This is a genomic window from Myroides sp. ZB35, assembly GCF_001865835.1.
In the GTDB taxonomy this organism is placed as follows: domain Bacteria; phylum Bacteroidota; class Bacteroidia; order Flavobacteriales; family Flavobacteriaceae; genus Flavobacterium; species Flavobacterium odoratimimum.
In genome coordinates this window covers 346,030-403,700 of sequence record NZ_CP017769.1, presented here as the reverse complement: position 1 = coordinate 403,700, position 57,671 = coordinate 346,030, and the positions used below count along the sequence as shown (strand labels likewise).

Annotated in this window: 56 protein-coding genes (2 of these 56 only partly in view); 36 read left to right on the top strand and 20 right to left on the bottom strand. The window is 34.1% G+C overall.

Translation table 11 applies throughout. From position 1 onward, the window contains the following. Both BK054_RS01790 and BK054_RS01785 read left to right on the top strand, forming a co-directional pair. Positions 1 to 1,181: the 3' portion of a hemolysin family protein gene (locus tag BK054_RS01790; protein ID WP_006260272.1), read on the top strand. The gene continues 217 nt to the left of window position 1, outside the view; only the last 1,181 of its 1,398 coding nucleotides appear in the window; the start codon falls outside the window, past its left edge; the stop codon is at positions 1,179 to 1,181. Between the two features lie 160 nt (positions 1,182 to 1,341). Further along, positions 1,342 to 1,761, top strand: a complete 420-nt coding sequence (locus BK054_RS01785) for a GNAT family N-acetyltransferase (RefSeq protein ID WP_006267033.1) — start codon at positions 1,342 to 1,344, stop codon at positions 1,759 to 1,761. A 28-nt stretch (positions 1,762 to 1,789) separates the two neighbouring features. Here the strand turns inward: BK054_RS01785 and BK054_RS01780 are convergent, their stop codons facing one another. Beyond that, complete coding sequence (locus BK054_RS01780; protein WP_006267034.1) at positions 1,790 to 2,935, bottom strand: multidrug effflux MFS transporter; 1,146 nt, start codon at positions 2,933 to 2,935, stop codon at positions 1,790 to 1,792. A gap of 84 nt (positions 2,936 to 3,019) precedes the next feature. On the opposite strand from BK054_RS01780, the gene BK054_RS01775 reads away from it, so the two are divergent. Both BK054_RS01775 and BK054_RS01770 read left to right on the top strand, forming a co-directional pair. After that, a complete protein-coding gene (locus tag BK054_RS01775; RefSeq protein ID WP_006267036.1) occupies positions 3,020 to 3,796 on the top strand; it encodes an AraC family transcriptional regulator in 777 nt (258 codons plus the stop codon). Between the two features lie 12 nt (positions 3,797 to 3,808). Next, positions 3,809 to 4,387: a uracil-DNA glycosylase family protein gene (locus BK054_RS01770; RefSeq protein WP_006267037.1), complete on the top strand. Its 579-nt coding sequence runs from the start codon at positions 3,809 to 3,811 to the stop codon at positions 4,385 to 4,387. A 7-nt stretch (positions 4,388 to 4,394) separates the two neighbouring features. On the opposite strand, the gene BK054_RS01765 is transcribed toward BK054_RS01770, so the two are convergent. Then, complete coding sequence (locus tag BK054_RS01765; protein WP_006267038.1) at positions 4,395 to 5,576, bottom strand: MFS transporter; 1,182 nt, start codon at positions 5,574 to 5,576, stop codon at positions 4,395 to 4,397. A gap of 316 nt (positions 5,577 to 5,892) precedes the next feature. Next, complete coding sequence (gene putP / locus BK054_RS01760) at positions 5,893 to 7,395, bottom strand: sodium/proline symporter PutP (protein ID WP_006267039.1); 1,503 nt, start codon at positions 7,393 to 7,395, stop codon at positions 5,893 to 5,895. A 460-nt stretch (positions 7,396 to 7,855) separates the two neighbouring features. Between putP and BK054_RS01755 the strand changes: the two genes are divergently transcribed. Then, positions 7,856 to 8,245 carry a hypothetical protein gene (locus BK054_RS01755; RefSeq protein WP_006260265.1) on the top strand — a complete coding sequence of 130 codons (390 nt, stop codon included), beginning with the start codon at positions 7,856 to 7,858 and terminating at the stop codon, positions 8,243 to 8,245. A 317-nt stretch (positions 8,246 to 8,562) separates the two neighbouring features. Here the strand turns inward: BK054_RS01755 and BK054_RS01750 are convergent, their stop codons facing one another. Continuing rightward, entirely contained in the window at positions 8,563 to 9,303 is a 741-nt protein-coding gene (locus BK054_RS01750) for a CDP-alcohol phosphatidyltransferase family protein (RefSeq protein ID WP_006260264.1), read from the bottom strand. A gap of 579 nt (positions 9,304 to 9,882) precedes the next feature. On the opposite strand from BK054_RS01750, the gene BK054_RS01745 reads away from it, so the two are divergent. Then, a complete protein-coding gene (locus tag BK054_RS01745; protein WP_006267041.1) occupies positions 9,883 to 11,004 on the top strand; it encodes a DUF4105 domain-containing protein in 1,122 nt (373 codons plus the stop codon). 28 nt (positions 11,005 to 11,032) lie between these two features. After that, complete coding sequence (locus BK054_RS01740; protein ID WP_006267042.1) at positions 11,033 to 11,770, top strand: tyrosine-protein phosphatase; 738 nt, start codon at positions 11,033 to 11,035, stop codon at positions 11,768 to 11,770. Positions 11,771 to 11,843: 73 nt separating this feature from the next. On the opposite strand, the gene BK054_RS01735 is transcribed toward BK054_RS01740, so the two are convergent. Then, positions 11,844 to 12,233: a DUF1573 domain-containing protein gene (locus BK054_RS01735; protein ID WP_006260260.1), complete on the bottom strand. Its 390-nt coding sequence runs from the start codon at positions 12,231 to 12,233 to the stop codon at positions 11,844 to 11,846. Positions 12,234 to 12,463: 230 nt separating this feature from the next. Here BK054_RS01735 and BK054_RS01730 point away from each other — a divergent pair, with 230 nt between their 5' ends. The 3 genes from BK054_RS01730 (at position 12,464) to BK054_RS01720 (ending at position 16,555) form a co-directional block, all read left to right on the top strand. Beyond that, positions 12,464 to 15,097 (top strand): valine--tRNA ligase, encoded by a 2,634-nt coding sequence (locus BK054_RS01730; RefSeq protein WP_006260259.1) that lies wholly within the window; start codon positions 12,464 to 12,466, stop codon positions 15,095 to 15,097. A 71-nt stretch (positions 15,098 to 15,168) separates the two neighbouring features. Beyond that, positions 15,169 to 15,804: a TatD family hydrolase gene (locus tag BK054_RS01725; RefSeq protein ID WP_006267043.1), complete on the top strand. Its 636-nt coding sequence runs from the start codon at positions 15,169 to 15,171 to the stop codon at positions 15,802 to 15,804. Positions 15,805 to 15,838: 34 nt separating this feature from the next. Then, a complete protein-coding gene (locus BK054_RS01720; protein ID WP_006260257.1) occupies positions 15,839 to 16,555 on the top strand; it encodes a ThiF family adenylyltransferase in 717 nt (238 codons plus the stop codon). A 113-nt stretch (positions 16,556 to 16,668) separates the two neighbouring features. Here BK054_RS01720 and BK054_RS01715 read toward each other — a convergent pair whose 3' ends face one another. From BK054_RS01715 to BK054_RS01705, 3 genes are all read right to left on the bottom strand, one after another. After that, positions 16,669 to 17,325, bottom strand: coding sequence for an NAD(P)-dependent oxidoreductase (locus tag BK054_RS01715; RefSeq protein WP_006267044.1), 657 nt, complete (start codon positions 17,323 to 17,325; stop codon positions 16,669 to 16,671). A gap of 126 nt (positions 17,326 to 17,451) precedes the next feature. Then, a complete protein-coding gene (locus BK054_RS01710) occupies positions 17,452 to 18,651 on the bottom strand; it encodes an aromatic amino acid transport family protein (RefSeq protein ID WP_006267045.1) in 1,200 nt (399 codons plus the stop codon). Between the two features lie 49 nt (positions 18,652 to 18,700). Then, positions 18,701 to 19,906 (bottom strand): aromatic amino acid transport family protein, encoded by a 1,206-nt coding sequence (locus BK054_RS01705; RefSeq protein ID WP_006267046.1) that lies wholly within the window; start codon positions 19,904 to 19,906, stop codon positions 18,701 to 18,703. A gap of 205 nt (positions 19,907 to 20,111) precedes the next feature. Here BK054_RS01705 and BK054_RS01700 point away from each other — a divergent pair, with 205 nt between their 5' ends. Continuing rightward, complete coding sequence (locus BK054_RS01700) at positions 20,112 to 20,528, top strand: Fur family transcriptional regulator (protein ID WP_006260252.1); 417 nt, start codon at positions 20,112 to 20,114, stop codon at positions 20,526 to 20,528. Here the strand turns inward: BK054_RS01700 and BK054_RS01695 are convergent. The 4 genes from BK054_RS01695 to BK054_RS01680 form a co-directional block, all read right to left on the bottom strand. Beyond that, positions 20,525 to 21,508: a YpdA family putative bacillithiol disulfide reductase gene (locus BK054_RS01695; RefSeq protein WP_006261978.1), complete on the bottom strand. Its 984-nt coding sequence runs from the start codon at positions 21,506 to 21,508 to the stop codon at positions 20,525 to 20,527. The genes BK054_RS01700 and BK054_RS01695 overlap by 4 nt on opposite strands. A gap of 126 nt (positions 21,509 to 21,634) precedes the next feature. Next, complete coding sequence (locus BK054_RS01690; RefSeq protein ID WP_006260250.1) at positions 21,635 to 22,336, bottom strand: YceI family protein; 702 nt, start codon at positions 22,334 to 22,336, stop codon at positions 21,635 to 21,637. Positions 22,337 to 22,606: 270 nt separating this feature from the next. Beyond that, complete coding sequence (azu, locus tag BK054_RS01685; RefSeq protein ID WP_006261976.1) at positions 22,607 to 23,119, bottom strand: azurin; 513 nt, start codon at positions 23,117 to 23,119, stop codon at positions 22,607 to 22,609. Positions 23,120 to 23,240: 121 nt separating this feature from the next. Further along, positions 23,241 to 23,741 carry a hypothetical protein gene (locus BK054_RS01680; protein WP_006260247.1) on the bottom strand — a complete coding sequence of 167 codons (501 nt, stop codon included), beginning with the start codon at positions 23,739 to 23,741 and terminating at the stop codon, positions 23,241 to 23,243. 148 nt (positions 23,742 to 23,889) lie between these two features. On the opposite strand from BK054_RS01680, the gene BK054_RS01675 reads away from it, so the two are divergent. The 23 genes from BK054_RS01675 to recN all read left to right on the top strand — a co-directional run bounded on the left by BK054_RS01675 (position 23,890) and on the right by recN (position 44,871). Continuing rightward, on the top strand, positions 23,890 to 24,465 hold the full coding sequence (locus BK054_RS01675; RefSeq protein WP_006267048.1) for a DJ-1/PfpI family protein: 576 nt from the start codon (positions 23,890 to 23,892) through the stop codon (positions 24,463 to 24,465). Positions 24,466 to 24,554: 89 nt separating this feature from the next. Next, on the top strand, positions 24,555 to 25,415 hold the full coding sequence (nadC, locus tag BK054_RS01670; protein WP_006261974.1) for a carboxylating nicotinate-nucleotide diphosphorylase: 861 nt from the start codon (positions 24,555 to 24,557) through the stop codon (positions 25,413 to 25,415). 12 nt (positions 25,416 to 25,427) lie between these two features. Beyond that, entirely contained in the window at positions 25,428 to 26,807 is a 1,380-nt protein-coding gene (locus tag BK054_RS01665) for a TFIIB-type zinc finger domain-containing protein (RefSeq protein WP_006267049.1), read from the top strand. Positions 26,808 to 26,809: 2 nt separating this feature from the next. Beyond that, a complete protein-coding gene (locus BK054_RS01660) occupies positions 26,810 to 27,811 on the top strand; it encodes an SPFH domain-containing protein (RefSeq protein ID WP_006267050.1) in 1,002 nt (333 codons plus the stop codon). A 3-nt stretch (positions 27,812 to 27,814) separates the two neighbouring features. Beyond that, positions 27,815 to 28,054, top strand: coding sequence for a hypothetical protein (locus BK054_RS01655; protein ID WP_006267051.1), 240 nt, complete (start codon positions 27,815 to 27,817; stop codon positions 28,052 to 28,054). A gap of 24 nt (positions 28,055 to 28,078) precedes the next feature. Further along, the gene (locus tag BK054_RS01650; RefSeq protein WP_006260239.1) at positions 28,079 to 28,978 is read left to right on the top strand and encodes a YihY/virulence factor BrkB family protein; all 900 of its coding nucleotides are present in this window, start codon (positions 28,079 to 28,081) and stop codon (positions 28,976 to 28,978) included. A 39-nt stretch (positions 28,979 to 29,017) separates the two neighbouring features. Continuing rightward, on the top strand, positions 29,018 to 29,446 hold the full coding sequence (locus tag BK054_RS01645; protein ID WP_006267052.1) for a DUF2147 domain-containing protein: 429 nt from the start codon (positions 29,018 to 29,020) through the stop codon (positions 29,444 to 29,446). Between the two features lie 666 nt (positions 29,447 to 30,112). Continuing rightward, positions 30,113 to 32,563, top strand: coding sequence for a primosomal protein N' (priA, locus tag BK054_RS01640; protein WP_006260237.1), 2,451 nt, complete (start codon positions 30,113 to 30,115; stop codon positions 32,561 to 32,563). 48 nt (positions 32,564 to 32,611) lie between these two features. Beyond that, entirely contained in the window at positions 32,612 to 33,148 is a 537-nt protein-coding gene (locus tag BK054_RS01635) for a DUF4375 domain-containing protein (RefSeq protein WP_006260236.1), read from the top strand. A 108-nt stretch (positions 33,149 to 33,256) separates the two neighbouring features. Then, complete coding sequence (gene rpsF / locus BK054_RS01630) at positions 33,257 to 33,598, top strand: 30S ribosomal protein S6 (RefSeq protein WP_006260234.1); 342 nt, start codon at positions 33,257 to 33,259, stop codon at positions 33,596 to 33,598. Positions 33,599 to 33,603: 5 nt separating this feature from the next. Then, the gene (gene rpsR, locus BK054_RS01625) at positions 33,604 to 33,900 is read left to right on the top strand and encodes a 30S ribosomal protein S18 (protein WP_006260233.1); all 297 of its coding nucleotides are present in this window, start codon (positions 33,604 to 33,606) and stop codon (positions 33,898 to 33,900) included. A 66-nt stretch (positions 33,901 to 33,966) separates the two neighbouring features. Then, positions 33,967 to 34,410, top strand: a complete 444-nt coding sequence (rplI, locus tag BK054_RS01620) for a 50S ribosomal protein L9 (protein WP_006260232.1) — start codon at positions 33,967 to 33,969, stop codon at positions 34,408 to 34,410. 213 nt (positions 34,411 to 34,623) lie between these two features. Further along, on the top strand, positions 34,624 to 35,253 hold the full coding sequence (locus tag BK054_RS01615) for a hypothetical protein (protein ID WP_006260231.1): 630 nt from the start codon (positions 34,624 to 34,626) through the stop codon (positions 35,251 to 35,253). A gap of 61 nt (positions 35,254 to 35,314) precedes the next feature. Further along, positions 35,315 to 35,788: a DUF6495 family protein gene (locus BK054_RS01610; protein WP_006260230.1), complete on the top strand. Its 474-nt coding sequence runs from the start codon at positions 35,315 to 35,317 to the stop codon at positions 35,786 to 35,788. Positions 35,789 to 35,800: 12 nt separating this feature from the next. Next, on the top strand, positions 35,801 to 37,798 hold the full coding sequence (ligA, locus tag BK054_RS01605) for an NAD-dependent DNA ligase LigA (RefSeq protein WP_006267053.1): 1,998 nt from the start codon (positions 35,801 to 35,803) through the stop codon (positions 37,796 to 37,798). Positions 37,799 to 37,863: 65 nt separating this feature from the next. Further along, positions 37,864 to 38,373: a DUF6913 domain-containing protein gene (locus BK054_RS01600; RefSeq protein ID WP_006260228.1), complete on the top strand. Its 510-nt coding sequence runs from the start codon at positions 37,864 to 37,866 to the stop codon at positions 38,371 to 38,373. A gap of 14 nt (positions 38,374 to 38,387) precedes the next feature. Then, entirely contained in the window at positions 38,388 to 39,269 is an 882-nt protein-coding gene (gene dapA / locus BK054_RS01595; RefSeq protein ID WP_006260226.1) for a 4-hydroxy-tetrahydrodipicolinate synthase, read from the top strand. 12 nt (positions 39,270 to 39,281) lie between these two features. Continuing rightward, entirely contained in the window at positions 39,282 to 39,797 is a 516-nt protein-coding gene (locus BK054_RS01590) for a ferritin (RefSeq protein WP_006260225.1), read from the top strand. 162 nt (positions 39,798 to 39,959) lie between these two features. Then, complete coding sequence (locus BK054_RS01585) at positions 39,960 to 40,766, top strand: outer membrane protein assembly factor BamD (RefSeq protein WP_006260224.1); 807 nt, start codon at positions 39,960 to 39,962, stop codon at positions 40,764 to 40,766. Between the two features lie 14 nt (positions 40,767 to 40,780). Further along, on the top strand, positions 40,781 to 41,092 hold the full coding sequence (locus tag BK054_RS01580; RefSeq protein ID WP_006260223.1) for a DNA-directed RNA polymerase subunit omega: 312 nt from the start codon (positions 40,781 to 40,783) through the stop codon (positions 41,090 to 41,092). Between the two features lie 20 nt (positions 41,093 to 41,112). Next, positions 41,113 to 42,321, top strand: coding sequence for a bifunctional phosphopantothenoylcysteine decarboxylase/phosphopantothenate--cysteine ligase CoaBC (gene coaBC, locus BK054_RS01575; protein WP_006260222.1), 1,209 nt, complete (start codon positions 41,113 to 41,115; stop codon positions 42,319 to 42,321). After that, positions 42,314 to 43,198: a DUF4835 family protein gene (locus BK054_RS01570; protein WP_006264416.1), complete on the top strand. Its 885-nt coding sequence runs from the start codon at positions 42,314 to 42,316 to the stop codon at positions 43,196 to 43,198. Before coaBC ends, BK054_RS01570 begins: the two co-directional genes overlap by 8 nt. 17 nt (positions 43,199 to 43,215) lie before the next feature. After that, positions 43,216 to 44,871 (top strand): DNA repair protein RecN, encoded by a 1,656-nt coding sequence (recN, locus tag BK054_RS01565; RefSeq protein WP_006267054.1) that lies wholly within the window; start codon positions 43,216 to 43,218, stop codon positions 44,869 to 44,871. 29 nt (positions 44,872 to 44,900) lie between these two features. Here the strand turns inward: recN and BK054_RS01560 are convergent, their stop codons facing one another. Beyond that, a complete protein-coding gene (locus tag BK054_RS01560) occupies positions 44,901 to 45,743 on the bottom strand; it encodes a DUF4249 domain-containing protein (RefSeq protein ID WP_006264414.1) in 843 nt (280 codons plus the stop codon). Positions 45,744 to 45,747: 4 nt separating this feature from the next. Further along, on the bottom strand, positions 45,748 to 48,162 hold the full coding sequence (locus tag BK054_RS01555; protein WP_006264413.1) for a TonB-dependent receptor: 2,415 nt from the start codon (positions 48,160 to 48,162) through the stop codon (positions 45,748 to 45,750). Between the two features lie 156 nt (positions 48,163 to 48,318). On the opposite strand from BK054_RS01555, the gene BK054_RS01550 reads away from it, so the two are divergent. Next, entirely contained in the window at positions 48,319 to 49,320 is a 1,002-nt protein-coding gene (locus BK054_RS01550; protein ID WP_006261959.1) for a sensor histidine kinase, read from the top strand. Beyond that, positions 49,296 to 49,994 (top strand): LytR/AlgR family response regulator transcription factor, encoded by a 699-nt coding sequence (locus BK054_RS01545; protein ID WP_006264412.1) that lies wholly within the window; start codon positions 49,296 to 49,298, stop codon positions 49,992 to 49,994. The genes BK054_RS01550 and BK054_RS01545 overlap by 25 nt, the downstream gene beginning before the upstream one ends. A gap of 62 nt (positions 49,995 to 50,056) precedes the next feature. Here the strand turns inward: BK054_RS01545 and BK054_RS01540 are convergent, their stop codons facing one another. The 6 genes from BK054_RS01540 to BK054_RS01515 form a co-directional block, all read right to left on the bottom strand. Then, a complete protein-coding gene (locus BK054_RS01540) occupies positions 50,057 to 52,276 on the bottom strand; it encodes an NADP-dependent isocitrate dehydrogenase (RefSeq protein WP_006267055.1) in 2,220 nt (739 codons plus the stop codon). Between the two features lie 238 nt (positions 52,277 to 52,514). Continuing rightward, positions 52,515 to 54,914: a GumC family protein gene (locus tag BK054_RS01535; RefSeq protein ID WP_006267056.1), complete on the bottom strand. Its 2,400-nt coding sequence runs from the start codon at positions 54,912 to 54,914 to the stop codon at positions 52,515 to 52,517. Between the two features lie 4 nt (positions 54,915 to 54,918). After that, positions 54,919 to 55,704 (bottom strand): polysaccharide biosynthesis/export family protein, encoded by a 786-nt coding sequence (locus tag BK054_RS01530; RefSeq protein WP_006260213.1) that lies wholly within the window; start codon positions 55,702 to 55,704, stop codon positions 54,919 to 54,921. Positions 55,705 to 55,938: 234 nt separating this feature from the next. Further along, the gene (gene lptB / locus BK054_RS01525) at positions 55,939 to 56,679 is read right to left on the bottom strand and encodes an LPS export ABC transporter ATP-binding protein (RefSeq protein ID WP_006260212.1); all 741 of its coding nucleotides are present in this window, start codon (positions 56,677 to 56,679) and stop codon (positions 55,939 to 55,941) included. A gap of 17 nt (positions 56,680 to 56,696) precedes the next feature. After that, complete coding sequence (gene tatC, locus BK054_RS01520) at positions 56,697 to 57,509, bottom strand: twin-arginine translocase subunit TatC (RefSeq protein ID WP_006260211.1); 813 nt, start codon at positions 57,507 to 57,509, stop codon at positions 56,697 to 56,699. Positions 57,510 to 57,541: 32 nt separating this feature from the next. Further along, positions 57,542 to 57,671, bottom strand: partial view of an SIS domain-containing protein gene (locus BK054_RS01515; RefSeq protein ID WP_006260210.1) — the final stretch only. The gene runs 836 nt beyond the window's last position; 130 of the gene's 966 nt are visible here — the last part of the coding sequence; its start codon lies off the right edge, out of view; the stop codon is at positions 57,542 to 57,544.

The following is a 57,671-nucleotide window of genomic DNA, read 5'->3' as shown; positions in this document are numbered from 1 at the left end:
CTAATCTTGATGCATATTTAGCAGCTACACAATTAGGTATTACCCTTGCTTCACTAGGGTTAGGATGGGTTGGAGAAAGCTCATTAACACCTGTTATTATGTATTTGTTTGAAATCTTTGGTTTCACTGGACCTGAATGGTATGGTGTAGCTAAGAGTGTTTCATTTCCAGTAGCCTTTGCTATTATCACAATATTACATATTGTTTTTGGTGAATTAGCACCTAAATCACTAGCTATTCACTTCCCAACGAAGACGACATTTACTATAGCACTTCCATTGCGTATATTCTATTTCGTATTTAGACCTATTATTTGGTTGATGAACGGTTTAGCTAATGGTATATTGCGTATTGTAGGTATTAGTCCAATTCACGGAGCTGATATTCATACAGAAGAAGAGCTTAAGATGATTATTACTGAGAGTCAAGAAGGAGGAGCTATTGAAGAAACAGAGCGTGTTCTGATTCAGAATGTATTCGACTTTGATGACAGACGTGTAAATAATATTCAAAGCCTACGTAAAAATGTCTCAGCTATCGAGATTAATACAAGTGTAATAGAGGCTATCGATTATGCAATCAATGAAGGATATTCTCGTTTTCCAGTATATGAAGATAACTTAGATAATATTAAAGGTGTTATTTATACAAAAGACTTGATGAAAGCAATGATTCAAGATAAGAGTAACACTGATCTAGCTTCATTACTACGTGAACCTATTTATATCTCTGAGAATGCACTTATTAAAAATGTATTAAAACAATTCCAAGCAAAACACTTACAGATGGCTATTGCTACCAATGAAGTAGGAGAGTTTACAGGTATTGTGACTATGGAAGATATTCTAGAGGAATTGGTAGGAGAGATCCAAGATGAATATGACAATGAAGAACCTGTAGTACAGAGTATGGGAGAAGGTAGATATGTAGTTAGTGCACATTATAATTTATCTGATATTAATAGACTAGTACCTGTTAAGTTTGAAGAAAGTGAGCACTATGATACACTTGCAGGTTTAATCAGTGAAGAGTGTCCTGATGACGAGTTTAAAGTAGGAGATATTATAAGACTTGATGACTACGAAGGAAAAATACTTAAGATGTATCGCAATTCAGTAGAGCAAGTGGAGTTAAGCCTTTTAACTAAAGAACAGAAGGAAGAACAATCAGAAGATAAATAATTATAAAGGACAGTATTCGTACTGTCCTTTTTTTGTAGGTTATCATTTGAGTAATTCATTTAGTCATTGTATTGCTACAATTTATCACATTCTAATCAAACGATTAGGAAGAGAATAACAGCAATTATATATTTGTTTATCTAAAAAGATTAAAGAAGATATGAGATATAAGATTTGTTATGATATAATAGAACCAGAAGACTATATCAATATGCGTATAACCTGCGGTCTATCTGAAAAGAGAATTATGGCAGCTGTGATTGGTCTTGCTAATTCTCTATGCTGTGTGTCGATACTAGATACAGAGAATAATGATAAGTTCGTAGGAATGGGAAGATTAGTAGGTGATGGTGGATGTCATTGTCAGGTTGTAGATATTTGTGTATTACCAGAGTACCAAGGACAAGGATTAGGTAAGTTAGTAATGACTACATTGACAGAATTTATTAATGATAATCTACCAGAGTCATGCTATGTAAACTTAATAGCAGATGGTGAAGCTTATAAGTTATATGAGCATTATGGTTTTAAAGAAGTATGGCCTCTCTCTAGAGGAATGGGGTATGTCAAGAAGAATTAAGAAAATGAAAGACGACTTTATAGCAAGGCTATAAAGTCGTCTTTTTGCTTTTAATAAGTAGTGAAACTAAGATCGCTATAGTAGCAAAACTAATCATTACGACAGTGATATTAGGCATAGTACTACTAATGTATAAACCTGTACCAATCAAGATATAATACAATAATCCGAATAAAGCACTAGCTGTACCTATGGACGATTTGTATTGTAGTAAGGCTTGACTAAGGATATTAGGAATCGCTATCCCGAATGCAGTTACAATAAATACCATCGGGATTAGAAAGTAAAGCGTATTTCCTATTAGAATTAACACTAAAGCATTCACAATAGCTATAGTTGCTGCAATCTTCATTAAGGTAATGGGTAAATATCCTCTCTCTAGTAATTTCTTGTTTAGAGAGCTTCCTATAAAAGAACCTGCCGCTAGTACAATACCACTATATCCATATACTGTTGGGCTTAATCCTTCTTGTTCAAATATAAAAGGAGCAAATGAGTAATAACTAAAAAGAAGAACATTGTAAGCCATGACTAACAAAGCATATTTCCACAATAGAGAGTCAGTGTACATCGTCTTAGCTAAGGCTATTATTTTATCTAAGGTAATATTGTCAGTATGTTGTTTAGTTTCTTTTAAGGAGAAGAAGGATGTGCTGAATAGTAGTATTGCCAACGTTGCTAGTACTGTGAATACTCCCCAATAGCCAAATTGATTGGATAGAATTCCTCCCATTAGTAATCCTATAACAGGGCTTACTGATAAGGCGATTCCCATAATAGAAAATACTTTAGCTAGTTCTACTCCAGTATAACTGTCTCTCATCATCGTTTGTGTAATCACTGATCCTACAGCTATACCAAAGGCAGCAATAAACCTTGCGATAAGTATTGTTTCAAAATTAGTAGCAAGCAAGGCTAACACAGAAGCAAGAGTATACGTTATTAGCCCGCTTAGCATCGCTTTTCTTCTACCGATATAATCACTTAGTATTCCCCAAAAGATAACTCCAAGTGCAAAGGCTATAAAGTAAATACTTATCGTTAGCAATGTAGTCTCCTTCGTTACATCAAATGCTTTAGCTAAATGCGTTAAGGCAGGACTGTAGATGGTCTCCACGAATTGGGGGAACATCATCAGTACAATCATTAGCGCTAAACTGTTTTTTGTCTTCATTGTTTTTAATTTTTGACAAAGGTCTTTAGAATTTGTAGTACCTTTATAATACTATAAACTCATTAAATACCGGTTTAAAGACAAATGGCATATCTGCATTCAGAACAAGAATTTCATCCAGAACAAATAGACTTACCTGTTATAGGTTTAGCATCTGATTTAGTTCAGCATGATTCTGGTTTTCATCAGCACGATGAACACCAGCAACTTCTCTATGCACCTAGTGGATGTATGACTCTATTGACTGATGATACACAGGTGATTCTACCACCTACACGTATGTTGATTATACCTGCAAGGTTATCTCATCGCGTGTTCTTTAGAAATGTAGTTGCTTATCGTTCTATCTACTTTACTGCGAAAGAGCAGTTGTGGACAGCTGATACAATCAAAGTATTAGAGGTCAACCCTCTATTAGAGCAGTTAATAGAACGAATATGTTTTTGGGAATGGAAGACTTATACTGATGAGCAGTTTGCTATAGTTAAGGTGTTTAGCAATGAATTAAACGCAGCCCATATAGAAGATTATCATCTGAAGATACCCGAAGATACGAGACTAAAAGATACTATTCGACAGTTTATTATGGAGAAAAGAGTTCCTCCATTTCTCAAGGACTTAACCCAAGAGGTAGGGGCTAGCGAGAAGACTATTTCTCGTATCTTTAAGAAAGAAACAGGGATGGTTTATCAAGATTGGAGATTGCAATGGAAGTATTACCGCTCTCTGGAGTTGTTGGCTGAGGATATGACTATTTCAGAGGTAGCAGATGTATTGGAGTTTTCGTCAGATAGTGCGTTTATAGAGTTTTTTAAAAAGCACGCAGGTATTACCCCACATCGATATTTAATAGGACAGTAAATAGAAGAAGGTATGGATTGTTTTGATGAGTTATTAAGTGATATTAAGGCTTGTAAGATATGTGAAAAAGAACTACCTCTAGGAGCGAATCCTGTGGTATTATCTAGTGTACAGTCAAAAATCATTATTATAGGTCAAGCACCTGGATTAAAAGTACATCTATCAGGTATTCCTTTTAAAGATAAAAGTGGCGAACAACTGCGTCAATGGCTAGGAGTGACAGAAGAGGAGTTCTACGATACGGCTAACTTCTCTATTATTCCTATGGGGTTTTGTTATCCAGGCAAAGGAAAGAATGGTGACTTACCTCCTAAGAAAATATGTGCTCCCACATGGCATGCTCAGTTGTTAGACCAATTAACTTCTGTGAAGCTTATTTTGTTAATCGGAAAATACGCTCAAGATTATTATTTAAAGACTAATGATTCACTGACAGAGAATGTAAATAACTTCCACGAGTATTTACCTACTTATTTTCCATTACCTCATCCTTCTCCGAGAAATAATATCTGGAAAGCAAAGAATAGATGGTTTGAACAAGAGGTTATACCTATATTACAGCACCAAGTCAAATTAATCTTAAAGAAGTAGTATTTCCTTATGCCTTACTTGTGAAGGAAAGTTGTTTTCTAAACATCATATAGACTAAACTCAAGATAATAACTACTGCACTAGCATACATAATGGTAGGGATATTAGTGATATTATCTTTATAATACCACCCTGCTAAGAAAGCACCTCCACCGACACCAGCCTCTAGAGCGATGTACATAGTAGATACAGCACGCCCTCTTTGATCAGGTTGACTGAAGTCTATTGTCCAGGCATTTAATGCTGGAGATAAGATACCTAAAGAGATACCGTATATAAATGCACCTAGGTATAGCCCATTAGTAGATTTGTAGAATGCTATAATAGCTAGAGAGATAATCAGAAGTATTAATCCAATATTGATGATTAAGACACGTCCATATTTGTCAGATACTTTACCAGCGACAAATCTTACTAGTAGAGAAGAAATAGTAAAAATCATAAAGAAAATCCCTTTATTCTCTAAGCCTAAATGTCCAGTCCAGTCAGGGATTAGCGTAAGAATAACTCCATAAGCGATGTAAGACATAAAAGTCACAAAAGCTGCAGGGAATACCCCTAAGTCAAAGATGTCCTTGCCTGATATTTTTAGTAATTTAAAAGAGAACTTTTCTTTTACTTGTAAGGTCTCTTTCATGTTCATTAAGATCACAATAGAAAGTAGAGCAAAAGCAGATGAAGTATAGAATAGAAAGTCTATAGAGGTGTACATCTTTATGGTACTACCGATGGCTGGGCCTATAGCCATACCTGTACTAAAGCTAATGCCGTGTAGTCCTAATGCTTCTCCCCATCGCTCTTTAGGTACGATATCAGCTACATAAGCTGCCGTAGCTGTAGGCTTGAACCCTGTAGAGAATCCATGTAATAATCGCAAGAATAAAAAGCCGGATACTGTAGTAAGAATAGGGTATAATAAGCTACACACAAAACATACTATCGAGCCTATAGCCATGATAGGCACACGACCTATCTTATCTGTTAGTTTACCACTAAAGGGTCTAGAGATACCTGCAGTGATTGTAAATAGACCGATGATTAGCCCTTTGTATTCTGCTCCACCTAGTCCTGAGAGGTAATCAGGTAGCTCAGGTATAAGCATATTAAAACTAGCAGAGAATAGTAAAGAACTTAAACATACTAGTATAAACTGAGTATTGTATATAGGGTGTGAATTAAATCTAGACACGTATTATCGTTTTTATGAGGTGCAAAGTTATTGGTTTACATTTTCTTGTACAATGTTAATCTTATGTTGTTCATATAACCCCAGAATCAACATTAGCCAAATACTACAAAGCAATTCTACTTCATAGCTCTTTCATTAGCTCTATAACCATACTATAGTATGCTGAAATCGCTAATTCAGACCTATCTTGTATAATTACTTTTCGTTTATCTGCCTATTGCTGATTCTGGGATAAACAAAAAACTCTAGGTATATAACATCTTTTATCGTTGTTATATACCTAGAGTTTAGGGTATAATAAATAGATTTTATCTAATTACTTTTCTTTGTGATATAAAGCATCAGCAGTGTCAAACTTCTCTATCATTTCAGTAGACGCTTGTTTTCCATAGTTAGATACTAAGTAGATCGCAATCGAACTAAATAAGAATCCTGGAATAATTTCGTATACCGTATCTCCGAATAGAATAGGCCATACGATTACAGTTACCGCTCCTACTAATACTCCTGCGAAAGTTCCCATACCTGTTGTTTTTCTCCAGAATAGAGTGAATAAGATAGCAGGACCAAATGCAGCTCCAAAACCAGCCCAAGCATGTGCTACCAAAGCAAGAATTTTACTATCTGGATCGTACGCGATTATGATTGCGATTAAAGCGATTAGTAGTACAGCAAATCTTCCTGTCCATACTAGCTCTTTTTGGCTAGCACTTCTTCTGAAGTAAGCTTTGTAGAAGTCTTGCGTAAGTGTACTAGACGACATTAATAGCTGCGCACTTAATGTACTCATTACTGCAGCTAGAATAGCCGAAAGTAAGACACCTACTACCCAAGGGTTAAATAATTGTTTGATTAGCTCTATGAAGATCATTTCATTGTCTTTGTTTACTACACCCGCTATCTCTGGATGTTTGTAGTAGTAGCTAATTCCTAAATAACCTATCGTTACAGCTCCTCCTAGACATAATGTCATCCATGACATTCCTATACGTCTAGCATTCTTCATTGTCTTCACGCTATCAGCAGCCATAAAGCGTGCTAAGATATGTGGCTGTCCGAAGTACCCAAGTCCCCATGCAGCAGCACTAACAATAGCGATAAAGCTTACATTATGTGTTAGACTTGAATACGAAATATTAGTAGCAATAGCAGCTTCGTTCGTATAAGTAGTGATAGCATCCCATCCTCCCATATATAGGATAATCATCACAGGAGTCAAGATTAACGCAAATAGCATTAAAGTAGCCTGAATCGTATCACTCCAGCTTACTGCTAAGAATCCACCGATGAAGGTATACGCTATCGTAGCTAAAGCCCCTAGATATAACGCATTGATATACTCCATGTGGAATAGCGTTTCGAATAATCTAGCACCAGCTACCATACCAGACGCACAGTATATCGTGAAGAAGATTAGGATAGTTACAGCAGATACTGTTTTTACTAATTGACCATCTTTTCCAAATCTGTTGTGGAAGAAGTCTGGTAATGTCAGTGCATTATTATTGATTTCTGTGTGTACACGCAGACGACCAGCTACTAACTTCCAGTTGTAGTATGCACCGATAATTAAACCGATCGCAATCCAGCTCTGAGATAAACCTTTACCAAAAATAGCACCTGGCAATCCCATTAGTAGCCATCCAGACATATCTGATGCTCCTGCTGATAAAGCTGTTACTACTGGACCAAAACTACGTCCTCCTAAGATGTAGTCAGAAAAGTCCTTTGTGCGTAAATACGCAATTACACCTATTCCTAACACAACCACTAAATAAATGGAAAATGTTATAATAGTTGGATCTATATTTTCAAACATATTGTTGTTATTTTTTTGCTAAATTTATTTAATTATTTTAAATAATACAATGAATAGCCAGATTATTTAGTTTAATTACGAATAGTGTATTTTAGTATTCTTCTTTTTTGATTTGATTTTTTATATAATAATTATTTAAAAATGAAATAATTACACATTATAGAGAACTTCATCTATTATAATATTCTTTTTTTAAAGAAGATAAATTACAAGAAGTGGTTATGTCTCGTTCATCAATATTGATAATGTAAGACATTATACTTTTTCTTTGCTATATTCTGAGAGAATAGACTTTTATATGGATAGTATTATAAAGAAGTTAGCTATAGGACAACACTCCATATGTGTTAGTTGTCACTTTAGGTATAGTGTCTTTATAAAAGTTTTATTTGATAACAATTGTTATCGCGCTTCTTTAGACAGTGTTTTACTTTCGTATTTGTAATTTAAGAAATGAAATATGACCAATAAAGAATTGATAAAAGACTGTTTTGTAAATCTATTAGAGAGTCCTCAGTATCGTCCAGAAGTGATAGCTACCTATTTTTCTACTGATTATATCCAATGTGTTGATGGAAAGAGACTAGACTACACCATTTTTAGTAATCATATTAAAAAATTAAAAGAGGTAACCGAGAGACTGTCTATTACCTTTAATTATATGGCAGAAGAGGGAAATCTTGTTTTTACTAATCACAGTGTTTCAGTATATAGAAATGATGGCTCTGTGAGTAAGGTAAAAGTAATTGCAACTTTTGTAATAGAAAATGAGAAAATAGTATTCTGTGATGAGTTAACGCTTCATGAAGAAGGAAAACATGATGATGCTAACCTTGGTTCTATGGTGTAAAAAAAACAATAAAAAAAGCCCTATACAAAGGGGGTAAGGTGTATAGGGCAAAAAAGTAGTATGAAAAAAAAGTTTGTAATAAAGTTTTCAATAAGTGTGCCAATGACTAGTGTTTTAGAGGTAAAGTGACTGTTTTATAGTCAATTGCTCATATTGTGATTATTGCTGTTTTGGATAGTTGTATAAATGAGAATAATAATTATTCAATAAAGAATTGGCATAAAAAAGGGGCAACATAGTCATAAGGATGAAATAGTACACTTTTTAGATATAGACCAAATGAAAAACGCTATCTGGAGAGATAGCGTTTCTTATTTTTAGTTAGTAGTTTGCTTTTTTGTCATATTCATGATGATAGATAGTAAGATATATACTAGTATAATAATAGGTATAGCTAGATATAATAGAGTAGCTAGTAGTACTAATGATAGTAGCATAAATCCTATCTGAAGTTTATAAGCTCCTAGATTATTAGGCTTGATTTTTAATGAGAACAATGGAAGTTCTGCATTCATGATGATAGCACTTAAGATACTGATCACCACTAATAAGTAAGGATTGCTTAATAAGGAGATAATCTCTTCTGATTTAGTCGTAGAGATAATCATTGGGATACTTAAGATGAATAGAGCATTACCTGGTGTAGGTAATCCGATAAACGAATCAGTCTGTCTAGTATCGATATTAAATTTGGCTAATCTATACGCAGCTCCTAATGTGATGATAAACCCTAAGTATGGAACTACTCCCATATAGTAGGTCTCAGGGGTAAGGTTATAGATCTCTTGGTTTTCTTGAATATTAGCTAGCATTTTATAAACTACTAATCCTGGAACTACTCCACTAGTCACCATATCGGCTAGTGAGTCTAACTGTAATCCCATTTCACTTTTTACATTAAGGATACGTGCTACAAAGCCGTCCCAATAGTCAAAAAAGATTCCTATACATACCCATAAGAAAGCCATGTGTATATTATCATCAAATGCATACACTAACGCAATTAATCCTGAAAGTAAGTTTAATAAAGTGATAGCATTAGGAATGTGTTTTTTCATAACTGAAATTTGTTTGTTTATATAAACTCTATAACGGTTTACTTGTATTTATTGATACAAATGTATCATAAAGTTACTAATTTTTATAGTGTTTATAAGGATTACTTTAGATAATGCCATTTATCTTTATAGATGTTTTATTATTTGATGTACTCTATTTAGGTAACTAAACGTTTATTAGATATTTAATATCTTTGATATATACAGGACAGGCTACATTAGATAAATATAATTATAGGATAAACACAGTTATGATTAGTACTATACTTATAGTAGGACGAGATGGGTTTTAGTTGCATTGAGTCCGTAGTGAGTCCGTTATGAGTCCGTAGTGAGTCCGTTTTATAGCTAGTTTTAACGGAGTTATCATGGAGGTATTGTGTTGAGATCATTTAGTTCTTGCGAAGAAGATAGGAAGATGAGAGGAGCAGTAGCAGATGAGACGCTACGTTTTAACTGTGGTACAAGAAGGTTATTCATAAATAGTTTAGAGTGTATGTTTTTATTGTAAATCAAAGATTAGTAAAGTATTTTTGTAAAGAGCAAATAGAACGCTTAGTTATAAATCAAGAAGAATAGATGACAAAGAAAATTATATATCTGCTTTTCTGCCTTTTTGTAGTGCAGATGGCTTTCTCTAAAGAACGACCACTCTCTGATAGAGCAGAGATTAGTGTACTTACTTGTGGTACGGGAGATGAGTTGTATTCACTATTCGGGCATACAGCGATACGCGTAAGTGATCCTTTTGAGGGGATAGATAGGGTATATAATTATGGAATGTTTGATTTTAGAACACCTAATTTTTATGGAAAGTTCGTAAAGGGAGATCTTTTATACTACGCAGATTATTCTACCTATAGAAACTTCATTGGGAGTTATGTATATGATAATAGAGCTGTTTATGAGCAAGTATTAGATTTGACTTCAACTCAGAAAGAGGAGGTGTGGCAAAAGCTAAACGAATCCTTAGAAGAGGAGAATAAGTTTTATGTATATAAATTTATAGATCAGAACTGTACTACTAAGGTGGTGGATATAATTAATAGTAGTATAGCGACACCTGTAAAAGTAGATGTAGAAGGAAATACAGATACTTATAGAACTATCTTAAACTCGTATCTGAATAAGAGGTACTTCGAGATGCTAGGGATTAATTTAATATTCGGTTCTAAGGTAGATGCTCATTCTACTTTACTGTTTTTACCAGATAAGTTTATGCAAGGATTAGCAGAGACTAAAGTCAACGGAAAACCTTTGGTTCCTGAGACAGTGACTGTTTTTGAGCCAGAAGTATCTACGGAGAAATCAGGTATAAGTGTGAACTCTATGTGGTTCTTTAGTCTTGTCGTTTTAGTGTTAGCAGGATTAATGACTCAGAGAGGCGTTAGAAGTGTATATTTTGTCATCTTAGGACTGTTAGGTATTTTCTTCTTTGCCGTAGGGTTTTACTCTCTTCATGGTGAACTGTTAAGTAATAATACAGTGCTACTGTGTAGTCCTATATTCTTAATCTTACCTTTTATAAGAAAGAATGTCAAGATAGCTAAGTTGCTTCAGTTGTTAACTTTAGTTTGTGTAATTTTGTATATCGTATTGAATATTACTAGCGAAAAGTTATTAGTTACTTTGCCATTAGTATTGTTGACTCTTGTGAGTTTGGCTATAGAAATGCGTATCGCTAAGAAGTATAACAAGTAGACCTAATCAGAAAAAATAATATAAAGATATGTTCGGATTATTTAAATCTAAACCAGAGCTTAAAACATTAATTCCAAATAATTATGTAGATATTCACTCTCATTTAATGTTTGGTATTGATGATGGGGCGCAGACTAAAGAGGATACAAAGACTATTATAGAGTCTATGAAAGCGATGGGCTTTGACCAAGCGATTACCACTCCACATACTACACCACTAGTATGGGATAATACTAAAGAAGGAATCTTATCTAAATATGATGAGGTGTTAGAGGTACTACCTACAGAGGCGGAGTCTCTTCAGCTGAGAGTGGCTTCTGAGTATATGATGGATGAGAGTTTCTTACAGCGCATTCATTCAGAGAAGCTATTGACATTAAAAGATAACTATGTATTAGTAGAGATGTCGTATATCAACCCACCTATACAATTAATGGATATTTTATTCCATTTAAAATCGAATGGGTATGAGATTATCTTAGCGCATCCAGAGCGTTATAACTTCTATCACAAGAATACAGAAATGTATAAGAAGCTTAAAAAATCAGGGTGTAAGTTTCAGATGAACTTATTGTCTACTACAGGATACTATGGAAGTCATGTATTAGAGGCTGCAAACTATCTGTTGAACAATGATATGATAGACTTCGTAGGATCTGATATCCACCATACCAAACATATCAAGGGCTTTGATGCTAAAATACAAATTAAAGAAGTGAAGAACTTCGAGAAAGCAATTGCTAATAATATCTTCTTTAAGAAATAAAGAATTGCTTATCGTATAAAATAAGAAAGGGATCGCGTGAGCGATCCCTTTTGTTTTTCTGTCTATTTTCTGATTAGTTGTTTACAACTTCACCTTTGATGCGTAGTGCTACTACACCGTTAGTATAGTTCACAGCATTAGATTCTACAGTGATAGTTCTACTGATTTTACCAGGAGCCATATTATACTGTACGTCTATTTTACTTTTTTGACCTGGTAAAATAGGTTCTTCAGGTTTAGAAGGTACTGTACATCCACATGTAGATCTTACAGCTGTAATGATTAATGGCTCATCACCAACGTTAGTAAACTCAAAAGTTCTAACTCCATTATCTTTCCCTCTTACAACAGTACCGTAATCGATAGTATTGTTCTCTGCTTTAAACTCGATTTTTGGTCCTTTTTGTGCGAATGTTACTGCACTTGTCAAAACCAAAACTAATAATGCTAAAATGTTTTTCATTATTTTTCTATTTGTTGTTTTGTAAAATTAAAAACTTTAGGAATACTCGCAAATAAAAATAAACATTTAAAGTAATGTGTTATCTTTTGTAATTACATAGTAATCCATATTTTTGCATAATACAAAGGTACGTAAAAAGAAAGAGTGCTTAGATTAAAATTTGATTAAAGTATTGTTATCTTTGGATGTGTCTTTAAAAAATGTTAAAAACAAGTAAAATTAATAAGTAAATGACAATTCCTGCACAATTTGACGCGAAGCAAGTAGAGCAAAAATGGTATGAGTACTGGATGGAGAATAATTTCTTCCACTCAACTCCTGACCACAGAGAGCCTTACACGATTGTAATACCACCACCGAACGTGACGGGTGTATTACACATGGGACATATGTTGAACAATACGATTCAAGATGTATTAATACGTCGTGCTCGTTTAAAAGGGCTTAACGCTTGTTGGGTACCTGGAACGGATCACGCCTCTATCGCTACTGAAGCTAAAGTCGTCGCAAAATTGAGAGAGCAGGGTATCAATAAAAACGATTTAACACGCGAAGAATTCTTAGCACATGCTTGGGAGTGGAAAGAAGAGTACGGAGGAGTAATCTTAGATCAGCTTAAGAAATTAGGTTGTTCTTGTGATTGGGATCGTACGAAGTTCACTATGGACCCAGAGATGTCTGAGCAAGTGATAAAAGTATTTGTTGACCTATATAACAAAGGATTAATCTATAGAGGGTACCGCATGGTAAACTGGGATCCTGAAGCGAAGACTACTCTATCTGATGAGGAAGTAATCTATGAAGAGCGCCAAGGGAAGTTATACCATCTAAAATATCAAATAGAAGGATCTAATGACTATCTAGTAATAGCGACTACACGTCCAGAGACTATCTTAGGAGATTCTGCTATCTGTATTAACCCTAATGATGAACGCTATACACACCTAAAAGGTAAAAAGGCTATCGTACCGATCTGTAATAGAGTGGTGCCTATCATCTTCGACGAATATGTAGATATGGAGTTCGGTACAGGATGTCTTAAAGTGACTCCTGCTCACGATGTGAATGATAAGGATCTAGGAGAGAGACATAACTTAGAGATTATAGATATCTTTAATGCTGATGCTACACTGAATGAATTAGGATTACACTACGCTGGTAAAGACCGTTTTGTAGTTCGTAAAGAGATAGAGGCAGAGTTAAAATCTATCGGAGCTTTAGACAAAGTAGAGAACTATATTAACAATGTAGGTACTTCTGAGCGTACAAAAGCTGTTATAGAACCAAGACTTTCTGATCAGTGGTTCCTTAAGATGGAAGAGTTAGCTAAGCCTGCTTTAGATGCGGTATTAGAAACAGAAGATGTAAAGTTATACCCAAGTAGATATAACAATACTTATAGAAGCTGGTTAGAGAATATCCGCGATTGGAATATCTCTCGTCAGTTATGGTGGGGACACCAGATACCTGCATTCTACTATGGAGCTGGTAAAGAAGACTTCGTAGTAGCTGAGAATATCGAAGCTGCTGTAGAATTAGCTAAAGTAAAATCAGGTAATGCTGCTTTGACTGCTGCTGATTTAAAACAAGATGAAGATGCACTAGATACATGGTTCTCTTCTTGGATTTGGCCAATGTCTGTATTTAACGGAATTACACAGCCAGAGAATGAAGAGTATAACTACTATTATCCAACGAATGACTTAGTGACTGGTCCAGATATTATCTTCTTCTGGGTAGCACGTATGATTATGTCTGGATATGAGTACACTGGTAAGAAACCATTTACGAATGTTTACTTCACAGGTATCGTAAGAGATAAACAACGTCGTAAGATGTCTAAGTCATTAGGAAACTCTCCTGATGCACTAGGATTAATCGATAAGTTCGGTGCTGATGGTGTACGTGTAGGATTATTATTATCTGCGTCTGCTGGTAACGATATTATGTTTGACGAGGAGTTATGTGCTCAAGGTAAAGCTTTCACAAATAAGGTATGGAATGCATTCCGTCTAATCAAAGGATGGGAAGTGTCTGAGACATTAGCACAACCAGAATCTGCTAAAGTATCATTAGCGTGGTACGAAGCGAAGTTACAGAGTGCATTAGTAGAGATAGAAGATCACTTCTCTAAATACAGAATTTCGGATGCGTTAATGACGATCTATAAATTAGTATGGGATGACTTTTGTTCTTGGTTCTTAGAAATGATTAAACCAGGATACCAACAGCCAATAGACAAAGCTACTTTTGACAAGACTATCGAGTTATTAGAAGCGAACTTGAAGTTGTTACATCCATTTATGCCATTCTTATCAGAAGAGATTTGGCAACATATTAATGAGCGTACTGCTGCTGCAGCATTAGTAGTATCTTCATGGCCAGAGATGAAATCATTTGATGAGAACTTGATTAAAGAGTTTGAATTCGCTACTGAAGTTATCGCTGGTATCCGTACAATCAGAAAAGACAAGAATATTTCGTTTAAAGAAACGATAGATTTAAAAGTAATCAACAACGAGAAAACATCTACATACTTCGACAGTATCATCTCTAAATTAGGTAACGTAGTTGCTATAGAGTATGTAACAGAGCAAGTAAGTGGTGCACTATCTTACCGTGTGAAATCTAATGAGTACTTCATTCCTGTAACAGGAAGTGTGAACTTAGAAGAAGAAATCGCTAAGTTAGAAGAAGAGTTGAAATACTTAAAAGGATTCTTGAAATCTGTACAAGGAAAACTATCAAACGAGAAGTTCGTTGGTGGTGCACCTGCTCAGGTTATCGAGAACGAAAGAAAGAAAGAGGCAGATGCTTTAGCTAAAATAGCAACTATTGAACACAGCTTAGCTGGATTAAAATAGTCTAGTATCTCTTAGATATAGAAGCCTCTAGTTAGTTTACTAATTAGAGGCTTTTTTTTATCTTCGTATGTATGAAAATCAATACACACACTCATCATATTACAGCACAGCAGGGGATAATAGAAATCATCAATCAGTATCCTCTGACAGTGGATAATACCCTTCCTACCTATACTGTTGGTATACATCCATGGTATATTCAGGAAGAGCGTTTAGAGGAAGAGTTAGCCTTGTTAGAAGAGCAGCTACAACAGCCAAATTGTTTAGCGATAGGAGAGTGTGGATTAGATAAGAAGATCAATATTTCGTTAAATCTACAGATAGAAGTATTTAAGAGGCAATTACTACTTGCAGAAAAGTATAAAAAAGCAGTAATTTTGCACGTCGTTTCGGCTTATCAAGAAGTTATACAGATAAAGAAAGAGTTACAGATTACGGTTCCTCTGATTATACACGGTTTTAATAAAAAAGAACAAGTAGCAGAGAGTCTGTGGAAGAATGGTTTTTATTTGTCTTTTGGCAAACACCTTATTTATAACGAGGCATTGAGAAGTACCTTCTTGAAAGTACCAAGAGAGCAGTTGTTTTTAGAAACAGATGATGCTAAGGAGATAACCATAGAGGACGTATATACTGTGGCAAGCGCATTAGATATGAATATAGAAGCGATCATAGAACAGAATTATAAAACAGTTTTTAATAGATAACATCAGTCTTAGATTGATATAATAAGTAGAATAAATGGCGATTTGGCAAGAAAGAGCAGAATTACTTTTTAAGGAAGAAGGATTGCAAAAACTAAAAGATGCGAAAGTATTAGTAGTAGGATTAGGAGGAGTTGGGTCATTTGCAGCTGAGTTTTTAGCTAGAGCAGGAGTAGGAAATATGACTATCGTAGATGGAGATACTGTAGATATTACGAATATCAATAGACAGTTACCCGCTTTACACTCTACGATTGGTATGCCAAAAGTGAAAGTTGTAGGAGATAGATTGATGGATATTAACCCAGAGCTTAACTTGATTCGTATAGAAGAGTTTATTTCTCCTGAACGTGCTCATGAGATTGTGACGGAGGACTTCGATTATGTATTAGATTGTATTGATAGTATTACACCTAAGATTAACCTTATTTTGGCAGCTAAACGCAAGAAGGTAAAAGTAATCAGTGCGATGGGAGCAGGAGGAAAGATGATGGCGAATAAGATTGTGATTAAAGATATCAGTAAGACAGATGTATGTCCACTAGCGAAGCAGATCAGAAAGCGCCTAAAGAAAGAAGGAATATCTTCTGGGGTAAAAGCGATCTTCTCTACAGAAAAACCTGATGAGAGTAGCTTAAAGATGACAGATGGTAGTAACTTTAAAAAGTCATTTTTTGGGACGAATAGCTGGATGCCAGCCTTGTTTGGTTTGAACTCAGCAGAACATGTAGTAAGATATATCTTATCGAAATAATAAAGTAAAAAGGCTGTAAATCAATTAGATTTACAGCCTTTTTTAGTAAGGGAAGAATTGCTATTATTTTGTTGTTGAACTGTTGTTTCCCTTATGGGGACTTATTATGAATTTTAGTAACCTATTGTAAATTGTGTGTTTTTAAACTGTTCATTCTCTACTTCATCTACTATAGCGACAGCTACATCCTCTACAGATATCCTACTTCTACATTCGCTATCATAGACAGGAGTATTATTACTTAGTCTAAAGTGTCCTGTGCGCTTTCCAGGGTTCTGTGGATTCATTTCTATCGCAGGGCTAAAGTATGTCCAGATAAAACCGTTTTCTTTACTTAATACCTGCTCAAAATAGTCTCTTACTGCTGTAGCACCTGGTTTAATAAAGTCAGGAAAATCTACTGTGTCTACTAACTGTAGCCCTGGTTTAATATACAGTGTACCTGCTCCACCGATTACAATTAAGCGCTCTACTTTAGCTTCTTTTACAGCATTGTGTATAGTCTGTATTCCTGTTGTAAAGTCTTCGTAAAGATTAGGATTTGACCATCCTGCATTGAATGCACTGATGACTACATCTGCGCCTGTTATCATCTTTACGAGTTCTTTTTGATTTGTTATATCTAGCGCTACTTTTTTTACTAAAGCGCTATTAGATATTGTTGAGGTATTTCTAGCGATTGCTGTAACGTTGTATTGACGATGTATCAATTCGTTTAATATAGCACTACCTACATATCCAGACGCTCCTATCAAAACTATATTTTTCATACGGTGTTATTTTTATTAAGACAAAGGTACTGAGGAGTAGTGGTTTAAAAATAGAAAGCCGACTTAATCTAGAAATTTCTTAATCTAGGTTAAGTCGGCTAATATTGTATAAAGGTTGTTTCTTGTTTAGTAAGCTGGTATAACTTCAGCAACCATAAGGCCTTGAAGTATAAAAATCAAAAGAGAAAGTCCCCATAAAAATACGAAAGCGAGTTTCTGTAAAAAGGGTTGTTTAACTCCTGCTTGCTTTTGTGCTTTTTGTAACATTAACATTGGCATGATTAAAGCAAGAACTACTAATGGGATAGAAGCGTATCCTAGTGCTATTACGAATCCATCAGGATAAAAGATAGCAAATACTAATGGAGGAATAAAGGTCAATAGCATTGCTGACATATTATTCTTGATTAGCGGTTTGTTCTTCCCTAAGTCTTGGATATAATCCTTTAAAGCCATGGCTACTCCCCAGAAAGAAGTAAGTAATGCTGCAGAAGCAAATAGTGTAAAAGAAATACCAATCATTTTTGAGTTGTGTACTTGTTTTACTGCTTTTAATAAGCCTTCCATTTTAGAGTTCTCTTGTAGTATAGCAGTAAAAGTATTGCTATCTAAGTTTCCTAAGAATGTAAGTTCCCATACCAAGTATAATAGAAGAGGAGTGATACTTCCGATTAAAAATACGAGCTTTAGTTGTTTGATATTTCCATCTAAGTATTTTACCAATGTTGGAATAACTACATAGAACCCAAAGCTAGTAAAGATTACAGGAATAGTGGCTAATACAGGAATACTAGAAGTAGGTAAATGTTGTAAGTGGATCATTTCTACTTTAGGTAATAATAATGCCATTACAATACACAAGAAAATTAGCTTCGTTGTAAATACAATTTTATTACTAAAGTCAACAACACGTGTGCCGAATGCGATGATACTTCCAAATACTGCTGTAAATAGAAAAGCAGAAGTATGAGATGATATTTCTACTTGTAGCCAATTCTCTAAGTTAGTTCTAAATATTTCACCTCCTCCTGTGATATAAGCACTAACTAAAGCATACATAAGTATCAACATACTTAGCGCTGTAGCAACAGCTCCAGAGTTACCTAGATATTTTACTGTTAAGGTATTTAGCCCATCTGTAGGAGGGTTGTATTTATATACATCCACCAGAAGTATAGCAGTATAATACATAGCAAACCAGATACAGAACAAGATAAAGGCCATAAAGGTAAAGCCTACACTTGCTGATATAATGGGCATTGCTAACATTCCTGCTCCGATTGTCGTTCCTGCGACAATAAGGATACTTCCGATAATTTTTTGCATTTCTATTTGTTTAAATTTATTTAATTCTTCGAATTTATTTTTTGTTTCATTAGTCTAAAATAGGGAGTACTCCCGCTGTCATTAAAACTTGTATTACTAAGATGCTTGTTCCAAAAGCAAAAATCAGGCTAAAAGCTATCTTTTGTAAAAAAGATATTGGCTCTTGTCTTTCTTTTTTGACTTTGATGTACATCAGCACAGGAATAAACAAAGAGGTTATCACTACAGAGATAGCAGCATAGCTTAGTGCTATCACAAAACCTTTAGGATAGTAAAGTGCGAATAATAATGGAGGTATAAAAGTAATTAGGTAAATAATTATACTGTTTTTTCCAAAAGCTTTCTTTTTACTTAAATCCTTTACATAGTCAAATAGGGCTAATGCCACTCCTAAGAAAGAAGTAAGGATAGCTGCAGCAAAGAAAATATTTAAAGGAATATTCATCCACTTAGACTCAGATACACCATTTACAGCTAGGATAACAGCTTCTAAGCCTTGCGTTTCTTTTATAATTGTGAAGAAGGTATTAGAGTCTATACTTCCTAAAATAGATAGTTGCCAGATGATGTATACGATTAGAGGTAATAGACTACCGTAGATAAACGCTTTTTTAAGTAGTTTAATATCTCCATCTAAGTACTTTACCATACTTGGTACCACAATATGAAAACCAAATGAAGTAAAAATAACAGGAATAGAGGAGAAGAATAGTTTACTCTCTATAGGCATCTGTAAGAGATTGTCTATTCTGACATAGCCAAACATCACAATAATAACGATTAAGAGAAAGATTAGCTTGATAATAAATATCCATCTCGTAGCAATATCTACCACTCGAGCGCCTAAACCAACTATACCACCAAATAATACTGTAAAGATAAAAGCAGTCACCTGTGGGCTGATATCAGTCTTTAACCAATTGCTTAAGTTCAGTCTTAGAATATCACTTCCTCCTGCGATATAAGCACTTACTAGAGCGTACATCAGGGTTAGCATACTTATCCCAGTGACGATAGAGCCTGCTTTTCCTAAGTATTTATAAGTCATCGTGCTCAGTCCATCTTCAGGATTATTATCTTTATATGTCTCTACTAATAGAATAGCGGTATAACACATCGTTAACCATATCAAGATCATTACTATCGTAATGCCTGTAAATCCTACTCCAGACGAAATAATCGGCATGGCTAACATTCCACCTCCGATTGCTGTACCCGCTATAATAAGGGAACTACCTATAAGTTTACTATTCACTTTGAGTTTATGTTTTTAGTTTGATTGTTGTAAAAAAAATAAATATATGTTTTTATTATTTACTACAACACTCAAATATGTTTATTTATATTAAAATGTTTTGATTGTTTTTAAGCTAAAGAGTTGTTAAATGGAATCTGATTACGTAAAAACGAGTTGATAAACAAACATTGTTTATCTTTGTTTATACACAAAATGAGAGATTATGAGTACCCTAAATTTAGAGCAAGAATTAAAAGCAAAAAAGATTAATCCTACTGCAATGCGTTTATTGGTTCTAAAATTCTTGAAGCAACAAAAAGGTGCAGTATCACTTGCTGATATAGAGGCAAGCTTTGAACAATCTGATCGAGTGACATTATATAGAACCGTAAAGACTTTTGAGAGCAAAGGATTGCTTCATAGTATTACGACTAATAATATTACTCATTATGCGCTATGTGCTCAGGGGTGTGATGAAAAGAATCATCACGATACTCATCTACATTTCGTGTGTAATAATTGTAAAAAGACAATCTGTTTAACACAAGTGTCTATCCCTAAAATAGAAGTACCAGCTGGTTTTCAGCTAGATGATATAGACGTAGTAGCTAAAGGGGTGTGTAAGGAGTGCAAGCCCTAAAATCGACGATATCGATACTTAGAGATGATGTGGGTAAGAATGGTAACAGCGTGAATTCTAGAGTTCTCAATAAACCAAGTGTGCGTGTTTAAACCACCGCATACTACACCTGCTAAATATAAGTTCGTCACATTTGTTTCCATAGTTTCTGTATTGTAAGTAGGAGTCTGATTAGCATCATTAGATATTGTAACTCCTAATTGTTTTAAAAAGGCAAAGTTAGGACGATATCCTGTAAGTGCAAGGACAAAGTCGTTTTTTATTGCTAGTTCTTCGTTATTTGTGTTGATTATAACTGTATTATCAGTTATTTCTTTGATGTTACTGTTAAATAGGGCAGTGATACTTCCTTCTTTAATTCTATTTTCAATATCCGGTTTTACCCAATATTTTACATGAGAACTAATTTCTTTATCTCTTACAACCATAGTGACCTTTGCTCCTTTGCGATAGCATTCTAAGGCTGCATCTACAGAAGAATTACTAGCTCCAACTACCACTACATCCATACCTGCATAATAATGAGGATCTGTGTAGTAATGAGAAACTTTAGGCAATTGCTCTCCTGGAATGTTTAATGGATTAGGAATATCATAAAAACCAGTCGCTACGATAATGTCCTTAGCTGTATAGTTATCTTTAGAAGTTTTAACGTCGAATAAACCTTCTGAGTTTTTAGTCGCTTCTAAGACAGTTTCGAATAAGTTTATTGTTAGCTCATTTGTTGTTACTACTCTACGGTAGTATTCTAACGCCTCACTTCTACGAGGCTTGTTCTCTTTACTAATAAAGGGAATCTTGTCTAGCTCTAATAGTTCTGAAGAGGAGAAGAACTGCATATTGACAGGATAGTGATATAAAGAATTAACTAGACATCCTTTCTCTATGATTAGATAAGAAAGTCCGTTCTTCTTAGCTTCTAGTCCACAGGCTATACCTATAGGGCCACCTCCTATAATTATAATGTCAAAATGCTTCATTGTATCTATTTTCTATTCGCAAAACTCAAAGTTACGGCTTTATTCTTGTTCCTCTTTTAGAAAGTGGGTAAAAAAAATAAGAGCTACTCGTTAGAGTAGCCCTTACAGGATATATTGTGAATGAAATTATTCAGTTACTTTATCAGCTACTAAATGAATTCCTATTTCCATATCTTGACTAATAGCCCAGTCAGCAGGGTTAAGAGCAGCACCTGAATCTTTATCAGTAGTACCGAATACTAATCCCCATTCTGTACGGTCAGCTACGAATGCAGCATCCATAACAGCTTTACCATTCTCTACAGTTACTTTAGCAGGGAAAGTGATGTTTACAGTTTTTCCTAAGATAGTTAAGTTTCCACTTACTACTTTATTAGCTCCTTCTATTTTACTAGTGTGTTTAGCAGCGTCGAAATCTTCTACATTAGTGATTTTGAAATCAACAGTCGAATTAGCTTCTACGTTAAAGAAGTCAGCACTTTTTAAGTGACCTTCTAATTTAGCGATATCTTCATCAGCACTTACAGAAGCACGATCAACTTTGATAGAGTTCATATCGATAGTATAAGAACCTGCGTTTAACCCATTTGCATCGATAGCGATATCACCAGCTTTTAAAGTTAAAGTACCATAACGAGGGTTAACTCCTCCTTTGTGACCTACTTTCCAAGTTACATTACTCTCAGTCAAGTTTACTGAATATTTGTCTCCTTGTTCTACAGCTACTTCTTGTTCTGTTGTAGTTGTTGCTTTATCTGCATTTTTGTTTCCACAAGATGCAAGAGTTAACGTAGCGATTACAGCTAACGATAATACAATTTTTTTCATTTTATATGCTAATTTGTTGATACAAATATACATGCTTAAATAAGAATAAACAATCAGTCAGAAAAAAATGACTACTAATTTTGAGCTAAAAAGCTTTAAAAGTGTCATATTTAACATTTTTTGTGCTTTTTATTTGGGTTTATTGATGAAATTAAATGACAATGTTTTCTTTTACAAGAGTAGAGTACAAACTACTTTAGAATAGAGTAATAAAAAATGGGATGTTTTAATTAAACACCCCATTTAAAGATTTGCATTAAAAATATATTACTATTCAGCAATTAATTTACCTTGCATTAAAGCGAAGTGAGCAGGGAATGTACATAAGAAGTCATAAGTACCTGCTTCAGTAATTGTGAATTCAATAGTATCAGATTGTCCACCTCCTAAAGTTTTAGTATGTGCTACTACATTTTCTAAACCACTTGGATGAATATAGTCAGTTTCTGTTGCTTGAGCAGCTTCAGTAGCAAAAGCAGTCATGTCTGTACCTGGTTTTAATAATACCCAGTTATGCCCCATAATTGCTTTATCCATTTTACCAGTATGTTTTAAAGTCAATGTAACTTTCTCTCCTACAGGAACACGAATTTCAGTTTGGTCAAATTTCATTTGATCATCTGCATTTAACGTGATTTGTACACCTGTTACTTCTTCTGGTGCTGCTGTTGTTTCAGCAGGCGTTTCAGTTGGAGTAGTTGTTGTATCTGCTTTTTTCTCACCACATGAGAATAACATAGTACTTGTTGCTAAAACAGCTAGAGCTAAGTTTAATTTTTTCATAATTATTTTATATAATATTATTTATTTGTTAAGCGCTTTTAAGCGCTCATTTTGAGTACTATAAAGGTACGATAAATAACATTATTGCTCACTTTTTAATGTTTAAAATTTGTTAAAAAAACTACTGTTCTTTAAAAGAAGCTAAAGTGTTTAAGAAGTTGTCTTTTTGCGCTTCTTTATTCTGCCCTGTTGTCCATGTAATGTATTGATAGTTAGCTTTTTTACCATCTAATATTACTTGTATCATATACATCATATCTTTATCTTGAGACATCAGTAGTTCATACTTCTTCCCTGGTATTCCGTTTATTCGGACATCTTCTTGTACTATTATCTCATAGTTCTCTCTTTTGTTATAGCTAGCTAGAGATTGTTTAACGTATTCTTCGAAGTTTGCCGTCTTATTTTTGTCTTGATGTACAGTGACTAAATACATCTGTTTAAACGTATTTCCATATTGAATATCAGCATCAGGGTATAATTCTTGCATCGGTGCGAATGTACCAGGTACTTCTATTGTATATAGATCTAAGACTTTGACATCTTGTGTTGGGGCTACTTTTTGGTTACAGCTGATTAGTGTAAAGAATGTAGCAGCTACTAAGGCGATTTTTGTTCTCATAGTCAAAATAAATAGGATTAATTAGATTTTTAAAGTTACTAAAAAGTATTCGGAGCAGATGTTATTTTATGGTTATTTTTTAAGATACAGTTTTTGGACTACTCATAATTGTTTACCTTAGAAGGGTATTAACTTAAATAAAAACAATATGGCAAAATCAGTTTTAATGTTAGCAGGTGACTTCGTAGAAGATTATGAAGTAATGGTTCCTTATCAAGCACTATTATCAATTGGAGTACAAGTAGATGTGGTATGTCCTGGAAAGAAGAAGAATGAAGTGATTGCAACTGCTGTACACGACTTTGTAGGGTATCAAACTTATGCAGAACTAAGAGGACATAATTTTGTAATCAATAAGTCATTTGATGAAGTGAATGTAGCAGATTATAATGGACTGTATATCTGTGGAGGGCGTTCTTCAGAATATATCCGTCTAAATAGTACGGTAATTGACTTTGTGAAGTACTTCTTTGAAAAGAATTTACCAGTAGCGGCTATCTGTCACGGTATTCAGGTATTAACTCCAGCAGGTGTATTAAATGGAAGAACACTGACTGCTTATCCAGCAGTAGGACCAGATATCACTTTAGCGGGTGGTCATTATAAAGAAGTAGGAGTAGATAAAGCTGTGGTAGACGGTAATTTAGTTACTTCTCCTGCATGGCCTGGACACCCTGATATCCTTAGAGAATTCTATAAAATGTTAGGTGTAGTGATAGGGTAAGCTTGTCATTATAACTCATAGTTTGCGATGTTCTATAATAAGATTTGCTAAAACATTTCTTATTTTAGCATCGCAAATTTTTTTTAAATATGATTTCAGAAGCACAATTTCAAGCAGAATTAGATATAATTATTAAGAACGCTATACGTGAAGATGTAGGAGATGGAGACCATAGCTCATTAGCTTGTATTCCTTCTACAGCTACAGGTAAGGCAAAATTACTAGTAAAAGAAGCAGGGTATATAGCAGGAGTAGAGTTCGCACAACAAGTATTGAACTATGTAGACCCTACTCTAGAAGTAGAAGTGTGTATTCAGGATGGAGCGAAAGTAGAAGTAGGAGATATAGTCTTATATATCTCAGGGTCTTCTCAGTCTATTCTAAAGGCTGAGCGACTAATGCTTAATGCCATGCAACGCATGAGTGCTATCGCTACGAAGACTCGTGTATTCGTAAACTTATTAGAAGGTACGGGTACTAAGATATTAGATACACGTAAGACTACACCAGGTATACGTGCGATAGAGAAGTGGGCAGTAAAGATAGCTGGAGGAGAGAACCACCGTTTTGCTCTTTATGATATGATTATGTTGAAAGATAATCATATTGACTTCGCTGGAGGTATTAAAGAAGCGATTGAAAAGACAAACCAATATTTAAAAGACAATAATAAAGAGCTAAAGATCATCGTAGAAGCTAGAAATATCGATGAGGTGAAGCAAATCTTAGCTTGCGATAATGTTCATCGTATCTTGTTAGACAATTTTGACTATGCGATGACACGTGAGGCTGTTGCATTGATAGGTGATCAATGCCAAACAGAGTCTTCAGGTAATATCGATGAGAGCACGGTTAGAGAGTATGCATTATGTGGAGTTAACTATGTTTCTTCAGGAGCATTAACACACTCAGTGTACAATATGGACTTAAGTCTTAAAGCAGTATTGTAGTAAAAGAGAAGCATGGCAAAAACAATAAAGAAAATAGTATGTCCTCAGTGTGGGAGTAATCAGGTTGATGAGACTAAGAAAGACCACTATATCTGTAGAAGCTGTAATACACAGTTCTTTCTAGATAATGATGATATTACTATTAACCATAATTATAATACGGGTAAACTGAATAATGAACAAGGAGTGCAGATTGCTAAAAAAGCTATTATAGGCTTCTCTGCTGTTATCTTTATCTATTTCGCTTACCAGATCAGTAGATTCATATTTGCAGATTCTACACCAGCCCCTGTTACTACCACAGAGTATAACACCACCCCGCCTTCTAAGCGAGATGTGAGATATGTCAATGCTAGTTATTCAGAAACAGCCTTAATGATCGACCCAAAAGGGAAGAACACCATTGTTTTTACAGGGTGGTTTAATGATATCTTTGCTGAGAAAGGTAAGGAAAATGAGGTGTACACCATCTTACTAGACGCGACTACAGGAGAAGAAATCAGTAGAACACTTCTAGAAGTAGACCTATCTATAAAAGGAGCAGGTACACATAGCAGTAAATTAGACTATTATAGAGGAGCTAATGACGAGCTATTCCTTATTGTGAATAGTTACTATTTATTTTTGTATAACCCTTCTCAGAAAGTATTTGAGAATGTGACAGAATCTTTCTTTGTCAAGTATCCTGAGTTTGCAGGAGGAGTAGCAGCGATAGAATCTAGAACTTTCGATCAATGTCTGACAGTTACAAATAATAAAGGAAAACAATATGCCTTATTTGCAGATATAGGTGTTGTATTACCTATAGATAAAATCTCTAATATATACGATAAGAAATTAACGGATCCAGTTAAGACTACATCCTATAAATTTACGCGTATAGGTTTTGATTTTCCAGAAGAAGAAATACAGTTGATACAATACGAACATTGGACTCAAAAAGGTTTTCCACAATACAATGTAAGTTTTAACTGGAGCAAAGATTACGGTAGATCGGGTATATTCACAGAGAAGTCTCCTTATAAGAAAGTTTTAGTGATGCCGTATACTAAATCTAGAGCGAAGATAGTTTCTATTAAAGACCTTACTCCTAATCATACTTATGTAGATGGAGCACGTGTACTAGTAGGAGACGCAGAGTCTGTTATCATTGCTATCAAGATGTCTGTATTGGAGAACGAGACTATAACACTGCAGAAGATAAGTGGGGTAGATGGTAGTGTGTTATGGACTAAGAAAACGGACTGGAAAGAGATCCGTAGTATTGATGTAGAAGGAGATTATATATTAGTAAGGTTAGACAGTACTAATATTGCTATAATAAATAAGGATGGAGAGATCAAGATGACTTCAGACCTTTATGAACTAAAGACAGTAGGAAAAGAGATATAACTATGGGATTATTCAATATTTTTAAGAAACAGCTAGCTTCTGTTATAGAATGGAAGGATCAACCACAAGATGTCGTATGGTATCAATTTCCGTCGCCAACAGATGAGATCAAGAATGCATCTAAGTTAATCGTAGCACCGAGTCAAGGATGCGTATTAGTATACGATGGAAAAGTACAAGATATACTCCTAGAAGAAGGAACCTTTAGTCTGAGTACAGCTAATCATCCTTTTATTACGACATTGATTAATATTCGTCAGAATTTTGAAAGTGAGCATAAGTTAAAAGTGTTCTTCTTTAGACAATCTCAGATTATTAATCAGTCTTGGGGTACTCCTAGTGCGATTAAGTATGTAGATAAGCATTATGATATTCCGATAGAACTAGGAGTGAATGGGACATTCTCGTTTAAGATACAGGATATTAACTTTCTTTATAGAGAGGTTATTAGCAATGCGAATGTATATACAGCGATGGACTTAAAAGATATCCTTATTCAACGCATTCCTCAGGCTATCACTACTTATCTATCAGGAGCCTCATTTGGCTATACTGAGATAGATGCACAGCTAGAAGTAATCTCTACCGAAATCAAGAATAAACTAAATGAAGAGTTTGCTACTTTAGGACTTGCATTGACAGACTTCAAGGTGTTAGGAACAGTATTCGATACCAAGACCCAACAGCGTATTGCCACTGTATCTAATATAACTTCTGATGTAAAAGCAGCAGAAGCAGCAGGAATGGCATATGCAGAGTTAGAGAAGCTGAAGGCTCTGAGAGATGCTGCTCGTAATGAAGGTGGACTAGCAGGCGCAGGAGTACAGATGGGAGCAGGACTAGAGTTAGGTAAGCAGCTGGGTATCGCTTCTAATCAAGTGTTGGAGCAGTCTGGAGATGATGGACTTCAAGTTTTAAAGAAATTAAATTTATTATTACAAGAAGGAATCATTACACAAGAAGATTACGATCAAAAAAAGAAAGAAATATTATCAAAACTATAGCGTATGAAGTATATTATCGGTTTTATAGTTTGTATCTTAGTATTAATAACAGCCTTATATGTTATTTTAGGTTTTTGGGGAATAGAGATGTTTGATTCAGAACATCTAGTCAATACCTATAAGACCATTGGAATAGTAATAGTAGTAGCCTTATTTTTGATTATGGTAGTGAGCTTTTTCTTTAAGCGTGATCATAAAGGTTATGATACGACTAAGGGGAATATAGCACATCCTAAAAAATAGCATGATAAAAAGAAAAGAGATTAAATGTCGCAGGAAATAGAAGAAAGATTAGACAGAATACCTGTCATACGTACAATAGTCCGGACTTTAAAATGTATTCGTTTTAAGGTGTTAGAAGGGTATTCTCTTTATGATTTAATAGAATTATATGTCTTAGGGATTATAAAAGGAGCATTCTCCTATAGGGCAGGATCTATCGCCTTCAGTTTCTTTATGGCGTTATTTCCGTTTGCACTTTTTATACTGAACTTGATTCCCTATATCCCGATAGACAATTTTCAGGTAGACTTTATGCAGTTTATCGAGAGTTCTGTCCCTCCGAATACCTTTGGTGCGATAGAGTCTATTCTGAGCGATATTATGAATAACAGTTATCGCTCGTTACTATCATCCGGATTCCTGCTATCTATATTTTTAATGACTAATGGAGTCTTTGCGATCATAGGAGGATTTGAGTCTTCGTATCACATTATTGTTTCTCGCAATCTGATTAGACAGTATCTTGTCGCATTAGTCTTATCTGTATGTCTAGCGATACTAGTCATTTTCTCTGTTGCATTCTTTGTGACACTAGAGGTTGTGATGTATAAGTTTAACCTAGATTCTATGTTGATACAGTGGTCTAGAAGTATATTCTTATTGTTAGTAGTACTGATGACTACTTCTATATTATACAAGTTCGGAGCTAAGCAGACTAAGCAAGTATCCTTCATCTCTATAGGGTCTGTATTTACCACTATTCTTTACATACTTACCTCTTATCTATTTGGGGTATATGTATTGAGATTTGCCCGATATAATGAGTTATATGGCTCTATTGGGACGTTATTAGTAGTGATGTTCTATTTGTGGATTAACTGTATGATTCTATTGTTAGGTTTTGAATTAAATTTAGCTATAAATAAATTAAAGTCAAAAAAATAGCTATATTTGGGTTATAACCTTAAAATTAAACGCTGAACTATGAGAAATTTTTTAACGACAATTGTGTTGGTGTTAGCTGTGTCTTTATCAGCACATGCACAAAGTATAGTAGGTAAGTGGAAGACGATAGATGATAGTACAGGAAAAGAGAAGTCTATTGTTGAAATTTACGAGAAAGACGGTAAATATTACGGACAGGTAAAGAAACTTTTAAACCCATCTAAACCTAACCCAAAATGTGATAACTGTGAAGGAGATGAGAAAGGAAAACCTATCGAAGGACTTGTTATCATTAAAGACTTACAGAAAAAAGGAAGTGAATATACAGGTGGTAAAATCACTGACCCAGAGAGTGGTAAACAGTATAAATGTACTGTAAAACTAAATGGTAAGGATAAGCTGGATGTGCGTGGATATATCGGATTATCGTTGATAGGAAGAACACAGACATGGAAAAAAGCAGATTAAAGATAAGTGAAGTATTTATAACCGTTGTTTTATAATACTGAGACAGATTATCTAAAATAATTTTAAAAGATATAAAGGTCATTAGCACGCGCTAATGACCTTTTCTTTTGGGTAGAAGTCTTGTGTGGTATATAATCGGAGAGAGAAGAGGGAGTGAAGCCTGTAATTATGGCTACCTAATAGTTATCAAGCAAATCCTTATTCATAGGTTCTATTTCTTCAACACCCCTACAATACTTCTTCAACATTGCTTCAACAAACAAGCCTTCTAGTAGAGCAATCTTGGGGTATTGTTGAAGAAGTGTTGAAGGAAATGCTATAACTGCTTATATACACTGCTGTTAGGAGCTGTTGGGCAATTAGGATAGAAATGTTTGTTTTTGATTTATGTTATTGATTAGTAGTGTTTTGTGTCGTTTTTAGGGAGTGAAAAAAGTGATGCTTTTTTTATGTGGTATTTAGGTGTTATACATCACAGATTAGAAACCTTCAACAACGCGAGTAGAGGTGTATCGCGTGCATCTACTAGAAGTAATGAGATGTTATATATTACAGAATATATATAACCTTGCGATAAATAAGAGCGAATATAGTACTGATGGGATGAGATAAAAATAAAGCGATTATCTTTGTAATTATTGATTTCTAAAAAATAGTACTATTAGTATGAATTACTTTGTTGAGGTTATTGTTCCATTAGCTTTAGACCCTACGTTTACTTATGCTGTAAGTGAGGCAGAATACGAGTTTATCCAAGTAGGGATGCGCGTAGCTGTTCCTTTTGGTCGTTCTAAAGTATATACGGCTGTGGTAATCGAAAAACACAATAGAGTACCTCAGTATTATGAGGCAAAAGAAATCAATGAGATTATAGATCTGACTCCTGTTGTCACTGAGAAACAGATCAGCTTATGGAAGTGGATAGCAGACTACTATATGTGTACGATAGGGGATGTGTATAAGAGTGCTATGCCATCACAGTTACTTTTAGAAAGTGAGACACTTATACAGTATAATCCGGATAGTACTATTAAAGCAGAAGAATTAGATGATGCAGAATATTTAATATATGAGGCACTTCAAGTACAGTCTATTCTTAAAGTAGAAGAGATTATAGCAGTACTGAACCGAAAGAAGGTCTTCCCTGTGATTAACTCTCTTCTAGAAAAGAAGATGATATTCTTACAAGAAGAGATGGTGGAGAAGTATAAGCCGAAACAGATTAGATATGTCAAACTAGCGGAGCAATACTTGGCTGAGAATGGTTTGGCAGATTTGATGGAAGTAGTCTCTCGTGCTGAAAAGCAAAGAGAGATGATCTTAAAATATTTTCAATTGCAGGCTGTGCACAAAAAGCCGATTACAGTCAAACAGTTAGTAGAAGAATCAGAATCTACATCTGCAGTAGTTAAGGCACTTATTAATAAAGGCATATTTGAAGATTACTATTTAAACCAAGATCGTGTGATCTTCGGGGATGCAGTACAAGATATTATCGAGTTAAGTGATGAGCAGAGTAAAGCTCTTTGGGAGATCGGGCAGTCATTAGAAACGAAGGATGTCGTCTTACTACACGGTGTAACTGCGTCTGGTAAAACAGAAGTATATATCAAACTTATAGAGAAATACTTGGCAAATGAAGGACAGGTATTATTTCTATTGCCAGAGATAGGGCTTACAACACAATTAGTGATGAGGTTGACTAGCTATTTTGGAAACGAAGTAGCAGTGTATAACTCAAAGTATTCTCACAATGAACGATTAGAGGTCTGGGATCAGGTATTGAATAAGTCTGAAAAAGCAAAAGTGGTTATCGGTACAAGGTTATCTGTCTTCTTGCCTTTTCAGGATTTACAGTTGATAGTAGTAGATGAAGAACAAGAAGGAAACTATAAGCAACACGATCCAGCTCCTCGATATCACGGAAGGGATGCAGCTATCGTATTGGCAAAACAGCACAATGCTAAAGTAGTCTTAGGATCTGCAACACCGAGCTTAGAAACGTATTACAATGCTACACAAGGCAAGTATGGTTTAGTGGAATTAAAGAAGCGCTATACCAATGTAGTCTTGCCAGAGATTGTTTTAGTAGATGTAAAAGATAAATATAAACGAAAACAGATGACAGGGCATTTCTCAGATCAGTTGATCGATGAGATAAATATGGCGTTGTCGTTAGAAGAACAGGTTATTCTGTTTCAGAACCGAAGAGGTTTCTCTCCTGTCGTAGAGTGTATGACTTGTGGAGCTGTACCAGAATGTCCTCATTGTGATGTGAGTTTGACATATCACAAGTATAAAAATGAGTTGAGGTGTCACTATTGTGGTTTTACGCTACCGATGCCCAAACAGTGTTTTAGATGTCACAGTGTGGATCTGAATACAAAAGGATTTGGTACAGAGCAAGTAGAGGAAGAATTAAAAGAGTTGTTTCCGAATAAGCGTATTGCGCGTATGGATCAAGATACAACTAGAGGAAAGTATGGCTTTGAGAAATTAGTAGAGTCCTTTCAAGCGAGACAAATCGATATTCTAGTAGGAACGCAGATGTTGGCGAAGGGATTTGATTTTGACAATGTGAATTTGGTCGGAATAATGAATGCGGACAACAGTTTGTATCATCCTGACTTTAGAGCGCATGAGCGGGCATATCAGATGATGACACAGGTAGCAGGTAGGGCAGGGAGAAAGGATAAAAAGGGTAAAGTGATTATTCAGACATTTAATCCGTATCACAATATCATACAGCAAGTGACTCATTATGATTATATGGGAATGTATAAAGAGCAGATGTATGAGCGATATAACTTTAAGTATCCTCCTTTCTATAGATTAGTTAAGCTGACACTAAGACATAAAGAGTTCGAGAAGTTAAAAGAGGCTTCATTTTGGTTGTATAACAACCTGAAGGAGCAACTAGGTGTACCTGTTTTAGGACCAGAAGAGCCTGCGATTAATAGGATACGCAATCAATATATACGAGTGATTTTAATTAAAATTCCTCAGAATGTACCTCTGATAAAGACAAAAGAGAATGTTCGAAAAATATTGAAAAGTTTTGAAGCGATAGGACAGTATCGCTCTGTGAAAGTAGTCGCTAATGTAGATTTCTATTAGCGATTTTTTTAGAAGGTAAAAGAAGTGTTATAAAAAAGAAATAATAGTATGGAATTAAAAATTGTAGTATCACAAGATTCATTTAATAGTCAAGAGGCTTATGATATCGTTTATTCAAATATCACGTTTATTAACTTGGTAAGAGAAGAAGGAGGATTAATGGAAGAGACAGTTCACCCAGATGCGATTCTAAGTTATTATCTTGATTATTATTTAGCTCAATATAAGAATGGAAACTTCTCTCAGATTGTTTGGAATACTCAGGCTGATTATGAGTTTTTTGCTATCATAGCTGATGGGCTAGAGAAAATAGGAGCTACACAAAACTTAGCTCTTTTAAAGAAGCAACTTGAGGTTTTAAATAATATTGACGAAACTGTATTAGAGGCTTTCTGTGAGTCGGATTACTTCGGTACGAATCCTACAAGAGATCTGTTGAAGAATGATGACTTCTATAATCTAGAAGAGGATATCGTAGAGTTAAATGCGAAGTGGTTGAGAAATCACCCTGATTTAGATGTATTATCTATAGAAGGGATGTATCAGAGAGCAGAGGCATTATTAGACAAGAAAATAGAAAGATAAATAAGAGGGAGTAGAAAAAAACTTTATTAAAGATCAAATTAGTTTTGGATAGTATGTATAAAGTTGTATTTTTGCACCCAATTTTGTAACAAATAAAATTTAGTATTTATGAATCATTATGAAACTGTTTTCATCTTGAATCCCGTTTTATCTGAAACTCAGATAAAGGAAACAGTAGTGAAATTCGAAGAATTTCTTACTTCTAGAGGAGCTGAGATGGTAGCTAAAGAGGACTGGGGCTTAAAAAAATTAGCTTATGAAATCCAACACAAGAAAAGTGGTTTTTATCACTTATTCCAATTCACAGCACCTGCTGATATCATCATCAACTTAGAGACTGAATTCAGACGTGACGAAAGAGTTATGCGTTTCTTAACTGTAGCTTTAGACAAACACGCTGTATCTTGGGCTGAGAGAAGAAGAGAGAAATTAAAATCTAAAAAAGCTTAATTGTTATGTCAAGTATAGAGCAATCTGCAAAAGGAAAAAAAGACGGAGATATCAGATATTTAACGCCTTTAAACATTGAAACAAACAAAACTAAAAAGTATTGTCGTTTCAAAAAATCAGGAATCAAATACATCGACTATAAAGATGCTGATTTCTTATTAAAATTCGTTAACGAGCAAGGTAAAATTTTACCACGTCGTTTAACAGGAACTTCTTTAAAATACCAAAGAAAAGTATCTGTAGCGATCAAAAGAGCACGTCACTTAGCTTTAATGCCATACGTAGCTGATTTATTAAAATAATAACAAATCATAAAGTTGTTGGTTTTCATTCGTGAAACCTAACTTCTTATAAAAAGGACATCAACAATGGAAATTATCTTAAAACAAGACGTTCAAAAGTTAGGATTTAAAGATGACGTAGTAACTGTTAAACCAGGATACGGACGTAACTATTTAATCCCTCAAGGGATGGCTGTATTAGCTACTCCATCTGCTAAAAAAGTATTAGCTGAGAACTTAAAACAAAGAGCGCACAAAGAAGCTAAATTAGTAGCTGATGCTAAAGTTATCGCTGAGGCGTTAAAAGCTTTAGAAATCAAGATTGCTGTTAAAGCTGGTGGTGAAAAATTATTCGGATCTGTAACTAATGCAGATATCGCTGAGGTTTTCGCTAAAAATGGTCAAGAAGTTGACAGAAAATACATCACTTCAGGAGTTATCAAACGTTTAGGTAAATATACTGCTAACGTTCGTTTACACCGTGATGTAATCGTTGAAGTTGATTACGAAGTAATCGCTGAGCAAGAATAGTCTTAAAAGATTATATATAGAAAAGGCCTTCCATTTGGAAGGCCTTTTTTTTTGCTATATAATTTAGCTAAATTATGTAAGGGAGGTTGGTTGATTACTAGTGTTTTTTTGTATCTTGGAAGTGTATAAAACTAAGCTGTGAAAAATAGCTTAATACTTCATTTATAGGAAGTAAGTAGTCGATTTAGTAGTGTTTAAAAACAAAAAGTAGTTATGAATAGATTAGTGAGAGTTTTAGGTATAGTTGTTATTGGGGTGTCTTTATTTGCTTGTAAGGATGACAAAGATACTTCTGGTGCAGAAGGAGAGGTGATAGAAACAGTGGTGACAGATGAAAGTACTAATAAAAATAAGGTAGAAGAAGAAGATACAACTACACCATGGCAGAACTTATACGAGCAAGAACCTGCTATTCTAAAGAGTACTGAAAAGATATTTAAGATCGACAATAAGAAAGCTGTTACGCTAATGGATGAGTCGAATAAGATATCTGTGAGTAAAGATGGGCTTGAGACAGTATTAGCTGCGTTAAAGACTACTGCGGCTAAAGACTATTTGGGTGAAGACTTCAATAAGGCTGTAATAGCTAATGGTGGTACGGGAGTAGTGGTGAGAGTAGATGTGTCTCCGAATGCAAAGAATGATGGTTCTAATAAAAGAGGAAATTACTATCAATTCACTATTTATGAAAATTATGAAGATAGAATAGTGACGGTGGGTACATTCATTTTTGATGTAAGAACGTTGTCATTTTATGAAATGGATATTGTGGAGGCAGATTATGTGCCATTAAAGTATGCAGTGTCTATGAAGAAGTCTTTAGCAGAGATAGTACAGAATTAATTTATCACATTATACGAATTGAAATGAAGGTATTATCTTTGTTTCAAATGCAATTTATATTATGAAATACAGTAGGCTTACGAAAGAGCAGTTTGAAGAATTACACCCAGAGTTTATTAACTTCTTAGCTGCACAGCAGATAGATAAGAATGAATGGGATAAGATAAAAGAAGAAAAGCCAGAAGTAGCAGAACAAGAGTTAGATATTTTCTCAGATTTAATTTGGGAAGGAGTACTGACGAATGCTAAATATTTAGAACATTATTCTAAGAGCCATATATTTTTGTTTGGTTTCGACGATAAAGAAATCAAGACTATCGTAATTAAGAGTAAACAATCAGATATAGATCTTTTAAGTAAAGAAGGACTGCAATGGTTATCAGATGCAGTGTTTACAGAAGATGTGGAAGTGAGACATGGAGGAAAAAGCTTTGGAGAGAATCGCAATGAAGAAATCTTTAGTTTAATCCAACAAGGAGCTATTCTGAGTGATGGTCATTTATATGGTCAATTTAAAGAAATGTTGAAACTGTAATCGTTTTAAAAAATGGATATTAAAGCACAATTAGATTTACTTCGCAAAGAATTAAATGAACATAATTATAATTATTATGTGTTGGATAATCCAACGATTTCAGATTTCGATTTTGATCAGAAATTAAAAGAATTAGAGAAGTTAGAATTAGCTCACCCAGAATATTTTGATGTTAATTCTCCAACACAAAGAGTAGGAGGTACGGTGACTAAGAACTTTGATACTATTGTACACCGTTATAGAATGTATTCTTTAGATAACTCTTATTCTAAGGAAGATTTATTAGATTGGGAACAACGTGTACAGAAAGTTTTAGGTGATGTGCCAGTAGAGTTTACATGTGAATTAAAGTATGATGGTGCATCTATTACGATTACGTATGAAGATGGAGTGCTGGTAAGAGCAGTGACACGAGGTGATGGAGTGCAAGGGGATGATGTGACTAATAATATTAGAACAATTAGATCAGTTCCTATTCGATTAAACGGAGATTATCCTCAGAGTTTTGATATTCGTGGAGAGATTGTATTGCCATTGGCAGGGTTTGAAAAGATGAATCAAGATTTGATAGAAATCGGAGAGACGCCTTATTCTAATCCAAGAAATACAGCTTCTGGTAGTTTGAAATTACAAGATAGTGCCGAGGTTGCAAAACGTCCTTTAGATTGTCTACTTTATAATATAGTAGGAAGTGATCTAGGGGTAACAACACAATATGAAAGTTTAGACAAAGCTAGAGCATGGGGATTTAAAGTTCCTACTATCTCTAAGTTAGCTAAGAATATTGATGAAGTATTAGAGTTTATAAATTATTGGGATATTCATAGACATGAGCTACCTTATGAGACAGATGGAGTGGTGGTTAAGGTCAATTCATTGCATTATCAAGATGAATTAGGGTATACTTCTAAAGCACCGAGATGGGCTATAGCATATAAATTTAAAGCTGAACAAGCAGAGACTGTATTAAACTCTATATCATATCAAGTAGGTAGAACAGGTGCTATAACTCCTGTAGCAAACTTGGAACCTGTACAGTTGGCAGGAACGATAGTAAAACGTGCTTCTTTACACAATGCAGATCAGATAGCGAAGTTAGATATTCGTGTAAATGACTCTGTATATGTGGAAAAAGGAGGAGAGATTATCCCGAAAATAGTAGGTGTGAATTTAGAGGCTAGACCAGCTGACTCTGAACGTACAGTATACATTAAGGAATGCCCTGAATGTGGTACTAAGTTAAAGAGAAGTGTCGGGGAGGCACAACACTATTGTTCAAATGTGTATGGATGTCCACCTCAAATAGCGGGTAGGATACAGCACTTTATCTCTCGTAAGGCGATGGATATAGAGGGGCTGGGAGAAGAAACTGTAGTACTGTTGTACAAAAATGAATTAGTAGAGAATTACGCTGACTTATACGAGTTAAAGAAAGAAGATGTTCTAGGTTTAGAACGCATGGGAGAGAAGTCTGCAGATAATCTGATAAAAGGTATAGAAGCTTCTAAACAGGTTCCTTTTGAACGTGTATTATACGCATTAGGGATCCGTTATGTAGGAGAGACTGTGGCTAAAAAGTTAGCAAATCATTATAAGACAATAGATGCTCTGGCAGAAGCTCCGTTAATGGAGTTGATAACAGTAGATGAAATTGGAGAAAGAATAGCACAAAGTGTAATAGACTTCTTTAGTAGTGATATTAATAAAGAAATAATTGCTAGACTAAAGGGATATGGTGTGCAATTTGTGTTAGAAGAAAAGGAATCTACGGTAGTGTCAGATGTTCTTCTAGGACAGACATTAGTGGTATCTGGGGTGTTTGAACAAATGTCTCGCGATGAGATTAAACAAGCTATCGAAGATCATGGAGGAAAAGTAGGAAGTTCTATTACCTCTAAGACTAATTATGTCGTGGCAGGAGATAAAATGGGACCATCTAAGCTAGAAAAAGCAAATAAACTAGGTATTAAAATATTAACAGAAGCGGAGTTTATTGCGTTAATTCAATAATTCGATGTTAAATGTAGTATTACCTAATTAGCTATTTGTTTATCTTTACAAAAACAGTAACTTATATGTGGTTTAATACTTTAAAGAAAAGATCACTTCAAAAAGTAGTAGAAAAGTCAACATTAAAAGCAGTACCGGTCGATTTTAAATATGATTTTAAAGAAATCGGTATTGTAGTAGATAAAGCAGAAGCTAAGGTTATTCCAGATTTAATTAAAAGTTTAGAAAGAAAAGGAATACCTAGTACAAAAATACATTTCTTGGTTTATGCAAAAGATAGCAAGAAGAATAATGAGGAGCACCTGTTTGGGATGAGTGAGTTCACATTAACAGGAGGTATAGAGAATAAAGAAGTCCTTGAGTTTATTGAAAAGAAATGTGATTTGTTGATTAGTTATTATACAAATCAGGCTTTGCCTTTATTATGGGTGACATCAAAGTCTAATGCTATTTTTAAAGTGGGAGTTTCCTCAGAAAATACACAATTGAATCATTTTAGTTTAGCTTTAGAGCGATTAGATGTAGAGAATTTTGTAGACAATTTATTTAAATATATTAACGTTTTTAAAAATTAATAATTAGAAGAACTATGCAATCACTTATTGGTACGGGAGTGGCATTAGTAACGCCATTTAACAGCGATTTTTCTGTAGATGTAGAAGCATTACAGAATTTGGTAGAATTTACAATAGCAGGAGGGGTAGAGTATCTAGTAGTATTAGGAACTACTGGGGAGTCAGCAACTCTTAGTAAGGAAGAAAAACAGTTAGTCAAACGTACCGTAATAAAGGCTAATAAGAAAAGATTGCCATTAGTATTAGGAGTAGGAGGAAATAATACACATGCTGTATTAGATGAATTAACACAGGAGAACTTAGAAGGGTTTGATGCTATATTATCAGTATCACCTTATTATAATAAACCTACACAAGAAGGAATTTATCAGCACTTCAAAATGATTGCTGAGAATAGTCCATTACCTATTATTTTATACAATGTACCTGGTAGAACAGGAAGTAATATGGCAGTAGGGACTGTAGTTCGTTTAGCGAATGAGTTTAAGAATATCATTGGTATAAAAGAGGCAGCGGGAAGTATGGTACAAGGGATGGAGTTAATCCGTCAAAGTACTCGCAAAGACTTTTTAGTAATATCAGGAGATGATGCGATCGCATTGCCTTTGGTGTTAGCAGGAGGAGCTGGAGTTATTTCAGTAATAGGACAAGGTGTTCCTCAAAAGTTTACAGATATGATTCGCCTAGGATTAAAAGGAGATATCAAAGAGGCATTTAAATTACAATATGAATTAATGCCTATTATCGATATGATCTTTGAACAAGGAAACCCTGCTGGAATCAAAGAGATATTAAAGTTAGAAGGAGTGATGCAAAATACGCTTCGTTTGCCATTGGTTAATGTAGATACAGACTTAGCTTCAAGAATCGAAAAAGAAATTAAAATACTGAATTAAAAAAAGAAAGTTATGTTATCAGAAAAATTAGAAAAAGCACTTAATGAGCAGATTAAAATAGAGGGGGATTCTTCTCAGATTTATTTAGAGATGGCTTCTTGGGCAGAGATTCAAGGATTCGAAGGGATTGCTACTTTTATGTTCGCACAATCAGATGAAGAACGTCAACATATGCTTAAATTAGTTAAATATGTAAACCAAAGAGGAGGACAAGCTGTTATCCCTGCTGTGACAAAGCCAGAGTTGGATCACACATCATTTAAAGCGTTGTTTAAGCAATTGTTTGATCATGAGGTGTTTGTTTCAAAAAGCATTAATGAATTAGTACATATAGCTTTAGAAGAGAGAGATTATGCAACTCATAATTTCTTACAGTGGTATGTGTCAGAACAAATAGAAGAAGAAGCTACAGCACGTACAATTCTTGATAAGATAAACCTTATTGGAGATGATAAAGGAGGTTTATATTTATTCGATAATGATATTAAAAACTTTAACCAACAAGCGAATAATAACCCAGCAGTTTAATCGTTTAAGGAATAATGATTTATATGAAAAGATGTCATTTTAGACATCTTTTCTTTTTAATATAAAAAGCTTTTTGTATAATGCAATTATTAATTTAAATTTGCATTTGCTTTTACAGGACTATCTTGGAAATGCTTTTGTCAAAAACAACGAAAAACATTTATGAAAAAATATATCGGTTTATCTATTCTTATGCTTTCAATAGCGAGCTGTGGACCAATGCAAAAGGCTTTGAAATCAGAGGATTATGAATATAAAAAAGAAGTAGCAAATCAGTTTTTTGAGAAAGGGAAATATAGAAATGCTATTCGTCTTTATGAACAATTAGAGACTGTTTATAGAGCGAATCCTAAAGCAGAAGATATGTTTTTTAACTTCGCTGAGGCGACTTATTTGACAAAAGACTATGAATTATCAGGGTTTCGTTTTAAAAACTTTGCGGCTACATATCCAAGAAGTGATAAGCGTGAAGAAGCTCTTTTAAAAGAGATTAAGTCTGGTGTCGCATTATCACCTGTGTACTCTTTAGATCAAAGAGTGACTTATGATGTAATAGATAAATTACAAAAGTTTATTGATCAATATCCTGGTTCTAATTTTGTATTTGAAGCTAATTCAATTATGCAAGAGATGAATGAGAAGATCGAGAGAAAGACTTATGAGAATGCAAAGCAGTTAAATACGATTGGAGATTGGACTAGAAATTACAATGCTGCTATCGTAGCATTAGATAACTTTATCTATGATTATCCAGGTACGAAATATAAGGAAGATGCCTTGTTCTATAAGTTTGATTCAGCTTATAAATTAGCAATGAACAGTGTGCATTATAAAATGGAAGAACGTCTGAATACAGCAAAGTCAATGTACGACGTATTAGTTCGTTTTAATGCAGAAACAAAATACAAAAAGCAAGCAGATGGTATGCTTGAAAATATACAAGAAGAATTAGCAAAATTTTCAAAATAACTTAAGCGAAAGAGATGGATTTAAAGAAAACAAATGCTCCAGTAAACACAATTACTTATAACAAAAGTAAGATTGAAGAGCCTACAGGAAATATTTATGAGGCTATTACTATAATTGCTAAGAGAGCAAACCAAATCAACACAGAAATCAAGAATGAGTTGGTTGACAAGTTGGAAGAGTTCGCTACTTACAATGATAGTTTAGATGAAGTATTTGAAAATAAAGAACAAATAGAAGTATCTAAATTTTATGAAAAATTGCCTAAAGCTCAAGCATTAGCTGTAGAAGAGTGGTTAGAAGGTAAAGTTTCATACAAAGAACAATAGAACATAAATAATACTTAGTGATGTCAAGTTTAGGCGGTAAAAAAATAATACTAGGTGTAACTGGTGGAATTGCCGCGTATAAGACGGCACACTTAGTACGTTTACTTATAAAAGCAGGTGCCGAGGTCCAAGTGATCATGACACCTGCTTCTCATCAATTTGTAACTCCTTATACTTTATCTACTTTATCAAAGAATCCAGCATATACAAATTTCTTCAATGATGCTGGTGAAGGAGGGACATGGAATAATCATGTTGATTTAGCACTCTGGGCTGACCTAATGGTTATAGCTCCTGCGACTGCCAATACATTAGCGAAGATGGCTAATGGATATTGCGATAATCTCTTAATGGCAATCTATCTATCTGCTAAGTGCCCTGTTATGGTAGCACCTGCGATGGACTTAGATATGTATGTGCACCCTACTACAGACCGTAATTTAGCCTTGTTAGAAGGTTATGGTAATCTTATCATTCCTGCTGAGGAAGGTGAATTAGCAAGTGGTTTAGTTGGGAAAGGTCGTATGGCTGAACCTGAGACAATCTTGCAGGCTGTAAAAGATGTGTTGTTAAATAATTTGCCCCTAAAAGGAAGAAAATTATTAATAACTGCGGGGCCTACATACGAACCTATAGATCCTGTGCGTTTTATAGGTAATCATTCTTCTGGAAAAATGGGGTATGATATCGCTCTAGAGGCTGCTAAGCAAGGTGCTGATGTAGTATTAGTATCAGGTCCTAGCAATCAGAAAATAGCGCATGAACGAGTAAAGGTTATCTCGGTTATGTCTGCTATGGAGATGTATGAGGCGTGTCATCAGTATTATGCTGATGTGGATGCTGTGGTTGCCGCTGCTGCAGTAGCAGATTATCGACCTAAAGAAGTAGCTACTGAAAAGATTAAAAAGAACAGTGAAGAGTTTATAATAGAAATGGATAAGAATCCTGATATATTAGCTTCACTAGGTGCTATAAAGAAAGAACAGTTTCTGATAGGTTTTGCACTAGAAACTCAAAATGAGATAGAACACGCAAAAGCTAAAATCAAGAAGAAGAATTTAGATTTAATTGTTTTAAATTCTTTAAAAGATGAAGGAGCAGGTTTTGGAAAACCAACGAATAAGGTTACCTTTATAGATAAAGATTTTAATATAGAACCTAAGGAATTAAAATCTAAAGAAGAAGTAGCTCAGGATATTATATATAAGATAATTAAACATTATGAATAAACTTATTTGGCTTTTTGGTTCGCTTTTTATAGTTCTAAACAGTTATGCTCAGGAGCTTAATGCAATAGTAACGGTTAACCATAGCCAAGTAGGAAATAGTAATCAAGCTTATTTCAAATCACTAGAGAAATCACTTAAAGATTTTATAAACAATACCAGTTGGACATCTAAGAAGTTTTCTCCAGTGGAGAGGATAGATTGTATGTTCTTTCTGAATGTAACTACTTACGGTAATAATACAGTATCTGGAACCCTTCAGGTCAAATCATCTAGACCTGTTTATGGATCTGGATATTCTACACAAGTATTATTGTTCAACGATAAGGATATTGTTTTTAATTATATTGAGTTTGAATCTCTTTATTACAATCCCAATTCATACGACTCTAATTTGACTTCTTTGATAGGATTTTATGCGAATCTAATTATAGGATTGGACGCAGAAACGTTTAGTAAAGGTGGAGGGAGTACTTATTTGCAAACAGCAAATGGTATAGCTTCTATTGCTCAGCAAGGAAATTATAGAGGATGGAAGCAAGGGGATGGTAGTAATACAAGATATTCTTTTATTAGTGATTTAGCTTCGGGAGTTGGAGAGGCTTATAAAGATGCTTTATATAAATATCACCGTTTAGGATTAGATCGTATGAGTGATAATGTAGCGGATGGAAGAGATGGTATTCTGCAAGCTTTAATAGCTTTAGAAGGTTTTAATTCTACTCGACCAAATTCTTTTCTGACACGTGTTTTCTTTGATTCTAAAACAGATGAGTTGATAGGTGTTTATGGTGGAGTGACAGATAAAAATAAGAAACGTGTAGTGGAATTATTGAATAAATTAGCTCCATTAAATGGATTAAAATGGAATAGTCTTTAGTTCTAAAATTAAGTTATATGCTTATATCATTAACAATCAAAAACTTTGCACTTATTGATACATTAGAAATAGATTTTTCTGATGGCTTTTCTATTATTACAGGTGAAACAGGAGCTGGTAAGTCTATTGTGTTAGGTGCATTAGGTTTGTTACAAGGAAAACGTGCTGATTTATCTTCTCTAAAGGATAAAGAAGTGAAGTGTGTTATAGAAGGTCATTTTAGTATTGGTAAATATGGATTGAAGGATTTATTCAATGAGTTAGAATTAGAATATGAAGATGTGACGATTATAAGAAGGGAGATTTCTCCTTCTGGTAAATCTAGAGCCTTTGTAAATGATAGCCCTGTTAATTTATCTGATTTGCAACAATTAACAGAACACTTAATAGATATACATTCCCAACATCAAACAATGGAATTGTCTGATGAAAATTACCAAATGCAAATTGTTGATGCAGTTGCAAGTAATAGCAATATTTTAGAGGAGTATAAAGGACATTTAGTATTATACAAGAAAGCCCAAACACAATTAAGAAGTTTACAACAACAACAGGCTGATTTAATCAAAGAACAAGATTATAATGCTTTTCTTTTAGAAGAGTTGATTCAAGGTAACCTTGATGGATTAGATCAACAAGAATTAGAGCAAGAGTACGAAAAACTGAATAATGTTGAGTTTGTAAGAGAAAGCTTTGGACAATCAATTAATCTTTTGGCAGACGATGAAGTAGGGGCGGTTTATAGATTGAAGGAGGTAAAGCAATTATTACAGAAAACGAGTACCATTTCTAAAGATTATGAAGAGTTATATACTCGTATTAGTAGTGTAGAAATAGAGCTGAAAGATCTGTCTGATGAGATAGAACGCCAATTAGATAATGTGTCTGCAGATCCTGAACAATTAGATTTAATTAATGATCGCTTACAATTACTATATAATCTACAGAGAAAACATCAAGTAGCTACTGTAGAAGAATTATTAGCTATTAGAAGTGAACTGGAAGAGAAAGTAGATCTAGCTAGTGGAATAGACGATAAAATAAGCTCATTAGAAAGAGAAATTGATAAGTTAAGTGTTGTTTTACACGAAGTAGGAGATAAGCTCTCAGAATCGAGAATAAAGGCTGTTCCTGTTTTAGTCAAACAACTATTAGAGATATTGTCATTAGTAGGAATACCTAATGCCAACTTCAAGTTTGACTTCACTGTATCCAAGAATTTTTTAGCTAATGGGAAAGATGAGTTACAACTGTTGTTTTCTGCTAATAAAGGAATGGATTTCGGTGTGCTAAAGAAAGTTGCTTCAGGAGGAGAATTGTCTAGAATTATGTTAGCGATAAAAGCAATATTAGCTAGGTATTCTAATTTGCCTACTATTATCTTTGATGAGATAGATACTGGGGTTTCTGGAGAAGTAGCTGATAAGATGGGAGTGATTATGAAAGATATGAGTGCTCATATGCAGGTGTTTGCCATTACGCATTTACCTCAGATAGCAGCAAAAGGGAAGCAACATTATAAAGTGTACAAAACATCTGATGACGAAACGACTACTTCACAATTGACATTATTAGATTATGAGAGTAGAGTGAAAGAGATAGCACAGATGTTATCAGGGAAAGATATTAGTGATTCTGCTTTAGTTCATGCTAAAGAGTTATTATCAAAATAGAAAAAGCCATCACATGATGGCTTTTTTATTTACGGTTTAGGTTGTTCAAAAATAGTGTGATATATAGTTTGCTTCTCAGTTACTCTAAAGTATCCTAGTGCTTCTTTATCAGGTGTAGTAAGGTTTTTGACATTCCCCTTTATTTTAGAAATAGGTGTCTGAAAAGGACCTCCTCCATTGTTTAAAGCATCAGTTATAAGCCACATATAATCATAATAGTTTCTAGAGATTTGATGTAGATCTATTTGTATCTTGTCACCAGGTTCATAATCTTTGTCTGTTGATATGTCTTCTATTAGTTTACCTTTAGAGAACTCGTTAGAACGAACACTTAAGGCAGGTCTTTTATTTTCCCAAAGTAAATTAGTGTAATAATAATTTAATTTATTATCACCTTTATCTGTATCTTGAAAGTAAATTCTAATCGTATAATAGTAATCATTAAAGAACTTTTCTCTTCTTTGTTCTAACCTTTCTATTTTAGGAGTTTCAACTAACCTTTCGATTGCTTCATAAATATCATTATCATACTCTATGTGTAATTTATATTTATTTTTCACAAAGTCTTTTTTAATAGAAGTAGAGATATATCTTCCAGTCTTATTGAGTTCTTTGAACTGATGTTTAGTTCCTTTTTCGTCTTCTACCCATACTGTTGCATTATGGACTTTAGGTGCTTGTGGATTATAAAAATCTGTAGTCAAAGATAGATTGATACTTAGGGTATCTTGTTTGTTCTCTGCATCAAAATCGAGATTACCTTCAACAACTAATCTTGGAGGTGCTGTTGGTAAGTCTATATCTATTACATGCTCACAAGAAGTAAGGTATAATAGAATAGAGAGTATACTTATATATTTGAGAATATTCATTTGATTAGAATTTAAAGTTATAGGTTACACTTGGAACCATTCCGAAAATAGACATTTTAACAGCTTCATTCTGTCCTCTGTGATCTTTGTGTTCACGGAATGATATAGAAGCGGCATTGGCTCTTCCATAAAGATTATATATGCCGAATACCCATTCACTTTGCCACTTTCTACTTGTGTTTTTTGTAGGGGTATAAGTTGCTGATACGTCTAAGTGATGATAAGCAGGTAGGCTGTAAGCACCTCTTTTCCCAAAATTAGGAACACTCTGACCTAAATAGTCATATCTTCCTTCTGGGTAAGATGTTGGTCGTCCTGATTGTAAGGTAAAGCTAGCGCTAAGATCCCACTTCTTGTTTAATTGGTACATAGCTGTAACAGAAAAGTCATGTGTTTTATCATAAGCAGTTCTATACCATTGACCATTATTTATTCCTGGCTCATCTGGTGTTCTACCAGGTGTTCTCTGCTCTGATTTTGCTAAGGTGTAGGATACCCATCCTGTAAGTCTACCTAGATTCTTACGCACCAATAGCTCTAGTCCGTATGCTCTAGATTCACCACTAAGTATTACGCGTTCTAAAGCATCATTACCTATCAGTTGTGCACCATCTATATAATCTACTCTGTTATCTCCTTTTTTATAGTAAACCTCTGTTTCTAAACTATATTTTCCTTCTTTAAAGTTTCTGAAGTATCCTAATGCAACTTGATCAACGAGTTCTGGCTTGATATATTTACTACTTGGTGTCCAGATATCTAATGGAGTTGGTGCTGCCGTATTAGACATTAAATGAAGATACTGAGCCATTCTATTATAACTAGCTTTAATAGATTGATCATCATTAATAATATAAGCAATGCCGAAGCGTGGTTCAAAATTATTGTAGTTTTGAATACTCTTACCTCTATTATAAGATTCAGTCCCTATGATATCTGCCATCTTGTATAAACCTAGTTCAGAGTCATATCTTACAGGTTGATTGTTTTGATATAGATTGATATTTTCTTTTCCTAGATTAGTAAATGTAGAAAACCTAGCCCCATAGTTTAAATTGAAATGTTGACCAATACTCTGTTCTGCTTCTAAATAAACACCTCCTTCAAAAGCGTATTTAGAATCTATCTTCTTATAAATAATAGATGAGTCTGGTTTTGTTGGCTTAATTACTCCTGGAGAAAAATCATAGTAAAGACCACTTACTCCATATTTTAATTGAAGATTACTATGGATGTCATGAGTTAGATCATACTTTAATGAGTAACTTTTAATATCAGAATCCCATTTAAAGCCAGTTATTTCCATATCTAGACCATATACATAGTCACTGTATGAAGTGGTAAGTTTACTACTTAGATTATCTGAGAATAAATGATGCCATTGAAGATTTAAAATTGAGTTTCCAAAGGTGTTCTTTAATAACTGACTAAAACTAAATACATCTCGTCCGAAATAACCAGATAAGGTTAGTTTATTGTTTTCGTTTAAATCAAAGTTTAATTTAGTGTTTAAATCATAAAAATAAGCAGAGTTCTTATTGTCTGTTAACTTTAGGAATAAATGTGCATACGAGGCTCTTCCTGCTACTAAGAAGGAAGATTTTCCTTTCTGCATAGGGCCTTCTGCCATTAATCTACTAGAGATAACTCCTATACCTCCTGTGCCATGAAACTCCTCAGTATTACCATTTTTTTGGAATACTTCTAATACAGAAGAAGCTCGTCCTCCAAATCTAGCTGGTATTCCTCCTTTGTATAACTTGATGTCTTGAAGTGCGTCTGAATTAAACACTGAGAAGAAACCAAATAGGTGAGAAGAGCTAAAAACATTTGCATCATCTAAAAGTACTAAGTTCTGTCCTGCACTTCCGCCTCGCACATTAAATCCTGACGCTCCTTCACCAGCATTTGTTACACCAGGGAGTTGTAAGATAGACTTTAGAACATCTGTTTCACCTAGTACAACAGGCATTTTTTTAACTTCCTCTATAGATAATTTATTGACACTCATCTCTGGTGTTCTAATATCTGCTTTTGTAGAGTTTTTTATTATGACTACTTCGTCTAATTGAGCAGTATCAGATTTTAGGATGATTTTTAATGTATTATCTTTAGTTGTGTCTATATTAGCATGATGATTAGTGTAACCTAAGTATGATACTAGAATGTTATACTGTCCTGATGGAATAGAGATACTAAACTCTCCTAACTCATTAGTGGTGGTAGCTTGATCTAATTCTTTTATATAGACAGTAGCTCCTATTAAGGGAGAGTTTTTATCTAGTACCTTTCCTTTTAATATTGTTTGTACTTGTTCATTTATGACATTCGCCATCGTATGCTGTACATGAAAAGGAATTGTAGATACGTAGAAACTCAGTCCCAATAAATAATTGGTAAACTTTTTGTGATTAATCATTCGTTTATCTTATTATGTTTCAATGCAAAAATAGGTAAGTAATTATTGCTATTTGTTTAATTAAACGCTGATGAAGTAGCTATTATTTTAATGGCTTTCAAATAAATAGTAATGAAAGGATAATGTTATTATTAATGATTCTTTACATTTGTTTGTATGAAGTCACTATGGAAATTTTATTCTAACTTTTGGTTGAGGAATGTGTCAGTTATCATTCTACTTCTTAGTGTATTTACATTCGTCGCTTCTGTAGATAAAAGTGATCGTTCATTAACTGAGATTTGGGAGGAGTTAGTGCCTTCCTTCTTTATTGTATACGGTTGTATTTTAATTAGTAATATTTTGCTGATTAAGAGATATATGATTACCAAGCGGTACAATATTTTCTTACCATTATTTACTATCTATTGGATTGTAGTTCTAATTGGTACTGGGTTATTAAATATGCTTATAGATGGATTTGATTCTTGGTTGAGTGAAATTCTAAATACTATATTTTTAATGTTTTTAGGATCGGGTACTTATTTTATTCACTTATGGGTATTCAATGATATTACAGTTCGTGAAAAGCGTTTAGTAAATACTGTAGCTGAATTGGACTTCCTCAAGATGCAGTTAAACCCACATTTTCTTTTAAACGCAATGAATAACTTATATGGCGAGGCTCTAACTAATCCAGAAGAAACGCCTGAGCGAATTTTGCAATTATCACATTTATTAAGATATCAATTAGAAGCAACTAAAAGAGAGTTTGTTTCTTTAGATCAAGAAATAGAATTTTTAAAAGAATATTTTAATTACTATAAGTTTAGGACAAACGATTTAGTCGTAGATATAAAATATGAAGGGGATATTGAGAAGTTTCAAGTGCCTCCACTTTTGTATTTTAGTTTGGTTGAAAATGCGATAAAATTTGCTTTACAAACTGAATTTCCTTTTATAAAATTAAGAGGATATGCTAGAGATAATCATTTGCTGTTCGAATTAGAAAACAGTTGTTTGCCTGACGAAATGTTGCAAAAAGGAACAGGTGTTGGGCTTTTAAATCTAGAAAGAAGACTAGAAGTCTCCCAGTTGAGATATAAATTTACAAAGAACAAATCAAAGTATTATTATAAAACCACTTTAGAATTATGGGAATTACCTACCAGTGTTTAATAGTAGATGATGAGAAACCTGCACATCAGGTGCTTTTAAGTCATATTAAGCAATGCGATGATTTAGAATGTATAGGGCATGCTTATAGTGGAAAAGAAGCTTTAACTTTTTTACAAAGTAATGAAGTAGATATATTATTCTTAGATATTAATATGCCTTTAGTATCAGGTTTAGAGTTGTTAGAAATGTTACCTATTAAACCCACTACGATCGTGACAACGGCGTATTCAGACTTTGCATTAGAATCTTATCAGAATGATGCAGTAGACTATTTGTTAAAACCAATAGCTTTTAGTAAGTTTCTTAAAGCAGTTGAAAAAGCAAAGGTATTCTGTAAGGATAGAAAAGAAAATAATCGCAAGAGCGAACTTCAAAAAGTATTAATAAAAGAAGATGGCTTTGATTACTTTATAGAAATGTCTGACATCATGTATGTTGAAAGTGCAGGTAACTATATCAAGATATTTACTAAAAGTAGACGCAAGAGTTATTTTGTATATGGGTCTTTAGTAGGGTTTAAAACAGAATTAAAAGGAGATAACTTTGTTCAAGTACATCGTTCTTTTATTATCAATAAAGAGTGTATAAAAGAGCGATTTATGAGTAAAGTCATTTTAATGAATGGCGATGAAGTGCCTATTGGGCGTAAGTATCAAATTTTATTAGATCAATAAAAGAGAGTATAAAAAAAGGTCATCAGTTAACTGATGACCTTTTTTAGTATATCGATGCTATATTAGATAGTGTCAATAATTTGGTTTAAAGTAGCACTTGGACGCATAGCCTTAGCTGTGTCAGCTACATTTGATTGGTAATAACCACCGATGTTTTGAGCTTTACCTTGAGAAGCGATTAACTCTTCGTTGATTTTAGCCTCACCTTCAGTCATTGCTTTTGCGATAGGAGCAAATTTAGCTTGTAACTCAGCATCTTTAGATTGGTTAGCTAATGCTTCAGCCCAATACATTGCTAAGTAGAAGTGAGAACCACGGTTATCGATAGATCCAACTCTACGAGCAGGTGATTTATCATTGTCTAAGAACTTAGCAGTAGCTTCGTCTAATGTCTCAGCTAATACCATTGCTTTAGGGTTGTTTTGAGTTTGGCTTAAGTGTTCGAATGAAGCACCTAATGCTAAGAACTCTCCTAAAGAATCCCAACGTAAATATCCTTCTTCAATGAACTGTTCGATATGTTTAGGTGCAGAACCTCCTGCTCCAGTTTCGAATAATCCACCACCATTCATTAATGGAACGATAGATAACATCTTAGCTGAAGTACCTACTTCTAAGATTGGGAATAAATCTGTTAAGTAATCACGTAATACATTTCCTGTTACAGAGATTGTATCTAGACCTTGACGGATTCTTTCTACAGATACTTTAGTAGCTTCTACTGGGTTTAAGATTCTGATATCTAATCCAGTAGTATCGTGATCTTTTAAGTATGTATTTACTTTAGCGATGATTTCTCTATCGTGAGCTCTGTTTTCATCTAACCAGAAGATAGCAGGAGTATCAGATAAACGAGAACGGTTAACAGCTAGTTTAACCCAGTCTTGGATAGGAGCGTCTTTAGTTTGACACATTCTGAATATATCTCCAGCTTCTACATTTTGTTCGAAGAAGATATTTCCTTTATCATCAGATACGCGGATTACTCCATTTGTGTCAGCTTGGAATGTTTTGTCATGAGAACCATATTCTTCCGCTTTTTGAGCCATAAGACCTACGTTAGGTACAGATCCCATAGTAGTAGGGTTATAAGCACCATTAGCTTTACAGTCTTCGATTACAGTTTGGTATACACCAGCGTAACAACGGTCTGGAATGATAGCTAAAGTATCTTGTGATTTTCCTTCAGCATTCCACATTTGTCCTGAAGTACGGATCATAGCTGGCATAGAAGCATCTACGATAACGTCAGAAGGAACGTGTAAGTTAGTGATACCTTTATCAGAGTTCACCATTGCGATAGCAGGACCATTAGCAATAGCAGCATCAATATCAGCTTTTACTTCAGCTTCTTGAGCATGTCCAGCTAATTTAGCATATAAATCACCTAATCCATTATTTGGGATAATACCTAATCCTGCAAATAAAGTAGCATATTTAGCATATACTTCTTTGAAGTAAACTTCTACTACAGCACCGAAGATGATAGGGTCAGACACCTTCATCATAGTCGCTTTTAAGTGAGTAGAGAATAAGATACCTTTTGCTTTAGCTTCTTCTTTACATTCAGAAACGAATGCTTTTAATTTATTTACGTTTAGTACAGATGAGTCAATGATTTCACCTTTTAATAAAGGAGCGTAATCTTTTAATAATTTAATAGCACCATCAGTACCTACAAATTCGATTTTATATTTACAGTTATCAGCTATAGTTACTGATTTTTCACTACCATAAAAATCACCTTCAGACATAGAAGCTACTCTTGTTTTAGAATCAGCTGACCATGCTCCCATTGAGTGTGGGTGTTTTTTAGCATAGTTTTTAACTGCTTTAGGAGCTCTACGATCTGAATTTCCTTCACGTAACACAGGGTTTACAGCAGAACCTAAGATTTTAGCATATCTAGCTTTAATCTCTTTTTCTTCTTCAGTTTTAGCATCTGCAGTATAGTTAGGCACAGCATAACCATGAGCTTGCAATTCTTTAATAGCAGCATTTAACTGAGGAATAGAAGCAGAGATGTTTGGAAGTTTAATGATATTAGCTTCTGGAGTCTTTGCTAATTCTCCTAATTCTGCTAATGCATCACCGATTCTTTGCTCTTCTTTTAAGAACTCAGGGAAAGTTGCAAGAATACGTCCTGCTAAAGATATATCTCTTGTTTCAACATCTATACTTGCTGTTTTAGCAAATGCTTGTACAATAGGTAAGAACGAATACGTAGCTAACATTGGAGCCTCGTCTGTAAACGTGTAAAGGATTTTAGATTTTTGTGTCATTTTTTATTTACTTTAAATGAAAACAATATTATCGTTAAATATATTTTGTTTAAAACTTGAAATTTATATAGCAAATATACTAAATATGTATGTTATTGTTTAGGCTCAATACCCTTTTTAGAGTTGAATTACGAATTTGATAATTCAGACTTTTTATATTTCTGTTTTAGTACATTTTGATATAATATTTTATCATATTAATGAAAAAGGTCACCCTATAAAAGAGTGACCTTTGTTCTTATTTTAGATTTATTAGTTTTTTCCACCAAGGGCGTTTGTCTACTTCTAGATCTTGGCCATATCCATAACCATATCCGTATCCATAACCATATCCTTTGTTTGTCTCAGTATCATTTAAGATAATTGACATATTCGGAAGTTTACCTTCTTTGTGTAAGTCATTAGGTAATTTAAGCATACGTTTGTCTAGGTAGTTTGCTCTCGCTACGTAGATGAACGTATCAGCATATTTCGCGATTAACAAGGTATCTGTAACTAAACTAACAGGAGCTGTATCTACGATGATATAGTCATATTGTTTTTTAAGAGTCTCAAACATATCTCCTATTCTATCTCCCATTAATAGTTCTGCTGGGTTAGGTGGAATAGTACCTGCTGGTAAAGCATACATGTTTTCGTAACCATCTATTTTTACAACATACTGGTTGATATCGTCCTCTTTTCTTAATAAGTAGTCAGATACTCCTTTAGTAGGAAGCATGATATAATCGTCTAATCTAGGGTTACGAATATCTAATCCGATAAGAAGAGTTCGTTTACCTGATAATGCGATTGTAGCTGCAATATTTACAGATGTAAATGTTTTACCTTCTTTAGGGAATGTAGATGTTAAGAAAATCATCTTAGCATTACCTTCCTGTACATCACTTAGCATAAACTCAAGGTTCGTTCTAACGATACGAAGAGCTTCAGCAGTACTCGTTCTACTCGCAATATTAACGATTTTGGAATTATCGTTAGAGTGTGGTATATCACCTAAGAATGGAACTTGAGTATTTTCTTCAATGTCTAATCTAGTCTTAACCTTAGTATCTAATAAGCTACGTAAGTAGATTAAAGCAAATGGTATTAATCCTCCCATGATAAGAGCGGCTAATAAGATAATTGCTTTTTTAGGAGCTACTGGTTTATCACTACTCTTAGCTACATCGATTATTTTAGCATTTTGTTCTGTTGCTGCTAAAGCGATTGCAGTTTCCTCTCTTTTTTGGAATAAGTATAAATAGATAGCCTCTTTTACCTTTTGCTGTCTATCGATGATTCTGAACTCTCTTTCTTGTTTTGGTACAAGAGATAGTTTAGATTTTAATTCAGATTCTTTAGACGCTAACTCTCTACGTGTAATTTTTAGATTGCTCTCGGCTCTTAGAAGGCTTTCTAATACAGAAGCTTTCATAGAGTTGATTTGATCGTCTAATTTAACGATAGCCGGGTTAAGCTTAGTTGTACTAGTACTTAACTTATTTCTTTCTAATACTAATTTATTATATTGATCAATTAAGCTGTTAGAGCTAACATCTGTCGATACTATATTACCAGGAAGTAATTCGTTTGGTTTGCTGCTTTTTAAGAACTCTATTAGAGAAGAGATAACTTTTAATTCGGTTTCATTACTAATGATTTGTTTTTCATAAACATTAGCATTCTCTAAGTGAATTTTTAATTCTGTAGGAATATCAGTAATGCTATTTCTAGCTTTATATCCCTCTACGTTCTTTTCTACATCACCTAGTTCATCAGTAATCAGGACTAGACGAGAGTCGATGAACTCTGAAGTTTTCTCTGAGATAAAACGTTTATCAGCTATAGCACCATCATTGTACAAAGTAATCAATGTGTTTAAATAATCTTTTGCTTTCGCTGGCGTAGCGTTTAACAATGATAATTCAAGCACAGTAGAGAACTTATCAGTAGGAGCTATTTTTACCTCTTTTACGTAATAATCAACGACTTTTTGGACAGGTTTTACTTGTACTAGTATTTCATTTACAGTTTCTTCACCACCTTCTTTTTTTAGAGCATCTAGTGTTCCTGTTTTTTTAGGAGCATTCTTAGTTACGATAAGTTTACCTAATATAGTAGAAATAGGTTCATCATATTTAAAAGTACCTAATTCTTCTTCCTCATCATTTAATAACAAGAAAGACGATTCAGTTCTATCTTTAACAATAAATGAATACTCGATATCATCAAAGTCAAAAACACGCTCTACAAAGTTGATAGAAACAGGACTATTACCATATAAATCCTTTTTTACAAATCTATCGTTATTGATTAAAGCTATATTTAATTGTAATCTTCTAACTGTTCTTTCTGCAAGACTTCTTGATTGTAGTACTTGTGTCTCGTTTTCTACATTACTTTTACCACCAGAGAACATCCCTAAGTCAGCGAATGCTGCCATTTCAGACGCTATTCCACCACCTCTTTTTTCATCTTTTACAATGATAGAAGTATTGATAGAATATATCTTCTGGCTATAACGTAAATAAACGAAAGCTAAAGCTACAGTAATAAAAACACTTAATACAAACCATCTCCAGTGAACTAAATATTTCTCTAGTTCTTCTCGTATGTTTATATTAGAGTTTTCTTGATTGTCAAATTTGTTTTCCATTTTTCTATTTTGTAGCAAGTGCTATTACAGTTACTAAAAGTGATAATGCAGATAATCCTAAACTTAAGTTAGGTCCTACTACAGAAGAGTTTACTCTTGTTTTGTTAGGCTCTACATATACAATATCGTTTTGATTTAAATAATAGTATGGAGATACCATAAAGTCCGCTTTAGTCATGTCTACACGGATAGGAACTCTTCTTCCATCTATTTCTCTTATCAGTAATATATTGTCTCTTTTTCCATATACTGTTAGGTCACCAGATAATGCTATTGCTTCAGCTAATGTAAGTCTCTCACTATTGATAGTGTGTACACCTGGCTTATTTACCTCCCCTTGTACTGTCACTTTGTAGTTCATGATTCTCATGTTGACAATAGGGTTATTGATATATTGGCTTATTTGTTTTGACAGTATTTCTACAGCTTCTTTTTTGCTTTTACCACCTACTTTAATAGTTCCTAATACAGGAAATTCTATATTCCCATCACTATCTACTAAGTATAAGTGTTGAGTCATAGTACCACTACCAGCAGGATTGTTAGGATTTGTAGTCATTGTATTAGCTAAGTTAAACGGAGCAGCTGCTTCAGGATCTTCTGCAGATACAATGATCATTAGCAAATCATCTGCTCTTAAACGAGTCTCAAATTTATTATCATTAGACTCTTTTAGTAATACATCCTCAACGTTTTGGTAGTATACAACACTCTCTCTAGATGCACATGACCCTAGCAAAAGCATGGTGCAAAAGAAAAGAGATAGTTTTAGCGCAATTATATTTTTCATTGTTATTTTTTTGCAAATATATAGTTTCTAAATAGTCAAAAAAAAGAGTTTTACCATTTAAAGTGTCAAATATAGTTTTTTCTGAGTAGAGATAAAATGATGCTTTCGCAAAAAGTACAGTGTTTTTAGGATAATTCACCTTTTTTCTAATTATAAAAAACACAATAATCTCAGAAATTAAAAGAACTATAAATAATAACTGTTAAATATGTAAAAGTGGCTTTTGATTCTTATTTAGAACGTTAGTTTCTTTTTACGTAGCTCGAAGTTCTGACCTAAGTAGACTTTTCGTACCATTTCGTCTTCTGCTAGCTCTTCTGGAACACCTGCTTTTAAGATACCTCCTTCGAACATAAGATACGTTTTGTCTGTAATAGCAAGAGTCTCTTGAACGTTGTGATCTGTAATAAGGATACCAATGTTTTTGTTTTTTAAGTTCGCAACGATTTTTTGGATATCTTCTACTGCCACAGGGTCAACTCCCGCGAAGGGTTCATCTAGAAGAATAAACTTAGGATCAGTAGCTAATGCTCTAGCGATTTCTGTACGTCTTCTTTCTCCTCCAGATAGTACATCTCCTCGGTTAGTACGTACATGGTTTAAGTTGAACTCTTCTATTAGAGATTCCATTTTCGCCTCTTGTTCTTTTTTAGAGAGTTTCGTTAGTTGTAGTACACTTAGGATGTTGTCCTCTATACTTAGTTTTCTAAAGATAGAAGCCTCTTGTGCTAAGTACCCGATACCATGTTGTGCACGTTTATACATCGGGAAGTCTGTTATATCCGTATTATCTAAATATATATTTCCACTGTTAGGTTTTACTAATCCTACGATCATATAGAATGATGTAGTTTTACCAGCACCATTTGGCCCTAGTAGTCCTACGATCTCTCCTTGATTAACCTCTACTGATATACCTTTAACAACTTTGCGTTTTTTGTACATCTTAATTAAATTATCAGCTCTTAATTTCATGATTTTAAAATATGAGATTAGTCAATTTGTTTTGTTTTACTTGCTTCTATCTTCTTATTCTTTTTGTGTACGAAGAGAGAGATATAAATACTCACTTCGTATAGAATAAGTAATGGAATAGATACTATAATCTGGCTTACTACATCTGGTGGAGTTATTACAGCTGCGATGATTAATATTAATACGATAGCGTACTTTCTATAGTCTCTTAAGAACTGTGGTGTAACTAAGTCTAACACAGATAGGAAGTAAATAATAATCGGTAATTCGAATACTAAACCACATGCTATAGATGTCGTTTTTACAAGACCTATATAAGAGTTGATATCTATCTGGTTTTTAACGATATCACTTACCTGTAAATTCGCAAGGAAATTAATAGATAGTGGAGTGATAACGTAGTATCCAAATACTACTCCCATAAAGAATAATAAAGAAGATACAACGATAAATAGTTTAGCGTATTTCTTTTCTTTTGTATAAAGTGCTGGGCTGATGAATTTCCATATTTCCCAAAGAATGAAAGGAACTGCAATAATAAAACCTGCAGAAATACAAGTCCAAATTAATACAGAGAATTGTCCATCCATCGTTCTATTCTGAATCTCGAAGGGTAAGTCTTGTAAACAAAAACTTCTATCGAAATCAAAACGTTGTGCTATTTTACAAAAGAATTGATAGGTAACGAAATCACTTCTTTTTGGTGCGAAGATGATTTTGTCAAAAATAAAATCACTAAAAATAAAAGCGACTGCCCCTCCTCCTAGTATAAATGCTGAAGATCTAACTAATAACCATCTTAGTTCTTCTAAGTGGTCTAGGAAAGACATTTCCTTTTTTGATTTATCTGAGTTTGCCATATTTATACGATCCCTTCTTTTAATATATCATGTAGGTGGATTACGCCTACGTATTTGTTGTTTTGTGTCACTAGTAATTGCGTGATAGAGTTGTCCTCTAATATAGACAGTGCCTTAGATACGTGCTCAGAA

Excerpts from the sequence above, each read along its gene's own strand:
- BK054_RS01785 (WP_006267033.1), top strand. The coding sequence starts at position 1,342 with ATGAGATATAAGATTTGTTATGATATAATAGAACCAGAAGACTATATC.
- BK054_RS01780 (WP_006267034.1), bottom strand. The coding sequence starts at position 2,935 with ATGAAGACAAAAAACAGTTTAGCGCTAATGATTGTACTGATGATGTTC.
- BK054_RS01775 (WP_006267036.1), top strand. The coding sequence starts at position 3,020 with ATGGCATATCTGCATTCAGAACAAGAATTTCATCCAGAACAAATAGAC.
- BK054_RS01770 (WP_006267037.1), top strand. The coding sequence starts at position 3,809 with ATGGATTGTTTTGATGAGTTATTAAGTGATATTAAGGCTTGTAAGATA.
- putP (WP_006267039.1), bottom strand. The coding sequence starts at position 7,395 with ATGTTTGAAAATATAGATCCAACTATTATAACATTTTCCATTTATTTA.
- BK054_RS01755 (WP_006260265.1), top strand. The coding sequence starts at position 7,856 with ATGACCAATAAAGAATTGATAAAAGACTGTTTTGTAAATCTATTAGAG.
- BK054_RS01750 (WP_006260264.1), bottom strand. The coding sequence starts at position 9,303 with ATGAAAAAACACATTCCTAATGCTATCACTTTATTAAACTTACTTTCA.
- BK054_RS01745 (WP_006267041.1), top strand. The coding sequence starts at position 9,883 with ATGACAAAGAAAATTATATATCTGCTTTTCTGCCTTTTTGTAGTGCAG.
- BK054_RS01740 (WP_006267042.1), top strand. The coding sequence starts at position 11,033 with ATGTTCGGATTATTTAAATCTAAACCAGAGCTTAAAACATTAATTCCA.
- BK054_RS01735 (WP_006260260.1), bottom strand. The coding sequence starts at position 12,233 with ATGAAAAACATTTTAGCATTATTAGTTTTGGTTTTGACAAGTGCAGTA.
- BK054_RS01730 (WP_006260259.1), top strand. The coding sequence starts at position 12,464 with ATGACAATTCCTGCACAATTTGACGCGAAGCAAGTAGAGCAAAAATGG.
- BK054_RS01725 (WP_006267043.1), top strand. The coding sequence starts at position 15,169 with ATGAAAATCAATACACACACTCATCATATTACAGCACAGCAGGGGATA.
- BK054_RS01720 (WP_006260257.1), top strand. The coding sequence starts at position 15,839 with ATGGCGATTTGGCAAGAAAGAGCAGAATTACTTTTTAAGGAAGAAGGA.
- BK054_RS01715 (WP_006267044.1), bottom strand. The coding sequence starts at position 17,325 with ATGAAAAATATAGTTTTGATAGGAGCGTCTGGATATGTAGGTAGTGCT.
- BK054_RS01710 (WP_006267045.1), bottom strand. The coding sequence starts at position 18,651 with ATGCAAAAAATTATCGGAAGTATCCTTATTGTCGCAGGAACGACAATC.
- BK054_RS01700 (WP_006260252.1), top strand. The coding sequence starts at position 20,112 with ATGAGTACCCTAAATTTAGAGCAAGAATTAAAAGCAAAAAAGATTAAT.
- BK054_RS01695 (WP_006261978.1), bottom strand. The coding sequence starts at position 21,508 with ATGAAGCATTTTGACATTATAATTATAGGAGGTGGCCCTATAGGTATA.
- BK054_RS01690 (WP_006260250.1), bottom strand. The coding sequence starts at position 22,336 with ATGAAAAAAATTGTATTATCGTTAGCTGTAATCGCTACGTTAACTCTT.
- azu (WP_006261976.1), bottom strand. The coding sequence starts at position 23,119 with ATGAAAAAATTAAACTTAGCTCTAGCTGTTTTAGCAACAAGTACTATG.
- BK054_RS01680 (WP_006260247.1), bottom strand. The coding sequence starts at position 23,741 with ATGAGAACAAAAATCGCCTTAGTAGCTGCTACATTCTTTACACTAATC.
- BK054_RS01675 (WP_006267048.1), top strand. The coding sequence starts at position 23,890 with ATGGCAAAATCAGTTTTAATGTTAGCAGGTGACTTCGTAGAAGATTAT.
- nadC (WP_006261974.1), top strand. The coding sequence starts at position 24,555 with ATGATTTCAGAAGCACAATTTCAAGCAGAATTAGATATAATTATTAAG.
- BK054_RS01665 (WP_006267049.1), top strand. The coding sequence starts at position 25,428 with ATGGCAAAAACAATAAAGAAAATAGTATGTCCTCAGTGTGGGAGTAAT.
- BK054_RS01660 (WP_006267050.1), top strand. The coding sequence starts at position 26,810 with ATGGGATTATTCAATATTTTTAAGAAACAGCTAGCTTCTGTTATAGAA.
- BK054_RS01655 (WP_006267051.1), top strand. The coding sequence starts at position 27,815 with ATGAAGTATATTATCGGTTTTATAGTTTGTATCTTAGTATTAATAACA.
- BK054_RS01650 (WP_006260239.1), top strand. The coding sequence starts at position 28,079 with ATGTCGCAGGAAATAGAAGAAAGATTAGACAGAATACCTGTCATACGT.
- BK054_RS01645 (WP_006267052.1), top strand. The coding sequence starts at position 29,018 with ATGAGAAATTTTTTAACGACAATTGTGTTGGTGTTAGCTGTGTCTTTA.
- priA (WP_006260237.1), top strand. The coding sequence starts at position 30,113 with ATGAATTACTTTGTTGAGGTTATTGTTCCATTAGCTTTAGACCCTACG.
- BK054_RS01635 (WP_006260236.1), top strand. The coding sequence starts at position 32,612 with ATGGAATTAAAAATTGTAGTATCACAAGATTCATTTAATAGTCAAGAG.
- rpsF (WP_006260234.1), top strand. The coding sequence starts at position 33,257 with ATGAATCATTATGAAACTGTTTTCATCTTGAATCCCGTTTTATCTGAA.
- rpsR (WP_006260233.1), top strand. The coding sequence starts at position 33,604 with ATGTCAAGTATAGAGCAATCTGCAAAAGGAAAAAAAGACGGAGATATC.
- rplI (WP_006260232.1), top strand. The coding sequence starts at position 33,967 with ATGGAAATTATCTTAAAACAAGACGTTCAAAAGTTAGGATTTAAAGAT.
- BK054_RS01615 (WP_006260231.1), top strand. The coding sequence starts at position 34,624 with ATGAATAGATTAGTGAGAGTTTTAGGTATAGTTGTTATTGGGGTGTCT.
- BK054_RS01610 (WP_006260230.1), top strand. The coding sequence starts at position 35,315 with ATGAAATACAGTAGGCTTACGAAAGAGCAGTTTGAAGAATTACACCCA.
- ligA (WP_006267053.1), top strand. The coding sequence starts at position 35,801 with ATGGATATTAAAGCACAATTAGATTTACTTCGCAAAGAATTAAATGAA.
- BK054_RS01600 (WP_006260228.1), top strand. The coding sequence starts at position 37,864 with ATGTGGTTTAATACTTTAAAGAAAAGATCACTTCAAAAAGTAGTAGAA.
- dapA (WP_006260226.1), top strand. The coding sequence starts at position 38,388 with ATGCAATCACTTATTGGTACGGGAGTGGCATTAGTAACGCCATTTAAC.
- BK054_RS01590 (WP_006260225.1), top strand. The coding sequence starts at position 39,282 with ATGTTATCAGAAAAATTAGAAAAAGCACTTAATGAGCAGATTAAAATA.
- BK054_RS01585 (WP_006260224.1), top strand. The coding sequence starts at position 39,960 with ATGAAAAAATATATCGGTTTATCTATTCTTATGCTTTCAATAGCGAGC.
- BK054_RS01580 (WP_006260223.1), top strand. The coding sequence starts at position 40,781 with ATGGATTTAAAGAAAACAAATGCTCCAGTAAACACAATTACTTATAAC.
- coaBC (WP_006260222.1), top strand. The coding sequence starts at position 41,113 with ATGTCAAGTTTAGGCGGTAAAAAAATAATACTAGGTGTAACTGGTGGA.
- BK054_RS01570 (WP_006264416.1), top strand. The coding sequence starts at position 42,314 with ATGAATAAACTTATTTGGCTTTTTGGTTCGCTTTTTATAGTTCTAAAC.
- recN (WP_006267054.1), top strand. The coding sequence starts at position 43,216 with ATGCTTATATCATTAACAATCAAAAACTTTGCACTTATTGATACATTA.
- BK054_RS01560 (WP_006264414.1), bottom strand. The coding sequence starts at position 45,743 with ATGAATATTCTCAAATATATAAGTATACTCTCTATTCTATTATACCTT.
- BK054_RS01555 (WP_006264413.1), bottom strand. The coding sequence starts at position 48,162 with ATGATTAATCACAAAAAGTTTACCAATTATTTATTGGGACTGAGTTTC.
- BK054_RS01550 (WP_006261959.1), top strand. The coding sequence starts at position 48,319 with ATGAAGTCACTATGGAAATTTTATTCTAACTTTTGGTTGAGGAATGTG.
- BK054_RS01545 (WP_006264412.1), top strand. The coding sequence starts at position 49,296 with ATGGGAATTACCTACCAGTGTTTAATAGTAGATGATGAGAAACCTGCA.
- BK054_RS01540 (WP_006267055.1), bottom strand. The coding sequence starts at position 52,276 with ATGACACAAAAATCTAAAATCCTTTACACGTTTACAGACGAGGCTCCA.
- BK054_RS01535 (WP_006267056.1), bottom strand. The coding sequence starts at position 54,914 with ATGGAAAACAAATTTGACAATCAAGAAAACTCTAATATAAACATACGA.
- BK054_RS01530 (WP_006260213.1), bottom strand. The coding sequence starts at position 55,704 with ATGAAAAATATAATTGCGCTAAAACTATCTCTTTTCTTTTGCACCATG.
- lptB (WP_006260212.1), bottom strand. The coding sequence starts at position 56,679 with ATGAAATTAAGAGCTGATAATTTAATTAAGATGTACAAAAAACGCAAA.
- tatC (WP_006260211.1), bottom strand. The coding sequence starts at position 57,509 with ATGTCTTTCCTAGACCACTTAGAAGAACTAAGATGGTTATTAGTTAGA.